Source organism: Neobacillus sp. YIM B06451 (assembly GCF_032667185.1).
Taxonomy (GTDB): Bacteria; Bacillota; Bacilli; order Bacillales; family Cytobacillaceae; genus Bacillus_D.
This window is the reverse complement of record NZ_JAVFKJ010000001.1, coordinates 806,003-863,673: the sequence shown is the minus strand read 5'-3', so window position 1 is coordinate 863,673 and position 57,671 is coordinate 806,003. Positions and strand designations below refer to the sequence as shown.

Here is a 57,671-nt window from a genome sequence, read left to right as displayed (position 1 = left end):
TATATGAACCAGTTTCCATATAAAACCTTTGCGGCAGCAGATTCGGTTGAGCATTAAGGAGGTCCTGGCCAAAATGGACCGAGTTAACATTGATGCCTAATAAATTGGTTATAGTCGGCAAAATATCAACTTGCCCTCCGACATTGTCCCTCTTTTCGCCTTTTATTCCTGGAACCTTGATCATTAAAGGTGTGTTCATCATTGTTAATTTCGTATACGGTTCTCCAATGAAGTCTTCTAACATTGCTTTATCTTTGTTCTGAACAGTATCGGAATGAATCGCGAAGTGGTCTCCATAAATAACCAGGAGCGTATTATCCCATAAGTTATTTTTCTTTAATTCTTCCACTAGTACGCCTAGAGCAAAATCGGCATAATGGATGGATTGCAGATAATCCCCTAATAAGGTCCCTTCATAACTTTTCGGTAAGTTCAGTTTCTGTAAATCTTTAGGCATTTTAAAAGGATGGTGGCTAGACATTGCGATGTAATGCGCGTAAAACCTGTTATTGTTTTCGCTTAGTTTGACCAATTCATTGATGGAGTCTCGATAAAGCAATTCATCTATTTCGCCAAATAGCAAGGTGCGGTCTTCGCCAAAAAACTCCTTGTCGTATACTCGATCAAAACCTAAAGCCTTATAAAATTCCCCTCTGTTATAAAACTCTTTATCATTGGTGTGCAACGTTGCTGTTTGGTATCCAATGCCTTTTATTAGCCTAGGTAAACTTGGAATTTCTTTTTCAGCATATCGCTTGGCAGTAACGTATTGTCCGGAAGGGTAAAGTGAAGTATTAACTAAAAACTCCGCATCCACTGTATTTCCCTGAGAAATTTGTTGATAAAAATTGGTGAAATAAAAACTTTCACTAGTCAATTGATTTAATACTGGTGTTATTTCATTCCCATTAATTTCTCTGCCGATAGGGAAATTTTGAAAAGCTTCCAACTGGACCATGATGACATTCATATCCTTGGCTGCTCCAAAGAATTCGGGGTTTGTTTTATCTTTTATTCCCTTGGTTTTACTTATTAGATCATTATTGATTTGATTGGCATCAGTAATTACCGGTTCAGCAAAAAGTTGACTATAAATAGTTGCGAATTGGTAATTGACAATACCCATGCCTTGAATTTTTTTGTCCCTATCTTTCGCTATTTCCGAAGCATGAGTGATTGGTACGGCAATAGAAAAAATACAGAATACGAGAAAACTGATAAACAGCTTTCTTGGTTTTATCGTAGTAAAAATATCCGTTTTAAAGTCGAATTTTTTAAGCAATAATACCAGGATTACTGTATCAAGCATAAATAAAAAATAAGCGGGATTTAATAACGCCCCAATACTTTCGCCTACTTTGCCTGCTTCGGAAAGTTGAGACAGAACGTGATAGCTGGGAAGAGTTCCATAATAGCTGTGATATAGAATAACGACTATAAAGAAGATAGAAGAAAGTAGATTAAAAATGAAGTATCCCCAAAACTTCTTCCTCTTAAACAGTAATTCCATGAATAGGAAAAAGCTTATCACTGTAACAATTTCCAGTCCGAAAAAGTAGCGAATGCTAAATTCCGAAAAAATCAGGGTATTGAAGGCAACTCTTTTTATTATGAAAAGAATTAAAAAGACGAAAAAGTATGTTTTGAAAAGTGTATATTCTTCATCATGGACCTTGTCTACAGGATCCGTATGGGCGTGTTTATCAGGGTGTATTGAACTGTCCATTAATAAAATGACTCCTTTAGTTTGTTAAATTAAAGTTAGAGTTATAAATTATATTCATATACTAAATTAGTTTTCCTATAGGAATTAATTTACTAACATTTTGAAAGATATTCAAATGCAATAAAATCCAAATTGATATAGCAGAAAAATGAAAATGATACACTGTATATATAAAACATGCAAGGAATTATACTTTTATAAACGAAAAGGCAGGCACTATTTAGCGCCTGCCTTGACTAGCATTTTTTCAATCTCTTTAAATCCTTTTTCCCGAGCATGCTCTAGTGGCGTCACGCCATCGCCATCCGGAATGTTTACATCGGCACCATGGTCAATGAGAAGCCGGATGATTTCCTGCTGCCGTTTGCCGCCGTTGTTCAAAATGATTGCTTCAATGAGCGCTGTCCAGCCGAGATTGTTTACATGATTCACATTAATATCCGTTTCGGTTAGAAGCAATTCCACAACATCGACGTGCCCCCGCTCCGCTGCGGGAATAACCGCAACCCCGCCATAGCGGTTCGTAATGTGAGGGTCCGCGCCTGCTTTTATTGCAAGCTTCAAGATATCGATATATCCTTCAGCTCCAGCATACAAAAACACATTGTTTTTCATATTATCGCGAATGTCCACGTCAGCTCCAGCGTCAATCAATACTTTCGCCGCAGTTACATCATTGTTGTATGTAGCAATCATGACCGGAGTCCGCCCGTTCGGATCCTGGGCATTAATATTTGCACCCTTCTCAATTAGGCGGCTGATTTCATCCACATTTCCGCGTTCGGCCGCAGTAAGCAGCTGCTCATTCAACCCTTTTTCCACGTTTTCACTCTCCTTTTCGTCTTGAACCGGATGGCTGTCTTTATCAAAACCGCAGCCTGAAAGCAGCAAAACCCCCGCCATCAAGGCTCCCACCCATTTCCTCAAAGCGTCAGCTCCTTTTCTAAGGAAGATGATTAATGACCATTATACCTGTTGGTGAAAATAGTTTCAGTTTAATAGTTTGCAACCTTGAAAGAATCCTATTTTTTCAAAGAAAGCCTAATGACAAATACGAGCATGAGGAACGCTCCCAATAGCTGGATGCCCTTCAACATGGCGCCGAGCCAGATGACTGAGATGAGCATCGCGGTCAGCGGTTCGATACTGGACAGCACGCTGTTCTCAACTGGAGTAATATATTTCAGGCTGCCGAGGAACAGGACGAATGCGGCTGTCCCAAAAATGATCAGCACGATCATCAATACGAGTATTTTCGGATCGGCAAGTTCGCTCCATTGACCTGTCTTCCAAATCTGGCTGGCAACACTAAGGACAACCCCAGCGACCAGCATCCCCCAGCCAATAACAATCAATACGCCCCATTCATTCATCAAGCGAATTGGATGGAGTGTGTAGAAAGTAAACGTCAACCCGAGAAGCAGTCCCCAAATCAGCGCTTCTTTGCTGACCAAGAGATTATTGAATGAGCCATTCGTCAAAAGCAGGAAAAGCCCGGTCAGCGTTCCGATTATGCCGGCCACCTGGTAACCAGGCGGAAACTTCCGTGCTTTTACCGATACGAAAATAATGATAAAAATCGGCGCGGAAAACTGCATCAAAGTTGCCATAACCGCGTTGCTGGCATGAATGGCAGAAACGAATGTATACTGGAGCCCGAGCATTCCGAAAAGGCTGTAGATGATAAGATGTTTTGCCCAGTAGCGGTTTTTCCATACGTCAAACACCGGCTTTTTTGTGAATGCCAATGTCCCTAATAATATAACTCCGGCCACCAGCATCCTGATTGTTAGCATAAAAGGCACCGTAATTTTGGTTTCTGATAAAATCCATTCCATAATCGGCCCGGTTGCCCCCCACAACATCGCGCCAATAACAATCATCGCAAGTCCCTTTGCGCGCATCTCCAACACTCTCCTAACTCTATGCTGTACCGTTCTCTCTCATTACACGCAAGAAACATGCTGTCACTGATAGATAAAGCTATTCTAAAATATTTATATAACGAAAACATTATAAAGTATATAGAAATCGGTATTTTTAATCGGCTTAATTTAAAAATACCTATCACCATACTCCGCAACTACCTTATTTGGATTTAACGAATTTAAAATACAAAAATCCGAATCGACATTTTTTGCTAAATTGCTGTTATATTTACCTTTTCAATGGGTAAAGGTTGTACAAATCCTACCAAGAAGGGCTGGGTGGAAACTGCATGCCACAATACCTTGTCACATACATCAAAAAAGGCGAAGCGAAAACGCGAACAAAAAAGCTGTCAGGCGACCGCATATCCGATATATATGAGCTGGTTTTTGAAATTGAAAAAAAGCATACAATAGTAGCTATTGAAAATACTACGCTGAATAAATAAAGAAAGGTACCTGGCCTTCTTGGAGAGATAGCCGGGTACCTTTCAATTTTGAAAGCTAGGAAGTTGGATTGGTATGAGGAATTATTAAAAATTTATTCGAGTTTTCATAATATTTTCATTGCCAGTATCTCAAGAGAACTTTGGACTTATAGGCCGTAAAGTAAATAAAAAAGCACCCTATGAAGGATGCCTTATTTGTAATTATTAAACGTATTAATTAAATTTTCTTTGTCAGGATGATACTGGGCATGAACTAAAATAACATTTCCATTCAAAAGAACCGGAAATGAAATCCCATCCATACTTACTGTTCCTTTTGACTCTGCTTCTTTAAGGTTTTCGGCATTTGCATCAAATTCATAGAACTCGACTTCATGTCCGTTAATTTCTATTCCGAATCCGTCTTTTGCCCCCAACATTTCGAAGGCTTTTTCTTTAACTTCACCAATAGTAAAGCCAGAGGACTTAAAATAACTAATTAAATCTGCAAGTCCTTCAGATTTAATCACTGGGTCTGATTTTGCTGGTTCTGTTTTCGCTGGATCTTGCTTAACGTTCTCAGTTACAACATCTTTTGATTTTTGCTTTGCTTCTATTCCCTCTTCTTTGCTGCAAGATGTCAGGGTTATTAGCGCTAAAAGTAATAGTATGGATACCATTAACTTTAACTTCTTCAATATTTTCCCTCCTCCTTTATCCCTATGTATATTCAATGCGAGGAGGTTTTTTGCCCTTTTTCAATAAGAACATTGATATAACAATAGCAATCGCCTTAGCTAAAGCTTCATCTAATTACTGTCACCTCTCCTGACGCCGCCAAACTTGAAAACAAGGATGCCGGCGACAATGACGAGTACTCCTACAAGATGCTTACCAGAGAAAACCACTTTTTCAAGTCCCATCAGCCCAAGTGAATCCATGATCAGCGCGTATACGAGCTGGGAAACCATTACAATTGAAATGCCGTATGTCGGGCCAAGCCGCATTACCGCCTGGACGACCGAAACAACGACCCCAACCCCTAAAATCCCGCTAAACCAGTACCAAGGCTGCATATTATGCAGTTCGAACATCGATTTTCCTTCAACCGCGAAGCCAATCAAAAACGAAGCGAGAAAGCCAAGGAACAGCACAAGTGCTGTTGTCGCCTTCGTTCCGGCGCGGAAGCTTACCTTACTATTAAAGACGTTTTGGACGCTGAGCAGCGCCCCGGAAAAAGCAGCCAAAACGAGTCCGGTGATCATGATGCACTCTCCTTTTAATACGTACTTTTGACAACGTGAGAACTGGGCTTTTTTTTAAAAAAAGCCTTTGAACATTTAAAAAATTCCTATTCGTATATATTCCGGCTAGCTACCCCTTGCAAACCTTGCCGGTCAATGATCCGGACGTATCCCTTTTTCCTTTCAACAAGACCTGCTTCCCTAAATTTATGGATCACCCGGTTCATATGCCGGTAGCTTGTCCCAATCAGGTTCGCCGCATCGGCAAGCTCATTGGTGTTCAGCTCCCCTGCAAATCCAGCAGATGATTCATCAAATGATACAGAAAGAAGGTAGCTTGCGAGCCGTACTTCAACGGGGTACATCAAATTAAAGTTGGCTGCGTGTGAATTGGCATGAAATTTTTCTGTAATTATGCCAAGCATGAATCTCAGAAACGGTGCGTGGTTTTCCGCGTATTTTCTCAACCAGCGATAATGGATACCTAGGAAAATAGCGGGAGAAATCGCCTCCACCGTATTGATGATGTCACGATCCTGGATGTATTCAATATCCCCGATGATTTCAAGCGGTGTTCTAAAGGAAAGAATCAGTGTCCTCCCTTCCGGCGAGGTGGTAAAAATTTTAATCTTTCCTTTTACTAACACATACAAGTACTCCGAAGGGCCCCCTTGGGAACATACCAATTCTCCCTGTTCAAAACGATAGATTCCAAGATAAGGCTTTAAAGTATCTATGAAAATTTGCCGGAGGTCGTGTTCCTCCAGAAAGCTCTCTATAAGATTACGGTCAAGCAATTCCTGCATAGCCACTTTCCCCCAGGTAGAAAAATTTTTAACGGGAAATTTTCAAACTTTTAAAATTGTAAAATCATAACGCCGGCGATCATAAGCCCAATTCCGATGAATTGAGGAAGCTTCATGTCTTGCTTCGGCACTTCAAAAAAACCCTTACCATCAATAATAAACGCGGCACCGAGCTGGGCTATCAGCGTGGCAGAAGTCGTCAGAGTCACGCCAACGAGTTGAATCGCCACCACATTACTCGATAAAATCAGAGCGGCAAAAGCGCCTCCAAGCAGGTAAAGCGGTTTCACGTTTTTGAATTCACGCCAACTCCGGTCTTTAGAGGCCAGCAGTATCAGCAGGGCCGCAAGAAAGCCGGTAAGCTGAGTTAGCGTAGCCGTTTGCCACATACCGATATCCTGGCTGATCCGCGCATTGGCGACACTTTGCAAAGTAATAAATGCCCCACCCATTAAAGCGAATAAAATACCCTTCATGTTCTACTCTCCCAAACTGTGATGAACCTATTATGAATCTCCACACGTGTTATTGCAAAGGACATATGTCCTGAACGAAAAATAAAAATTAAGTCCGGAAAATGGACGATAAAATTCATAGTTATAAAATCTTCCCAAAAACGTTCAAATGTTTTCTAGCGAAAAAGGCATCTAACCAATTTGTTAGGTGCCTTTTTTCAGCCAAATATTAATATAGTTCATTAATCTCTAAAAACTTCCTGGCTTCCCTATTAAGATACTAAGCTTGCTTCCAGTATCGACAAATTTAACCTTGCGATCCCCAAAGGTAAACGTCTTTCCCAAGTAAGCAGTAGACCCCTTAAAGGATTCATCAATCATGGTATAGACCGTTCCAGCACCTGTTTTTAGGATAACGGGCAATGCGGATTTAATCATCGGCGGAACCTTGTTGTATTCAGGTACCTCTTCGTTATACCAACCATCGATGATGATTTCGGCATCAAAAGGGTCGCTTTCTAATAAGAAAATCTTTATTGGGTGAGGAGTATAGTTGCCATACGGATTGAAACCAGCCGCACCGCCAAGATCTTTCCAGCCGAGTTTAGCCAGCTGTTCTCTTGCAGCCTTTTTATTAAAATCGACTTGGCTGGCAGGAATCGTACCAACAAGCGCCATTTTATCTTTTGATGGCGTTTCGTACTTAATTTTCTTATCTCTGCTTACATAATAGCCGCCGCCTAAGCCAAGCAGTGCCTTTTTATATGTATAAATTCGGTATGTCTCGCCTTTTTTCAGGATTCTTAAAACTTTTTGTTTGGTTCCTTCCAACATGAATAACGGAGTGCTCTCAAGGATAGTCACAAGCCCGATTTGTCCCCGTTTCAATTCCGATCCTTTCCACATCACCTTCGTCTGTGCAGAACCGCTTTCAGGGTACATTGCCATAATCATGAGGGCCATTGCCACTCCTAGTAAAACTCTTCTCATTATAAACTGTCTCCTCTCCTGTAGAAAAGCCTTTCCTTTTCATTATATTGGAAAAATTCTTTTGAAAAGGTTCCATTTTTAACTATTTCGTTAACGATTAAGTCTAATAGCAAGCTAGTTTAAAAAAGGCTTGGACGAAGAGCTTATGAAAATAGGTTCCACACATGAAAAATGCCACAGCTTCTGACCTGTGGTGACACAAAATTATATACTCTCTTATGTCATGAAAAAAAATCCTCCCGATAAATTACAATAAAAAAAGGAACTCCTATATGAAGAGATTCCCCATCTAATCTTTCATATTACAATATCCATCACCATAAGTGTCGCTCAGCTAATCCTCGAAACTCACGTAATCCCCAAGTTTGTATTCCTTTTTCCCGTCGGTAAAATGAACAGTTACGATCGTTGAGTCAAACGCTTTCTTGATTTGTTCTTCAGTAAGTCCTTTTGAGTAAAAGACGGCTTCCCAATGTTCTTCCCCGTCTGGTTTTCCGTACCCGTTGCCGAACCAATATCGGCTTTTGCCATCGATCTTGTCAATTGCTTCTCTAAATACACGTATAGTAGGAAGGTCATCCTGCTGTATTGTTTCTCGAGGATTGCTGGTTTTCAAATTAAAAGTAAAATAGCGAAAATCATCTTTCTTGGGGTTTTCCAATCCAGTGGTTCCTACGTCTGCGTACTGCTCATCTGTCAATTTACTTACTTTTGCTTTGATGGAGACTTTCGGTTCCAAACTGCTCCCGTTGTTTGTATGTGTTAAATATATCGTTTCTTCCTGGCGAGACCACTTCATTGTCAGGCTAATTTTGTCTTCATTCCGGATCATCCTCTCAAAATCAAACGAGACAAGTACCTGTCCAGCCGCATCCAATTCCTCGATGTATTGGTCCATGGTCCATTCAGTTCCCTCAACAAAGAGAGAGATTTCCCTTGGGAGCGGTTTTTCGGTACCGATGGACTGGATTGCCAGTACAGCTATTCCCTCCCCGAGCTTGTGTTTCGTAATGAATTCTGCTTTCCAATTTTCTCCCTTGCCTGAATGTGTCACCGTTGTTGTTTGAGTTAGAAAGGACTCCAACTCTTTTTCATCGTCTGTAGCCAACAATTTAACGCCTTTATGAAATACAAAATAGGATGGCAGTTTGCTAATATTCAACTCTGGGAAAGTACTTTGAAGCTTCGGGAGTTCCCCTCCAAGCAACCTTGTTTCATACATCGGGTTATCTGTAGGTCCTGAATTCCATTCCTCGTCCTCATCCGGAAGAAACTTCATGACTGTGTATTTATCTGGATCTTCCGATAATGAGTACTGGTAGGAATATATTTTTTTAATCCGAACTTTTGCCACATATGTAGCCGGTCCTGCATCATTCCATTCCGCCCTTATGATAAGTAGCTTTTCTACTGGCTGGCCTGATGCGTGGAAAGTAGCATTATTGTGTTTCGTAGACTCAACCTGATCTTCTCCGTCCCATTCAGTTATTTCGAGATAATTGGGAGTGTTAAAAAAGACCACATTGGCTTCAGTATAAGGATCAACTTCCAAAGCCTGAGCTTTGCTAGCCGCATTGGCCACATCCTCTTTCCGTAATTCGTTTGGCTGGATGATGTCTCTGGCCAGTAAAACAGGTTTCGTTTGACCAGATCTGCTCGCAATTTCCAAAACCGGCAGCCTCGGAGTCTTCTTCGCAGTAATTTCCTTTTCGTTTGGCTGGATTTTATTATTCAAAAAGAAGATAGAAACCAAGAGGATTACCACAGGCAGGATGTATTTTTTAATCAGAACCACTCCTTTTTAAAAAAGTCATTTCTCCCCTATAAACTCAAGAGTAATCCTTTCTTCTTTGCCATCCCATCTAAGAACAACGGAAAGTTTATCCGATTTAGACAGAAAAACGGGGGTTTTACCAGAAATAGAAAGAGTGTCTGACAGCGGCATAACAGCTCCAGCGCCCCAACCCCAATTGTCCCCGTTTAGAGTAACGTCGATATCTCCGGTAATCTCTTCGTTTCCTCTATAAGTTATAAAGAACTCGGCATCCCTACGTGAGAGGGTTTGTTTTCCCTCTAGCTCAACGTGCCAATTTTCATTTTCACCCACGAATTCAAACGTTTTGACGTCGGTAATCAAGGTGCGCAGCTCACTTATATCCTCGCTTTTAAAAATAACCGTCATCCCATTTATGATAAAAGCGGTAGGGAGATTCCTTATTTCAAGTTCGGGGTACTTTTCCTGAATTTCCGGGAGTGTCCCCTTCACTTCATGACTAGTATACTTTTGCAAATTGAGGGCCAAATCGCCGATTCCCGTTGCTTCGCTTGAAAAAACAATAAGTGTATAGCCATCAAAATCGGGATTAAGCAATTCCTGGTACGAGTGCCATTTCTTCACCTTTACTTTAGTCAGGTATGTCGCCTTTCCACCGTCCGTTTCCACGTGAATCAGGAAAATCCTCGTATCCAGCCTGTTTACCGTCCCTTCAATTTGATACCAGTCCGGTTCTTGAATTTCTTTCCCTGCCTTTGAATCCCATTCACCTAAAACCAACCTGGTTTGGTTTTCGGCCAAATCGACTGCAGCGTTTTCATAAGGGGAAAGGTGGAGAATCTTAGCCTTTTTTGCCGCCTTCGCAACCATTTTTTTAGTTACTTTGCGTTCCCCACTAGCTAGAAAAACAGCTTTTACTTTTTTATTATCGGTATGGATGACTGGTGCCTCGCTGTCCTTCGCTTCAATCCGCTCCTCTTTTTCAGTATCTATAAACGTATTTAGGAAGAAAATTGATAGAATGATGATCGCTGCAGGCAGTATGGATTTTTTAATCTGAGGTCCCTCCCTCCATTATCTTTGATGCCTATTAGCAAGGTTGATTTCTTCTTTTTTTCCATCCCAAGTTAGTTCGATTGGTATTGAATCGGTTTCGGATAAAATAAATCTCAATTTAATGGAAGACAAATTGCTACCCGCATCATCCAACTTGTTCTCGGCGCCTCCCCAGCTCCACCCCCGGCCGCTCAATCGAAAGTCAACGCTCTTAGGCCTCGCTTCCTTTCCTATATACGTAATGAGGAGTTCCCCTGTTCCTTCAAACAAGGTTTGCTTTGCCTTTAATTCAACCTGCCAGTTTTCACTCTCTCCGCGGAAAAATGTTGTTGCCATATCTGTTATAAAAGATTGCAGTTCCGTCATATCATTACTTCTAAAAATAATGGCACCCTGGTGAAACGCATAGATGGCGGGTAGGCTTTTAAATTCTAGGTCAGGGTAAAGTTCACGCAACTCAGCAATCGGGGCACTCACTTCACGGATAATATATTTGTCTTCATTGCTGGATGGGACCTCCCTTATTCCAGGTTCGCCCTCCGAAAATACTAGAATGGTATAAAGAGCTCTGGAAGGGTGTAATAATTGCTGATAGGAGTACCGATTTAAAACATCTATTTTTCCGGCATATACTGCGGAGCCTTCCTCCGTTTCCGCACGAATAAGGATAACCCGAGTTCCAGGTTCGTTTGCCGCTGCGGTTATGAAATTCCCTTCGAACTGCTTGAGCTCCTTTCCGTTTTTTACATCCCATTCTGCCAAGGTAATTTTCGCATCATGATCAGGTACATTTACCATCGCTTCGCCATATGGATTTACTTCAATAGCAGTCACATTTTTAAACACTTTATCGACCATTGCTTTCGTAACCTTTCCTTCCCCTTCGAAAAGGAATACTGGCTCGACGGTCTGATTTTCAGTAAAGATAACAGGAGCCGGCATGTTCTTTGCTACAATTTTTTCTTCTTCTTCGTCCCCATCCTTTTTATCTATGAAAATATTGATGAAGAAGATGGACAGAAGGATGATGATTATCGGCAAAACGGATTTTTTCATTCACGCGTCTCCTTTTATATAATAAAACAGCCGGCATTTCCTCTATTACTTAAACTCCAAATGAATACGTTCTTCCTTTCCGTCCCAATTAACTGTTGCTTGTATAAAATCAGATTTTAATACAGTGTGGAAGCCATTATAAACGGAAAGGTACCTGCCATTTTGGTCGAGAGGAAATCCGCTTTCTTGAATGGATAATGAAGTGCTAGCTAGACGTAAGGAGGTGCCATAACTTGGTTTTTCACCGTCTCCGATAAAGGTTATCGCTGTTTCGATTTTTCCATCCCCGAGGTTTTGCGTCGACTTCATTTCAATCTTCCAATTTTCAGATTCGCCGCTAAATTCATAGACCAAGCCTTCTCCGAGGTATGTTCTCAGTTCTTCAAAATCATCAAAACGAATTGGAACGTCTCCATGGCCAAAAACATAGTACGTTGGCAGCTTTTCAAAAGCCAATTCAGGGAATGAAAACATCAAATGACCAAGCGGTTCGATGACTTCCCCCATATCGAAAGGATTCCCGTTCTTTGCCGGCATTTGTTTTACATGGTCTTCTTCATCAAAAAAGCCAATAACTGTATAGTGATTCACCCTTGTCGTTAAAAGATCCTGATAGGAGTAAATTTTCGGCACCCTTACCTTGGCGACATAGGTAGCCTGGCCATCGTTAAGCCATTCACCCCTGATAATAAAGAATTTATAACTGGGAGCCCCGACAGTTGGGATAATATTGCTATCGGTTACCTTCGTTTCTTTGCCATTGTTCCATTCAGAGATCGATAATACACCAGGCATTTTTGAAAATGAAACCGTCACATCTTCATAAGGCATGGCGACGATTGGCCGTAAATCCCTTGCCGCTTTTTCTACCTGCTCTTTTGATAGCTTTTTGGGATTCTTTTTCCCTTTATAAAGGAGTGCGGCTTGAGCCTTATCCTGTGCCACCCGAAGTTCCGGAACAGGGATTATTTTAGCCTCGGTTTTCGGCGGCTTTTTCTCTTCATCAGAATCGATGACATTATTCAAAAAGAAAATCGATACGATAATAATTAATAGTGGAAAAATGTATTTTTTCATCCAGCATCCCCATTTCAGGTTTCTAAATTAAGGATACCATTTTTGGAAAATTGAAGAAATTATAATTTCAAAGGGAACTCCATCAGTTTTCTGAATACTTAATTAAGTTAGTATGAGGACAACCCGCTTTTCGTAAAATTGGTCTTTGAATTTTTGCCAAACAAAAAGCTGAAGCCCTTTCCGCTTCAGCCTTTCTTGAATTCTTTTAAAATCATCCGGATCATTTCAAATAGCAGGAAGTTGAAAAATATCCAGACAGCGCCGAACACATAACCGCCGACGATATCGCTTGGTAAAACACCTCCGCCCAACACTTTGGCTGCTCCTAATGACAGCAGGACAAATAGTCCCGCCAAAACCGCCGCAACAGGTGCCAAGTTTCGTTCCGAATGCCTAGTGAGCAAGTACAAACACACCCCGTAAACCACCACCATCATAAATGACCTAAACTCTGGAAAGTCAACCGATCGGACAGCACTTAATCCTAACGTCGAGAAAATGAATAAAACGAGAACATGGAACAGCTTTGCCCCAATAATGCACACACTCAGTAAACTATATTCGAGGACGCGGTTTCTGTTTTTCGCCCAGACGACCGAAACCGTCACAGCAAGAAGAAAGAACAGTGTATAGCCGGAGCCGAAGACTGAAAAACCTTCCAATGCATTTTTAAAAACAGCCCTCGATAATACATATTTCGTTACGGCGTTGAACCGAGAAAATTCAACATGCCAAAGATTTTGCGCCAAACCTATCATGAGCACCGCGAATATGGCCAAAACAAGCGCCATCGTGCTTAGGAAAAACTCGGCCGCCCTAATCGTTTTCGTGTGCACCATAATCTTTTTCAAAAGCTTTTTTGAAAAGCCCAATATCTCGTCCTTAAAATAGCGGTACAAAAGGAAGGCTGCCGCCACCACTGCCCCAGCTGCGATAAAGTACATAAAATAATTGCTGGCTGCTTCATGGAAAAGTTCCCATTTCGGCCCGAGAATTCTTCCTAGCGTGACAAAGCCGAAACTCCATAAAAACGCGCCGCTATAAGCAGGTATCGCAAACGTCCGGAACGACAGCCTGGAGATTCCAGATACATAACCGGCAAAATGGCGCACGCCCGGGATGAAATAGGAAAAAACGAGGAGGATTTTACCAGAACGCTCGTACCAGGCCGCTGTCTTTGCATATCGCTCGGGTGTCAAATGGATGTAGCGGCCATATTTCTCAACGAGCTTGTATCCGCCTGTTTTTCCAATAAAATACGTGATTGTAATTCCTGCCACTGCTGCTCCAAAAGCTGTCAAGAGCGCCAAAGGAAAACTCATTTTACCAAGGAAGGCAAAATATCCGGCATACGCCATCAACAGCTGCCCGGAAATCGGGAGCGCCAACAGTTCCAGGAAAATACCCATGAATAAAATGAGGTAGCTATACTGTTCGAACAAGGATAACAAATCGGACATGGGAACCTCCAACGTAGTACGGAAAATCGACACTACTCTTCGTTACCCGGGATTTTCCCTTTGTAAAAGTGGCGCCCAAAATGAAAAACACCACCCTTTGAAGGATGGTGCTCACGTAAATGTTTAGATTGCGAAACGGTGGTTGCCGATTGTGACGGTTGTTTTCCTTGAGAAAACCCATTTGCTCACTGCTGTTTTTGGGTTATAGAAGAACAGGCTTCCTTTTCCCTGGCCTTTGAAAGCAAGTGCTTCATTAACAGCCCTTTTCGATTCAGCATCCGCCGGCTTATTTATTGAGCCGTTCTTGACTGGCGTGAATGCATAATAGCCATTGGAAACCTGATTCACGACGCCGCTTACTGTATTTGGGAAATCCTTGCTTGCCACGCGGTTCAGGACGACTGTCGCGACCGCTACCTTACCGGCATACGGCTCACCGACTGCTTCCGCACGAACTAGGCGTGCGATCAAATCCTTTTCAGCCGCTGTAATTTCGGAATTTGGGATTACAAGACTTTTTCCTGCATTCAAAGCAGAGCTTTTCGCATTGTTTTCACTCATTAACTTATTAACTGGAACACCATACTTTATTGCGATTTTGTAGTATGTTTCACCTGGTTTTACCTGGTGATTCGTTGCTGCCTCTGTTGTTCCTGCCAACGTAGTTGCTGACATGGAAAAGACCAACCCAGCTGCAATTACTAGTTTTTTAAATCTATTCATCTTTCTTTCCCCCTAGTAGTTTCAGTTGTTGTCTCTCCTACTAGGCTATCAGCTGTAATATACTTATTCATTGTCCAAAATTTTACAAGAGCACTTGGCACCTTTTAAACCCTTAAGACAAGTGAGCCGGAAGGAAAACAGGGAAAACCTTCCCTTGAATCCAATTTTGGCGGATCTAACCAATGTGAGAAAGAGTTGGATGGTTTTTTACAAAATGTTACGGGAATGTTTCAAAAAGGTTGGGTATTTTTGTAAAAGAAAAGCTGGTGAATTGCTTATGTAATGGAAATCTCAACAAGCCCTAATGTTGTTTTTTGGTAATTTTAGAAGTTGTGATCTTTCCAATCCTGTTGATTTCCATGTCATTCTTGTTCAATTTTCCAACCCTACCTCTATTGGTTCCGTTGGATCGAAATTGACAAGCTTAACCTTTAAAAACGGGTGGAACAAATGCTTAATTCAGCTAACATAAATCAAACTCAATTGCAGTAAACAATTTTAGAGCAAGATAAAAAGCCCCAAGTTTATTGAATTTGAGATTTGAAAAATTTTAAAGAAATAAACCGCTATTCACCTTTCTCTATTTTTTCGAGTCGTACCTCTAATTTTTTTATTTGTTCCATCTGATGAACAACTAAACAAAATGCAGATACACCAAAAAAGAACCCTATCCATTCCATTTTATTCACTCCTGCCGCTTAAATATTATATTGCTATTATATTATATTTTGCATAATATTAAAAAGTTTACAAAAACAGCCTTCAAAAAAATGAAGTAATGTCCTCTGTCGTGGGATTTTCTTTTAGTAAGAATGAACATTTTCATATAGGAAACAGTAAAACTGAGCAGATTTTTTGCTCAAATCCTTGATAGGGAGTGATCGATCATGGCTAGAAACAAACTTTTGGTTCCTGGTTCGGGCAACGCCCTTGACCAAATGAAAGAAGAAATTGCCAATGAGTTTGGAGTACAACTTGGTGCGGACACAACCGCAAGGGCAAACGGTTCGGTCGGCGGCGAAATGACCAAGCGTCTTGTCGCAATGGGCGAACAGGCAATGCGAAACCGGCAAGGTCAATAACCCGGTTTGGTTGCGGATAAAGGGGCTCGCTTTTTAAGGAGCCTCTTTTCTTTTTATGTGAACGGAAGGCCAGCATGGAAAACCGGCTTTTTGGCTGGGTTCATGTGACACATCGTGCTCTGTTTGGCATTCTCTTCCCTTTATCGCACTTTCCTATCACTCAAACGGGCTGCAATTGTGTCCAAAAAGTGAAATTCCCGGATAAAGTGGAGAAAAACCCGGATAAAAATAAAAATTCCCGGATAAGTCCGTTAAATTCCCGGATAAGTCCGTTAAATTCCCGGATAAGTCCGTTAAATTCCCGGATAAGTCCGTTAAATTCCCGGATAAGTCCGTTAAATTCCCGGATAAGTCCGTTAAATTCCCGGATAAGTCCGTTAAATACCCGGATAAGTCCGATAAATTCCCGGATATATTCAAAAAAGGTATGGATATCAAAAACAACGAACCCGAATTAGACTGCCAATGTGCGATTTTTCCCAAAAAAAGAGCTCCCCTTTTTAAGGGAAGCCCAATCACACATACTATTTCTCCTCTTTATCCTGCTTTCTTCTCTGGTTTTCCGGTCACGATGACTTTCATCGTGGACGGAGACTCGGTTATGCCGGCGTAGTTTTCAGCAGCTACAAAAAGTGTATGCTGGCCGTTTGGAAGTTCCAGTTGCATCGAGAACGTTCCATTAACGGAGGCTTTTACTGAGCCAAGAAGATTCCGTTTATTACCCGCTTGTTCGTATACATGCACGGTAGCCAATGGATCGGCTTTTCCTGTCAGGACAGCCGGCCCGTCTTTAACCATCAGGGTTTCGGCATCCCATGATGGGGCGACCGGTACCTGTTGCTCCGCACTCATCGACCAGCGCACCGCATTGGCAAATAGCTGTTTTCCTTCAGCCGTCCAGCCATGTTCAGGGCCGATGATATTTGTCGCAGTGAACGAGGACAGCAGCAAGTGGATGTGGTCTTTACCCGTGAATTCGTAGGCAATCGCCGTACCCTTATCTGAGCCATCAACGTTCAATCCAGCGAGCGGGATTCCACTGTAATTTTTGAAAGTAGCATACGGGCTCTTTTCACTATGAATCTTGATTAGCCCGTTTTCATCAGCCTCAAGGCCTCCGAAGAGTGGATGGTCCCCAAGAGGTTTCTGGTAAACCGCTCCTTCATTGTACCCTTGCTGGTCTGGTTCAGGAGCACCCAAAGCCTGCTGGAGCAACTGGATGGAGCCATCTTTCATTCCCCATGTTCCTGTGAAAATCAGGCTGACTTTCTGCTCGTTGCTTTCTTTGATTAACTGGTCAACCTGTTCCTTTGTGCCGCTGTTCGTATTTACAATAACAGTTTCATACCTGCCGAGCTGGCCAAGGATATCCCAGCTTCTTTCTTCTGTAAAAATACCTTGTTCATTCAGGAAGCTGCTTAGAGCGCCATTATGATCGCCGAGGACAGCCACCTCAATACCATTCATTTCAAGTTGGACTGTCACATCCTTGTCTGCAATTGCTACCTCGACTATTGCTGGGAGATAGCCATCCATGGCAACTTCAACCACATACTCGCCCGGAAGAAGGTTTTCAAAGACGAACGAGCCGTCCGCCCCGCTAGCAGCGATGCTAATAAAATCAGGATCGTCCTTTGGAATGAGCGTCACTGAAGCCCCAACGATTGGTTCGCCATTCTTTTTATCGACGACCGTCCCCTTGATGTCTGAACCTTCAATTGCTTCAAGGACAAAGTTCAAGTCGACACTGCTTCCGGTTTCAACAATTTCGACGTGGCCAGTCTGTTCTGCATAACCACGCGCCTGAACCTTTACATCGTATTTGCCGATTCCGATCCCAATCCGATACAGCCCTGCCGAATTGGTCGCAGTTTTAACATTTGTGCCAGGGATTGTGACGAGCGCATTCGCAATCGGCTTGCCTTGGGCATCAGTCACTGACCCTTTAATCTCTCCCTGGCTCGCAATCAAAGCGTAGTCGATGGTGTTCAGGTACAGCTTCTCGGCATTTTCCGTCCATCGGTCTGCTGGATTGCCATAACTGCCAATGTGCAGGGCCGACAGAAGGATGTGGACACTGTTGGACGAGCTGAACTTAACCGCAACCGAAGAACCAACATTCCCTTTTATCGGATTGGTCAAAGTACCTAGGGTAGATCCGCTGTAATGTTCAAAGTTGGAATACTGGACCGCACCCTTGATATTTACCATGAGCGGATATTCCATGCCCGCCTCAAAGCCTCGGAAAATAGGGTGGTTCTGCTCGACACGGATATTGAGTTCTTTATCCACAAAATTGGATGTCGTTTTTTGCGGATCTCCATATGCCTTCACAAGCTCGCTAACTGAGCCCCCACTGTATTGGCCCACGAACATAATGCTCGTTTCATTTTCATTCGCCTTCTCGACCATTGCCTTGAAGCGGTCCTTCATCGTGCTGGAAATGTCGTTGGCGATGATGAGCTTGTAATCGCCAATATTTTCAATCAGCGCTTCAAAATTGGTATTAAGGTAAAAATCATATTCATAGCCATACGATTTTAATAGTGGCGCCATTCTGCTTTCATTTAAGCTTGTGGCGAGGACAGCAATTTTCTCGGTAGCAAACATTGAACTATTGAGAACAGCCACTTGCCCTTCCACTATTGTTACTGTTTCAAAAATTGGCTTGTAACCTGATGCGCTGATGCGGATTTCGAAAGTTCCAGCTGGAAGTGTAAGTTCATATTCCCCAGCAGCGTTCGTTTTACCAATTGCCGGAGTTCCAAGAACTTCAATAACAGCACCTTCTATTTCATCCTTCGTGCCCGCATCAATGATTTTACCTTTCAGCGTGCCGGCATTTTCTGATTGGATGACAAAGGTATCATCCAATACCTGGCCATTTTTAATCGAAACTGTGAAATCTTTTTCGATGTGGCCGAACGCTTTTATAGTAAGGGTATACGTGCCGGTTTCAAGCGCAGTGAAGAATTTGCCCTCGTCATCAACGACCAGGTTTTTGCAGGTCTCCTTGATAACTGCTTCACCCTTTAAGGCGATGCCGCTTTCGTTTTTAATCACGCCATGCAGTTCCCCAACGAGAGGAGCTTTTTCCGCAAGCGCCCAATCGAGCGCATTCATTAGCAGTTTTTCCCTTCCGGCGTCAAACAGAGTCGCGTCTCCTGGATGGAATACGTGGCTAATTGTCATGTTCGAAAGAAGAATTTCAAGGGATTCGCTAGTCCGTCCCTTGTATGCGACCATGGACCCTTTCTGTCCGGTTTGTCCCTGTTCAAAATTAACAACCGTCTTTCCGGAATAGCCATTGAATCCATAATAGTAGCCAGTTTTGCCAGGAATCTCAATTACATCCCCAGCCTTATAGCCTGCCGTTAACGGATGGTCTTCAATTACAATTCCTTTTGATTCTGTTTTATTTGTGCCTTCAATAATGGCCGATGGATCGCCATCATATTCCCACAAATAACGGATTGAACCGCGGCCGCCAGCCTGGCCGGTCCAAATAACGGATTTCCGCTTTTTATCAAGGGCTTCCTGGAAAGCCTTGAAATCGGCTTTCTTTGGAATGGCTTCGTTTTTGTAATCCGAATTTGCGAAAACTAGGTCCACTGTATCAAGTTTGTCAATATCCTTGAAGTCCAGGTATTCGACTTTGTAGCCCCGTTCCTCAAGATACTGTTTAAACGTCATTCCGGAAGCCGTCAGATCAACAATGATGCCGATCGTTGGGGATGGCCTAAGCTTTACGCTTAGCGGGAATTTTTCCCCGGCCTTAACGGTGACTTGAACGTCTTTCCTTACAAATCCTTCTTTTTCAACTCGGACCGTATACGTTCCTGGTTCAATTTCCGAAAGGCTGAATTGTCCTTGTGTATTGGATTCCGTTGACCTCGGCTTTCCTACGAGCGTAATCGTGGCACCGGAAATCGCATTGCCGTCCTTTTCGTTTTCGACAGTTCCTGTCATGGACGCGACATTTCCGGCAACTTCCATCGTAATCGTTTGAGGCTCCGGATCAAGCGCTGCCTGCATTTTAACTGTCTTAGTTTCATACCCGTAGGCACTGATTGTTACTTCATAGTCGCCTTCAAGGAGGGCAATTGAGAATGCCCCTGTTGTGGCATCAGTTTGTGTGGCATACGGATGGCCAACCACTTGGATATCCGCCGTCAACGGGTTCCCGTTTTCATCGAGAACCGTTCCCTTGATCGTCTCAAACTTCACATTTGCCGCCCAAAGGATGGCATTCAGCAAAATTTGTTTCCCTTCAGGCGTATAGTCTTTTGCCCCATGGTAAGAAGCGAAACCGTGCCCGCCCATTAACAGTTCAACACTGTTTTCGGTCCTCGGCTTGTACGCCATTCCAAGTCCGCTTGTTGTGGCTGCCCCATCAAGGCCGATTTCCGCGAGCGGATAACCGCTGTAATTTTTAAAATAAGCGAATGTGCTTGCTGCCGGAGACAATATCTTGATTGCATCGCCCACTTTTGCTCCAGCGAAAACTGGATGTTCGCTTAATACTTTGTAAATAGCTGCCTGCGTTGTGCTTCGGACGGTTATGCGTGATTCCGGATCCTTCCTGTGGGTAACGAGATGGTTAATGCCCGAACCGCTCCAATAGGCCTCTCCGAAAATCAAGCTAGTACCCGCAGCATCAGCGGCTTTCATTGAATCTTCAAAGACGGTTTTTTTGAATGTCGTAGTGCTAGGCTCATTCACGAACACAACATCGAATTCCGCTACCCGATTCGGAAGGTCAGTTGGCTGGATATCGACAGCCGGGATGCCGAACTCCTTAAGAAGTGCTTTAAAGCTCTTATCAGCCGTAGTGTAGTCGCCAACAACCGCGACTGTCGGCATCGTGTGAAGCTTTACATCGATGTCCCCGGTATGGCGTGCGATATCCACCGTTGTAGAGTAGAGTATATAACCTTCTTTCGTGAAGGCTATTTTATACGTTTCTTCCTGCAAGCCGGTAATTTCATAACGGCCGTTCGCGGCGGACTCCGTTTCGAACACCTTTTCGCCTGCGGCATTCGTCACTCCCACTTTTACCCCTGGAAGTTCAAGGTTCGTCAACGCATCGGTAACGATCCCTGACAACGTGCCCTTTTCTGAGCTGCCGAGCGTCACCGCAACTTGAGCAGGCTTGCCTTTTGCAGCCGTAAACTTACCGGAAAATGTGCCAAGCCCTTTCCCGCGGACCTCAAGTGTAAAGGTGCCTTCGTCATGGAAAAACGCAAACTCGCCTTTCGAGTTGCTTTTCGCCTTTACGCCCGTTTCGACGACCTCAATACTCGCTTCAACCGGCTTTCCGTCTGCATCTACAACAGTCCCGGAAACTTTTCCGAACTGTGAGCCATACAAATAGTCCAGGCTGTTCAATAGGATTTGCTTTTGGCCAAGCAGCCAGGCGTCTGTTGTCTCCCATGGCGCTGACGCGAAGCTTGACAACAGGAGGTGTGCGCTATTTTCCGAAACGGCCTGGTACGCAACGCCTGAACCAACATAGCCAATTTCGTTTGTGCCAATTTTACCAATCGTCCTGCCTGAATAGTGGTTGAACCAGGCAAAGTCCGCATCATGCATCAAGAGCGGAATTTCACTTCCAGCCTTGTAACCCTTCAGGATTGGATGCTCTGATTCCACCTTGAGACTAACCGCGCCAACATCATAGTTATGGCCAAGGTCGGCCGGATTGTTGAAATAATCCTTCAATTGGTGGATCGAGCCGTAATTTTGGCCCCATTGGTCGGTAAAAATAATGCTCACATCATACTTGTTTGCTTCATCAACTAAGTTCTTAACCTGTTCCTCGGTCGGCTTCACTCCGTCCGATCCATACGCGCCGTTCAGGTATAAAACCTGGTAGCGGCCGATATCTTTAATCACGTCCCAGCCGCGTTCTTCAGCCGGATAGCCATTCGCTTCAAGAAGTGTGGTGATTTGGCCTTTGTAATCGTTCAAAACTGCAACATCGATCGGCTGTAGCTCAAACGTAAGAGTTGCAGCTTCGCCAGGCTTGACAGTAATTTTACCAGAACCGTCCTTAAAGCCTCCGAGTAAGAAATTGATATCCCACGTTCCTTCGAAGACGTCTTCCTTGGCAAAAATACCTCTGTCATTCGTCACGCCTTTTATACCTGTAGCCTTCATATCAACCGTAACGCCATCGAGCGGTTTGCCGGTCCGCTTATCCTTGACGGTAATCGAAACCGAGCCCTTTTTCGCATCTTCAAGCGTGAAATTCTTTGTGAACGTATAGCCGGTTACAAACTGGAGCTTCTCGGCTATCTGCTTCTTGCCATATTGCGAAACGATGACAGTGTACTCGCCAGGCGTGTGCTTCAGGACGAAGCTTCCGTCCGCACCGGCACTCGCTGTCTCGCCAGTTTCTTCGACAGTCAGCGTCCCTTTTACAGGCTGGCCACTCGCATCTTTCACAGACCCGGCGAAGATACCAGGTGAATTGTAGCTCTGGACTCCTTTTAAATGCGGCAAAATGACCTGACCGGGGATAACCGGAATTCCGGATGTGCTGTAGGTTGGCTGGATGATATCCTTCAGCCGCTCGCCAGTGTATACGTCGAGAACGGAAACCGCTCCATTGGTAGAAGCGAAGAACAGCAAGCCGTTCGATGTCACAGATCCGCTATTCAAGGCCGTTCCGAGTGTCGTATTGCTCCAAACTTCCTTCCCGGTTACCTTATCGAACGCACGCAGGTTCGACTGTACCGAAGAACCCATGATGACCATGTTCTCGTACACAATCGGCGACGCAGCCTGTGTATCCCCTATGGAAGCGACTCTCCATTTTTCGGCTCCGGTCGCTGCGTCGAATGCATACAAGGTTCCTCCGTCTGTGTCAAAATTAATTCCTGTAAAATAAATGACTCCGTTGTCATAGACCGGCTTAGATGCGATTCCTTCACCGGACAGTTTCTTCTGCCAAACTTCCGTGCCGTCTGTTACTTTAAGCGCGCGGATTGTCTGGTTATCATAGCTGCCGACATACAGGAGGCCATTCCCAATGCTCGGGCCAAAATATGTTGGCGCGCCAAGCTTCACGCTCCACAGCTTGCTGCCGGTTTCAGGGTTCAACGCGTTCAAGTGGGCGTTTGCCGTAAGATCGGATGATACGTATAGCACACCTTCGTAATAAACTGGTGATTCGTAAATTGCCATCGAACCGACCGTCGTGTTCCATTTAATGCTGCCGGATTTCAGGTCAAGCGCGTAAATCCTTCCATCCGCGCCGCCGGAGAGGTACACAGTGCCGTTTTCAATCGTTGGCGAGGAGCGGTTTGAGCTGCCAATCCTGACGGCCCATTGCTCCTTCCCCGATTTAGAATCAAGCGCGACGACCCATCCCCTATCGGTTGTTAAAACAACTTTCCCTTCCGATGCAGCAGGTGTTGAGAAGAGGATGTCCCCTTTTCCTTCCGTGCTGTATTCCCAGCCCTTTTCAAGCGCCTGGACGTCAATCGCGTTTCCAGAAACTGCATTCCGCTGGACATTTCCGTTCGCGATGCCCCATTGCTTATTTGGTGTGGCGGCTACTTTCTGAACCTTCAACTCGAGCGCCACGTTTTTGTTTACTGTGATTTCTTCCGCTTTTCCTTGAATTCCTTCACCGGTTACCTGGATGCCATAGGATGCTGCAGGTACCCTTTGAATTGCGAAGTTGCCCGCGGCATCTGTCCGGATTGCCGAAAGCGGAGTATTTTTGATCCGGATGAACGCATAAGGAACTCCCTTACCAGCTTCATCAACAACTTTTCCGCTGACCGTATACGCTTCCGCGTCATCCAAGACGATGTTGACAGTGGTAACCTGTCCCTTTTTGAGGCTGATTGACCCTTCGTATGTCTTGTAGCCGAAGGACGTAACCATTACCTTGTGCGTGCCTTCCCTTATTTTAAAAGAAAAGACGCCGGATGCCGGAATGTCATACGATAACCCTTCTGCCTGTATCACCATTTTTGCTGGTATCGGTTCGCCTTTTTTGTTTTTGATAGACCCTTTCAATTCACCGGCAAACGCGGCTTCGGTGACTGCCTGGTAGATGTTGATAATCCCGCTTCCGTAAGAATCGTTCGGAAGGGTTCCCATATGGGGATCCTTTCGGGCGGTATCTTTGAGGATTTTTTTCACATCATCGATGGTGAGATTCGGATTTGCCTGGTAAAGCAGCGCGATCGCGCCGGTTACGTGCGGTGTCGCCATCGATGTCCCGCTAATCGTGTGGTATTTCCCTTTATTCAACTTCCCTGGCCATGCGGAGTAAATCCGGTGGCCCGGAGCGGAAATATCCGGTTTGATGATGCGTTTCATTTCGCCGTTCCCATCCTGCCAGTAAACCGGCCCACGGCTAGAGAAATAGGCCGTCTGGTCGTAAATATCAGTCGCTCCCACGGCAAACGTATCAGGGAAGCTTCCCGGCGAGCCTATGGTCTGAGAGCCCGGTCCGTCATTCCCCGCCGCGAACGATGGGAAAATGCCAGCCGCGATCCATGCTTTTACATCTTCATAGAATTCGAGGTTATATGTATTCGAATTCCCCCATGAATTGTTTACGACATGCGGCGCTTTTGAGGGGTCTCCACCTGGTGCCAGGAACCACTGGAACGCCTGATGGATGCCCGAGGTTGTTGCCGATCCGCCGTCATTGAAAATTTTCGCCGCAATCCATTCCGCTCCCGGTGCAACGCCGATTGGCTCGCCGTCGCCGCCTCCGACTGATGTGCCTGCAACATGGGTGCCATGGCCATTCCCATCATTCGGCGTTTCATATTTCGTTCCGGACACGTCAATCCAGGAATACTGGTGGTTGCCATCGCGGCCGCGGTAATTCTTTTTTAGCGCTTCATGGTTCCCGTCAACGCCGGTGTCCATGATGCCGACGACAATCCCTTCGCCCTTCATGCCATACTGGCCCCAAACCTTCGTTGCGAAAATTTTCTCGAGGCCCCATTCCGGAAGCCGTGGCTTGGAATCTTCCACGGTGATTTCCGGTACAGTCAGGATTTCGTCCATTGTAATTTCAGCGACGTCGGCCCGCTGCTTCAGTTCATCGTACGCTTCTTTTGTGACGGTTGCGGAGACGCCATTTATAATCCAAAGCGTATCCTTTTTCTTTGCTTTTCCTTTTGATTCCATTGCCTGGAGTGCCTGTTGTAGTCCTTTTTGCGAATTGTTGGCTTTTTGTGTGAGGTGATCTTTGATGGCTTTGATTTTTTCAGTACGATCTTTCTTCTGTTTCACCTGGGGGTAAATTGCCTGGAGGTCAGGGTGGTCTTTCATTCGGATGATTACGTCTACTTCATTGCTCTTTTGAAAGGCTTCTTCTAGTTTTGCTTCTTCTTTCGGGGCTGCTGGCTGTTCAAGCGGAGCCGGGTCGATCCCGAGGCCCTTTAGAAGGTCGGGAAGCTCATTCGAGTTGGAATCCTCGTTTGTTTCCGGCGCGCCCGGTTTTAGGTCAGCTGCCCTAGCATCCTGCTCGCGCTTCTTTTCAAGCTGAAGATCTGCCTCCGAAAAACTTCCTGGTTTTGCTTCCGCAAGCGCAATCTGCGGAGCAAACGTCGAAAGCAGGACCATAATTGACAACAGGACAGCAAACCACTTACTCGTTGTTTTCTTTCGGAAAAATAACAATAAAATAGCACCTCCAATAGTTTGATACTCGAAAGAATACTATAAACATATTGCCAATTCCTTCAAGAAATATTAGTTTTCTAAAAATTCAGATATAATTAGTTCTATTGTCATACCTAGCAATTTAGAGAATAGGAAAAAAGCCTCTGACCGAATTTGTCGGAGCTTTTTGCGATTAGTTGCGTAACTCGACATGCGGGTGGTTCTTGCCGAATACGGGGTAATCTTGCCGAACACCCGTGTAATCTTGCCGATTCCCGGGGTAATCTTGCCGAACACCCGTGTAATCTTGCCAACCATCCGGATAATTTTCCCGAACACCCGGGTAATAATGCCAAACGAGCTATAATTAATGCATCGCCTCTCACCAAAACTACACTTTTTTTTCACTTTTAAAAGAAGTAGAGTACACTAGATCCCAAGGAAGCTTATACCTGGCTTTTCTCGTACTGCCTACCTTTTCAAGTTTTACTTCAGCTATTAATTTGCTAGTGATGCTTTTCGATGGCAGATGCAAAAACCACCTCATCTCCCGGTTTGAAATCGCCGGTCCAAACAAAAGAAGATAGTCCCTTAAAGCTTGGATATGTGCATTCTTCGAATTACATCCGCACGCACAACACCATTGCTTCCTTTTATATTTCATCCCGAGAACCAAGCATTGTGGGCAGCGGACCCCTGTAATGATAACAGACCTTTCAAAGCGATAATGTTCATAAAGGTTTTTTATTAATGGAGTATTTTTTTCGAGAAGTTGGGTTTTAATTTCATGTAGTTTTTCATGGGTAAGGACTGGGGTTTTGTAGAGGGTTTCCATTTTGCGGATGGTGGAGTAGAGACAATCCGTTTTACAAATAAATTTTTCCGCTTCGTAGTAGCCTTTCTCGATTGTAACGATGGTTGAACTGCCAAAAACGGCGTAGCCTTCAATTGGAATCGACGGTAATTGGTTATCCACCAGCCATTTTTTTATATTGTGCTGCTGCATTTTCACCTGCTCCACCGGGTTAGGCATACCTTGGGTAACGTCGTTAACAATTCGGACGACTTGTTTGGGATTTTTTTTAAAACAAACCTCGCCCGCCCAGTTCTTCGCTTCCAAAATAAGTGAAAAGTAGAGTGAAATCAAATATACATCTAACTGCACCGTATATCCGTCCCCTTGAAGCCGTAAACCATGGAAAATCAAATACTTGTTGTTCTCGAGCTGGCTTAAAGGGTAAATTAACGCTTTCTCACCATTATGGCCCGCCCACTCCATCTTTAAATCCTCAACCAATTGATTATAGAATTTCAAGCTAGGCGATACTCTCCCTTTTAAGGCCTCCATCGCTAGAATAGAAACTGAAACTACCTTGGGCAAAACGTCCAAATAATCCACTCCTTTCTATTTAAAAAAATTCGCCTAAAAAGTGGGTAAACCTTGTAAAAATTTACGGATATATTGAATTTTTTATGAATTTTACTTTGTGATTAAGTTTCAGATTGCGAACCCCGGTGGGAATATTGCCAAACCCCCGCCTAATCTTGCCGAACACCTAGGTAATCTTGCCGAATACCCGCCTAATCTTGCCGAACCCCAGGGTAATCTTGCCGTACACCCGAGAAATCTTGCCGAACACCCGGCTCATCTTGCCTATCGCCCAAACCCAATTCATTGAACGAAAAGCCAGCCATCCAAAACCCTAGCTGCCAACCAAGTTTAGGTGGAAAAACGGTTTCCACAACCGGCTTTTTATATAACCAGCCCTTCGTTAACTTGCCTTTCAATAACCCGTTTTTCATTAACCAGCCCTACGTTAACTCGCTCTTCAATAACAGGCCCTTCATTAACCCGCCTTTCTCACAAAGTAAAAAAGCCCCGACAATTTTACCGGGGCCATACTAAAATTACAGCATCTTCTCAATTACCGCTTTTGCCGTAAGTTCCTTATTATATGCCGATTCCTTATTCGTCCGCTTGTAGTACTCGAAGTAGAGAAGGTCGAGCAGGTACAGCTGCGCTATCTTTGCTGTCAGGCTACCACCTTGTAAAGGACCCTCGTTCGCGCCGCACAACAGGGTGATGTCGGAGTACGTTGTTAGCGGCGACTTGGCGAATCGGGTGATGGCGATGATTTTCGCGCCGCGTTCCTTGGCCACTTTTGCCACCTCAATTGTATCCTTGGTGGAACCGGAATACGAAATCAAAACCCCGACATCCTTCTCGGTCATGAGCGCCGCTGCCATAATTTGAAGATGCGAATCGACAGTGCACTCCGCCTTGTTAGTGATCCGCATGAATTTGTTCTTTGCCTCGAGCGCGGTCATGAGCGACGACCCGACGCCAAAGAAATGCACCCTGTCCGCCTTCATGATGCTGTCAACCGCATCCGAAATGTCCTGCTTTGAAATCAAATTGTACGTCTCTGTCATCGCGTTCACATTCGCTGACAGAATTTTAGAGGAAAGCTCTTCAATCGTATCTTCCATTGTGATCCTGCTTGACAGCTGCGGTGATTCGCCATCCGGAGAAATGCTGTGCGCGAGTAGAATCTTGAACTCTTGATAGCCTTTCAGGTTCATCGTCTTGCAAAAACGGAAGATGCTAGACTCCCCTACATTGCAGGCGTCAGCAAGATCCGTAATCGACATGAAGATGACATCCTTCAAATTCTCAAGGATATAATCGGCTACTTTTTTTTCGGTATTTGTAAAAGAATTGTAGCGTGAATGGATGAGTGTAAAGATATCCTGGCTGGCCATTTCCGGCTCCTCCTAACCAACTCGTGTAAGATGAAGAGATGCTGCGCCAAGCACGCCTGCTTTGTTTCCGAGCTCAGCCTTCAGTATGTTCAAATCGGAGAAGCTTTCCATGATAAGCTCTTTCACTTTGTCAGAAACCATTTGGACAAGAAGCTCCTGCTCCATGATTCCCCCGCCGAGCACAACCGCTGGCGGATTGAATGTATGGATGAGGGAAACAAGTCCGAGCGCGATTTCGAAAACCCATTCATGGACAATTTTTTCCACACCTGCTTCCCCTTGGAAAAACTTCTCAAAAACTATTCTGCCATTATTATAGAGTTTGTCAATTTCTTTCGCGTTCCGTACTAGCGCGGTGGTCGATGCGTACTGCTCATAGCAGCCCTTCCCGCCGCAATTGCACGGGCGGCCAAGAGGATGGGTGATGATATGCCCGAATTCGGCCGCGCTTCCGGTATGGCCCCTGTACAATTCACCGCCGAGGATAATTGCCCCGCCAATCCCGGTGCCATACGTCAGGCACAGGAAGTCGCGGAACCCCCTGCCGGCGCCGAAATGCTTTTCGCCAAGCGCGGCGGCGTTCACATCGTTTTCCACTTTGACTGGGACGCCAAACCTCTTTTGAAAAATGTCCCTCAGCCTCGCTCCCGTATAACCCGGGATGTTTTCATTGGCATAAATGATATTTCCTTCGGTGCTGTCCACCTGGCCAGCCGTGCTAATGCCGATCGCGTCAAAGCCGCTGTACTCGGCGAAAATTTCACACAGCACATCAACCGGATTCAGTCTGGTACGAGCCCATTCGGTGCTGTATTCTTTAAAGGATTCGATTTTGCCGTCTACGCTGCACAAACCAACCTTTGTGGACGTTCCGCCAATATCCGCCGCGAGAATTTTCATAGTATCAAACCTCTTTGCTGTTTTGAAATTCCGCTCAATTTTTTTTAAAAACAAATCCTACCCAATCGCGTCGACGAACCGCTTTGTGATTTCCATCGGCCTTGTGATCGCCGTTCCGACGACGGCTGTGTGAACGCCGATTTCAAATATGCGCTTCACCTGTTCTGGAGTCCAGATTCCGCCTTCCGCGATGACCGGGATATCGAAATCCTTCACGAGCCTTTCAAGCAGCGCAATATCCGGGAGTTCGACCCCTTTCGTATAGGGGGTATACCCGCTCAGCGTCGTGCCGATGCAGTCAAAGCCAAGTCGATAGGCTTCTTCCGCTTCCTCGTACGTTGAGCAGTCCGCCATAAAGAGCTGGTCATTAAACGTTTCTCTGATTCTTGGAAAAATTTCGCTGATCGTCGTACCGTCCGGCCGAACACGTTTCGTGGCGTCAAGGGCGATGATGTCGACACCTTCTTCATGAAGGAGATCGATTTCTTCGATAGTCGGGGTGATGAATACTTCGGAACCTTCGTAATCCTTCTTGATGATGCCGATAATGGGCAGGTCAACCGTTCTCTTAATCTCACGAATGTCCTCCACCCCGTTCGCCCGGATTCCCTTCGCGCCGCCAAGCATCGCGGCATACGCCATCCTCCCCATAATGAAAGGGCTATGAAGCGGCTCATTCGGCAGCGCCTGGCAGGAAACGATTAGCTTCCCGCGGATTTGTTCAAATGTAGTTTCTTTGCTGCTCATAAAAACATCTCCAAGTTTGAATTTGGCCCGGCAAAAAGGCAGCATTCCCCACCACGAATTCCGCCTGCATGGTCATGCCGCCTTGTTTTGCCGGCAGGGTTTGCCTATCTTTTAGCAGAGGGTAAAAGAAACCCTAAATATTACGCGCAGTACCAAATGCGGCTTTATTCCTTTACCGCGCCAATTGAAATACCTGCTGTAAAATAGCGCTGGAAGAAGATAAAGATAATTAGCATCGGAATAGCGGCTACGGTTGCGCCAGCCATTTTATAGGCAAAGTTCGGATTCAGATCCTGCATAAGCGTTGCAACCCCGACCATTAGCGTCTTTGAGTTTGCGCTTTGGCCGACGACGAGCTGCCATAGATAGTCGTTCCAAACATTGACAAAGTTCAGGATGAACAGTGCGCCGATACCAGGCTTCACCATTGGAAGCATGATTTTGAAGAAAACAGTGAATTCGCTCGCACCGTCAATTCTAGCCGACTCACGCAATGAGTCAGGAATCGTGTCAAAAAAGCCTTTTAGGAGGAACACGCCGAAAGCTGTCGCCACGTTCGGCCAAATCATCCCGCTAAGTGTATTTACCATCCCAAGATCCTGGATAATCCTGAACAATGGGACGATCATCACTTCTTTCGGAACCATCAAACTTGAGATGAAGATGATGAAGATGATATTTCTTCCCTTGAACCTCAGCTTCGAAAAAGCATAGGCTGCGAGACAGCTCACTGCAATCAGCAAAATCGTCGAAACGAGCGAAACGAAAATGCTGTTGTACGCCCAGCGCAAAGCGGGAGTGTTGTTGAATACATCGACATAGTTGCTGAACGTGATTGTTTTTGGCCACCAGTCCGGAGGCATTTTTACAACGTCCGAGCTGTTTTTCAACGAGCTTGTAGCAAGCCAGTACAGCGGGAACAAGTTCAGGATTGCGAAGAAAATAATGAGCACATTGAAGACTATATCGATCGTTTCCTTCTTTTTCTTATTCGAGTTTTTCGCTCCAAACATGTCCGGCCACCCCCTAATCTTTCTTGAACATCGCGCGCAGCTGCGGAATCGACAGGGCGAGCGTGATCAGGAACATGATCACTCCGACAGCGGAGGCGATGCCAAGCTGGTTGTATTTAAACGCGTTATTATACAGGAAGTACATCAATGTGGTCGAAGCGTTGTTCGGCCCGCCACCGGTCAATAGCTGGATGACGACGAAAATTTTCAAAACCGCGATGATGTTCATGATAATGATGTAAATCGTTGTCGGCTTGACCATCGGAATCAGAATTTTAAAAATGATTTGCAGCCTGTTCGCGCCATCGACTTCCGCCGCCTCAAAAACATCCTTTGGCACGCCAATCATCGAAGCGACATACAGGATGATCGCCTGGCCGACGTTCGTGGCGAATGTGATGAAGATGATGACGGGGAGGACGAGATCCTTGTCGCCGAGGAAATTGACCGATGCCAATTCGAGCTGCCGGGCCGCGTAAGAGATCAAACCGTTGGCCGGGTTCAACAGGAAGCTCCAGACCATACTCATAACAACCATGGAAACCATAACAGGTATATAATAACTGCCTCTGATAAAGGACACGTATTTTGCATTTTTATCGAAAATTGAAGCAGAAACGAAAAGTGCGAAGACCACTGTCAGTGCAACGATGAACACTACGAAAATAACAGTGTTGATGGTGGATTTCATGAATACGGGATTTGCGAATAGCCTCGAATAGTTTTCAAAGCCGATGAATGTTTCCTGCTGATAGTTAATTCGATACAGGCTCAGCCTGATTCCTTCTATAATCGGATAAACGATGAACACGAGGAACAATAATAGCTGCGGCGCGATAAAAAGGTAGCCCGTTATATTTTCCTTCAAAGCCGTGTTGTTTTTCATAGGCCCTCCCCTACCTTTCTATAACTGCAGGCCCGCAATTCGGGCCCGCAGCTATCAGTCAATGCCTTGCAAATAATTACTTATTGTAAATCACGGAATTCGCTTTAGCGTTTTCGATTACGCTATTTCCATTCTTCTGGTAATCCTTCACTGCCTGGGCAGGAGTTTTTTCGCCAGTGTAGAGGGCTTGAAGCTCCGGATACAATACTTGCCTTAATTCGCTGTAGCTAGGAACGCTGCCAGTGAAGTTGAACATGTACTGCGCGTTTTTGTCATAGGCTTCGAATAATGGCTTTTCGGACTTGAACTCTTCAACAACTGAAGTCCTTACTGGTACTCCGTTTTTCGATGCTTTTACAAGCTCGGGATCAGAAGAGAAGAACTTAACGAACTCTTTGCTAATCTTGATTTTTTCTTCATCGCCAGTGTTGAATACGCTTGCACCGGTTACATACGTGAATGTCAGCGGGTCACCGCTCTCGGACGGAATGTTCGCGAGCCTTGCGTCAAACTTAGGCGCCTTGCCTCTGTTCATATCCGCAAGCGCGTTGTTGTAAAGAACAGAGTTAGTGAAGCTGATTCCAAGCTGCTGGTTTTGGAACATCGCGTTCACATCGTTCGATGATACGGATTCAGCACCAGGATTCGTTAGCTTTGCGTCATAGATTTTTTTCAGCCATGCAGCTGCCTTTTCGCCTTTTGCATCATCAAGAACAATATTTGACTCGTCGTCGAAAAATTCGTTACCAAACATCCTCAGGTAAGCAAGGTTCCAAGTGTCACCCTGATTGTTAAGCGCATAGAGACCCATTGGGTAAGCGTTTGCATATTTGTCTTTCGGAACATCCTTTTTCAGCGTGTTCAGGATTGTTTCATATTCTTCAAGAGTCCAAGTCTTGATTTCATTTTGTTCGCCGATATAGCTTTCAAGCCCGGCAGCCTTGAACATGTCGGCATTATACACGAGTGTGCCCGGCATGTGAGAGAACGGATAGAAGTAAATGTCATCACCGAAAGTTACAGTGTCCCAGAAGTTTTGTTCAATATCTTTCTTCGCGTCCTCATCGACGATGTCGTTCAGCGGAACGAGGGCTCCCCTGTGAGCATAATCTCCCATTGCGAACGTACTTTCAAAGAAAACATCCGGCGGAGTGCCGCCATTCAGGTTAACATTCAGCAATTCATCACGCTGGTCGCCCGCGACGACTTCAACGTTTACCTTCACTTCGCGGTCTTTGTATTGCTCCGAGAATTTTTCACCAGCGTATTTGAAGAAGCTGTCGAAATCGGCACCCTCTTCGGTTGCATCAAAGACCCCTTTCCACTGAGGTGTGAGCCAAACGGAGATTTCTACCGGCTTCTTGGAATCGCCGCTTGCGGCTTCTTTGTCTTTTGTGCCTGTGCATCCTGCTAAAAGTCCAAGGCCAAGTACAGCAGCGGACGTCAATGCGACAAACCGTTTTTTCAACATAAACTTTCCCCCTGACATTTGTGTTAGTTTTTTTATGAAGACAGGCTGTGTGCCTGGAACTCCCTTTTGTTCTTTAAAACTAGCATTCCAACAATCAATTAATCTTGGTATTTCTTAATTGCTGCATCGATCATGTCGCGGATGGCAGGAATTTTTGTTTCAAGATCGTCTCCTGTTACCGGCTCAAGCGGCTCGCGGACACTTCCGATATCCACGCCGCGAAGTTTCAATACTTCCTTGATCGCGGAATACATGTTTCCGTTCAAGGAGCAAAGCGCGATGATCAAGTCGTTGATGTCTCTTTGGATGCTTCTTGCTTTTTCAAAATTGCCTGTCGATACAAATTGTTCTGCTTTCAAGTAAAGCTCAGGCATGGCGGCATAAGTTCCACCGATACCGGCATCTGCGCCAATGAGGCGCCCTGATACATACTGCTCATCAGGCCCGTTGAACACGATGAAGTTTTCGCCGCCCGCCGCTTTGAATCGTTCGATATCAAGGGCTGGCATGGACGAGTTCTTTACACCAATCACCTTTTTGTTCTCGATCATTTTTCCGAACAGGTTCAACGACAGGTTGTAGCCAGTCGTCTGTGGAATGTTGTAAATGATGAATGGGAGCCCTGTCGCGTCAATGATGCTTGTCCAATACTTATAAATTGAGCTTTCCGGTAGTTTGAAATAGATTGGCGGAATCGCCGACAACGCGTCGTAACCCAATTCCTCCGCATATTTCGCCAACTCGACGCTTTCTCTTGTAGATGGAGCGCCGACATGAGCTATTAGGATAAGTTTCCCTTTCATGCTTTCCGCGACGTATTTCAGTGTCGCCTTCCTCTCCTCGAGGTTCTGGTAAATGCATTCCCCCGAGCTTCCGCCTACGTAAAGGCCCTGGACGCCTTTATCGTATAAATAGCTGCATAGCGCTTTTGTACGCGCTTCCGAAACTTCACCGGCTTCGTCGTAGCAAGCATAAAAAGCAGGAATGATCCCCTTGAATTTTTCGACTTCCATCTGTCAACCCCACCTAGTTATTTAGTCATGTTAACGCTTACGGAATTAGCATAGCACAATTAATATAATTGTGTAAATTATTTTCACCACTTTTAATTATTTTGAAAAAAATATCCATCATTTTCTTGCGATGTTATTTTTTCTTTGCAATAACGTTATACTAATATGATTAATTTGAGCGTGAAAGGGCTTTAACAAATGGTAAATGGGAGTTTAAAACTGTGGGATTTTATAAAACACTCATGTGTTTTTTGAATTGAGGATACTCCTAAGTATTTTTCTAGAAAAATAACAAAACTTACTCTCTCTTTCGAAAATTATCTCCAAGCATCAAGGAAACTTGAATTTATGTTAAAGATGCTTATAGAACATACCGGATATGGAAAAAATTGTACAGACAGGCAGGTATATATTTAATGAAGTGTATTAGGGACTGTAAACAAAGGATTTAGAAGAAATACGCTTTTATAGCTGGAGAGGTCTTAATGAAGGTTCTGTTGGCCGGTTGGCGACGAGGAGAATCAATCTTTAGACAGGTTCAATTAACCAGTCCTTCTCGTTATTCCTGGAGAACAGGTCTTTAGAGGTGACCTGGTGAGAGACTAAAAATTTCATGTAAAAATCCTATAACAATCATTTGGAGGCTGAGGATGATGTTTCGTTTGTTTACACTTATTTTATCGATAATGTTCCTCTTTTCCACCTGGCCGGCGATCGAGCGGCAGCTGGATAATCCCGGCGAAGCGGTCGACCGCGTCCAAAACGAGCTCCGGGCACTCAAGGAAAATCCCGAAGTGACGGAAGCGGCCTGGCTCCTGCTCGGCGATTTTCAGCAATTCCTGAAACACACATGGGTTTTGGTTCGTGAAATCACCGAGGACAGGCAGGAACGCGACCCAATCGATTCGGAGCAACTAACTCCAGTCCGGCCAGACGAGCATTTTTAGCAACTACATATTCACCATCACAAAATAAACTCCGAAAAATGCCGTAATGACCACAACCAGGACACTGAGAAGAATGATCGAGAGCCTCGGTGTCCTGAATGTTTGGTCGTTAATTGACCGGACCTTACGCAAATAAGCAACCATTGACATGACAATCACGATAATTCCGAGCGCAACGGAAGAAATCCCGATTAAATTCGCCATGAAATTGCCTATTGGGGTAAGGCTCGACTGCATATTGAAATGCAGGTTTGTGACAAGGAAACCCACCCCAATGATCGCAATCGCGGTCCGGACCCAGGCAAGGAACGTCCGCTCATTCGCAAGGTGCTGCTGAATGTATTTGGAATCAACCGTCTTTTCGACTTCATCGATTTTTGCATTTTCGTCCCTCATGAAATCCCTCCCTTGATCAAGACAGTATTGCAATGGTGATCAAAGCGGCTTTTGCCCGGCGAATTGGATAACATGGGACAAGCCGTTATGGAGCTCCCCCTCTTTCCTTACAACCTCGCCCATGAAAAAATGGACAACCCGCCAGTCGCTGAATGTTTCTAAAAATTCTTCGGGCTTATACAGAAATCCAACTTCTTTCGGGCCGCCGCTCGCGTACGGTATTTGGTAAATTGAATACACTTCCGTTACAAAATACCCGCCAGGCTTTACAGCTTCCTTTACCCCTTCCAATGTTTTCCCGCGGAGGCCGGCCGGAAAATGCCCGAATACACATAAAATTTCGTCCCATTTGTCTTTATCCCATTTTGCCTCGTTTAAATCTACTAGCCTTGTTTCCACAGAGACGCCTCTCGACTTGGCAAGCTTTTTCGTTTTTTCAAGACCGGATTCCGCATAATCCCAGGCAGTCACATTCATTCCTTGCTCCGCCAGGAAAACTGCATTCCTACCCTCTCCTTCCGCAATCGCCAGCGCTTCTCCCATGAGGTTTAGCTTCTTGTGCATGTATGCGATAAATTCATTTGGCTCGGTACCGTAAACATAGTTTGCCCCTTTAAACCGCTCATTCCAGGAATTCATGCAAACCGCCCCTTTTTGAAAAAATTGCTACCTTATAGTTTACCATCGGAGCTAGGGCATTATGAAAAAACTCCCTCGGACCACTATACAAACATATCCATATAGTGTAATATTACACTAAATAATTACCAACTTTCTAATATGACTATTTTTTAAAAGGAAATAACCGGAGGTGAATTATGAAATTAATCATTTTCTTTGGACTAATCGCTATTTCTCTGTCTTCCTCTCTTCTCCTTAGTCGAAACGAGTTAAAGAACAAAAAACCCCCTTTAACAGCAGCATTTAAAGCAATAATCATCAATATAACAATCCTTGGAACAGGGAGCATCTGGTGGTTCCTGACTGAAACGGATGGAATCAGCCAAGGCATAGGAGTTATGATCTATGCTGGGTCCGCTATAGCCATAGCCCTAATCACAATCGTTTTTACCTATTTTTTCTGGCACAGATCCGGATAGTTTTTTAGCAAGAACTTTTTGCAAAAAAAGAAAGGGAGCCCGGTTATATGACCGAGTTCCCTGGCAATCCCCCTTTTTTAAAAATTAAACAAGTATCTCGTTTAATTTCAGTACCCCCAACTGAACGGATGTCTCAATATACCCAACAATCTGGTCGAGTGTAAATACATTTAGTTAATATTGTTGATATATGACCACAAAACAAGGACCCCATTGGAGGTCCTTGTTTTAAATAATTATTGAAGATTAGTACCCTTTAAGTGTAATTCTTTCATTCACAATTATCTATCTGATAATCTTTTGTTCCGTAAAACAGTTATAAACCCATTCAAAATATTGTGGCTTACAGCAAAGCCTTTACGTTTATAAAATTCTAATGCATCATTACCATTTGAAACAAAAATAAAATAATCCTCTATATCATCAAATTGGTTCAACCATTTCATTGAGATATCAAAGAGCACTGAACCAATCCCATATCGTCTATATTCTTGTTTTATATAAAACTGAGATAAACACCCAACATTGTTTCTATTCACTGAAGAAAGGTCAAAAAATGTTGCGAAATCATTTGAGTAGGCTTCCTTAGGAGAGATATTTGAATAAACATAACCAACTATTTTGTCACCATCTCTAACAACCACGATTTGATTGTCTATTGCACTTTGTATAGAAGAAAGCATCCTTGTCTCAAAATTCATATCATCAAACAATTCAGGTGCAATTTTTGCCTTTGATTTTTGAAAAACCATAAGTTCATTACACAACTCTTCACAAAGGTGAGCTTTTTCAATTGGTATAATTTCATATTTTATATTCATCTTTTATTTCACCCCTTTTGATATCATACTAATAATTATAATCCTTCCTTATCTAACAATTCAGCTTTGTTGGTTTAATAACTTTAACAAAAAAGTGCATTAATCCTTCTTGAATCAACGCACCCGTTCAATAAGACATTTAATGGCTTAAAAACGGTCATTATTAATAAAACTAACGCTTATTAAGATAGAAGAGATTTATATATCTCTCCAATAATCCCTTCCAATTGATGAACGCCTAATTCTGCATTCGTCATAATAACGGCACCTTTTTCCAAGTGTGGATGTGCCACCATCATACATTGAAAACCTACTCCCCAACCGAGTGATGTAATTTCTAGTTCTTTTTCGGAGCCTTCAAGAAACACACCTAATCCTGTCCAGCTCTTACCTCTTTGCGGGGTTATCATTTCTTTTGCTAAACTTTCCGAAATACCCAGCTTACTTTCTCCTTTTACTGCGTTTATTAACTCAAGAACTAATTGAGCTAAATCCAAAGAAGTTGTCCATAGTCCAGAGGCTGCTGGATAAGGATATATAGGATGTTTTCCATCTACCATTTCCCCATTTTTGTTATGACCGCAAGAAAAGTTATCTCTATCCACTTCAGACATTGTTGTATTTAAATGGCTATTTTTCATTCCTAGTGGTTCAAATATGAACTCATTTACCACTTGATAAAACTGCTTTTGCGTTACATCTTCTATTAGTTGCTGAATAATACAATAGCCTGCATCTGAATAATGGAATTCACTTTCTGGCTGGAATTGAACTTGAATTGGAACCTTACAATAATGGGATTTCCCCTCTAATAATTCAACAATCGAAGGAAAACCTATATCTGAATTTAGTTCTAAAAAACTACCTTCAGGATCCTTGATTCCAGATTGATGACTAAGCAAGTTTCTTAAAGTAACTTTTTTATTTTTTGTATATTCATTTTCAGGCACATTCCAAGTAACAAGTCTTTCATTTACATTTTGATCTAAATCAAGATGCCCTTCTTCTAGTAACTTTATTGCAATCATTCCAGTTAAGAATTTACTAATAGAACACGCACTAAAAATAGAATCATCATTTACTTTTCTATCACTATTAACTTCAAGTATTCCATAGTTTTCTGTCCCGCTGATTTGGCCTTCTTCGAACAATGCAATACTTAAACCGTTCACATTAAAATGTTCCATTCGTTCTTCAATTTTGATGTTTTTCAATTTCATCATTCTCCCCCTAGATAACCCTATAGTAAAATTATAACACGAATATATGTTCTGGTGTATTTATTTGGAAACAAGATTATCTATTGACCAAAACTGCCCCTTTAGAGCTCAATAAGGAGTTCAACAAAAAGATGCCTTAATCCTGCTGGATTAACGCACCCGTTACTTTAAGTATAGACCTGCACAATTTTTAATAAAAGAAAGTGTCTTTTCAAATAATTTAGGTTGAATCTCTAAATAAGTAAGACTTAAAGGAAGGTTTTCAAATAGTTTTATTTCGTTAATTTCAGATACTGGCAATTGACCAATTTTCTTTATTCTTTCAAAGAATAACCTCCCAAAAATTTTATTAACGGAATCATCCATTGAATAGTCGCAAATGGGAATTAAATCCACTTCTTTGCATCCAGTTTCTTCAAATAACTCTCTTTTAGCGGTTTCATCAATTCTTTCTCCAAGTTCTCTATGGCCACCCGGGATTTCCCAAGAGTCTCGGTCCTTATGTTTAACATAAAGCCATTTCCCCTCATAAATAGTACTTATTACAGCAAATTTTAAATCTTTATCATTTACTAAGCCTAAATTATAGAATTCAATTTTCATTTTTCGCACCTCATATTAAGGATAATTTTTTTTAAGCTAACCTGCACCGTTTGTGTAAAAGAATTCAAAAAAAAGGCGGTTAATCCTTCATAGATTAACGCACCTGTTTGTTTAAGTATATTTCTTCATAATCTATTTGCGATTTGATATAAATAATTAATTACACCATCCATTTTCCAAGCAATTACGGCTAAGCTAATTGCTATTACAACCAAACTTCCAGCTTTTATAACCTCTAACTTCTGTTTATTCATTCCCTTCTCCCCCTTCGAAAGAATAGTTTTGCTATCCTGCCCGTTAGTTTAAAAGCCAATAACAGGCAGCTAAAGTTACATGTACTTCTAATTTGTTTTAGTAAATTGTCTTGCAAAAAATAATAAAACGATGGAGACGAATATGTATATAAAGGAATGAATTCCTATTACATATCCCATTTTTCCACCAACACTCTCTATACTTGCCCTTACCAAAATATAAACGGAATATAACATTGGCAATAGTGATAGTAACCAAGATACCTTAGGTATTTTCTTGCTGCTAACTCTAATTAAGAATAGAAGTATTAAGAAGGGGAAAACAAAGTAAGTTATGAACCAGGTAAAGAAATACAATTTATTGCCTCCTGAAATTCAAGCAATATCAACAACCTAATGTTACCATATTTACCCTGGCAATATATTGTTTTATTCAACCTGCCCCGTATGTTGAATAAAGACTTCTATAAAAAATGCGTTAATCCTTCCTGGATCAACGCACCCGTTAGCTCGACAAAATTACTTACTTTTATGCAATTCGAATGACTCTTCAAAATCATCCCATTTAACATTTACTTGTACCTCTTCATCCTCACTTACTTTTGCTCCGTTTCCCGAACTTCCCATAATCTTAAATGTAACTTCTGTGAGTGGTTCATCAAATGCCCTTGTACCACTTCCACCTCCAGCAGATGTTTCATAAGAGTATTCAAGAGTTTTCATTGAAGAAATCTCTTTCAAAGACCCTTTGTATGTTAATACAAATTCCTCGTCGTTTTCATTAGAGTAGGTGGTTTTTCCACCTTTTTCTCCCCATATTTCTGTTCCACTAATAGAATATTCAGCTTTCCAATATTCACCTTCACCATTAAATATATAATCATAGTTGTTTTCTTCACTTGAACAAGCCGCCAAGACTATAATTATAAATAATATGGTGAGGATTTTTTTCAATTTAACCGCCCCCTAAATATTTGTATTTCTAATTATATTTTACGATAAATATCTAACTCCTTTGTGGAATTCTTATTGAAGTATTTGCCCCTTTAGCTTAATAAGGAAATCAACAAATAGATGCCTTAATCCTTTTGGATCAAAGCCCACGTAAGCTTAAGTACATATTTTCACAATATCATCAAAGCTAAAGCTGCTATAAAAAGACTAAACATTTCTTTTCTCATATTCAAAGGGTTCTTTATTCGAATAAATTTTATGGAAAAATCCCAAATACGGGATATCGTCTTCCATACATTTTATTCGATATGACAATTCCTCATCACACTCCGGATCTTCACCATTGTTCTGCATTACCTCAAATGCATCTACGATACTTTCCATGAGTGTCACTTGGATAAATAAGGGCAACGTATCCAACATCGAATTTTCGATGTCGGTCTCGGATTTGTATCCCTCGAGGACTGTTTCAAAATAATCATCCATGAACTTTTTCCGTATACCGGGGTCTGGTTCATTTTGTATCCAGCCAACTCCGTTTGTCCAGAGACCTGCTAGGTCAAACATATACCAACAGAAACATGAATTATCGAAATCATATACGGTTATTTGCCCGTTATCAAAATCTATCGAATAATTTCCATCGTTATAATCAAAATGAACCATTCCGAAAGACTCGCGGTTTCTGTCCAATCCTTTTAAGGTTTTAAGGAGGTCTAACAGCTTCTCCTTCAGAAGAGGTAACGAACCGGGTATCAGTTTCTCGATATATTCAGCATTGTATTTGTCAAAAAAACTATACCGACTATGGACAGGACTATATCCTTTCGATAATTGGTGCAGTTTCCCTAGGACTTTACCGCAATTATAATAATATTCGGTAATTGGAACTCCTTCCCGATACCTATAATTATTTTCCACAAGCATTTTTCCCTTAGCCTTTTGAAACAAGCAGATAAAAAAGGTATGACCATTATGATTTATCTCTTCCAGTAAATTCCCCTTCCGGGAGTTGATTACATTCGAGACACTTCCGCCATGTTCGAATAAATACCTGATATACTCAACTTCACCCAGAAAATCTTCCCGGCTTCTGTCTTTTATGAAGGCGATTCTGAGTATTTTTGAGTCTGTGCCCTCTTTCTCAAAGGTATAAACAACATTACGCCCTCCATTATGTGCCTTGACTGGCTTGATTTCATAACCTTTCAACCCGTACAACTCTGATACTAATGGAAGTAAATATGTATCTCCGATTTTAACAACCTCGTTATAAATCATGTATCTCCTCCTAATTTTATTACCTGGTTAAAAGTATTCTCTATATTCCAACATATCCCTTTTAGTTATTGAAATAATTGTTTGGCAAATAATTGCTTATTGAACTCCTGCCCCTTTACCATAACAAGGATTTTCAAAATCAAATAGCACAATATAAATAGTGAATTATTTTCAATCAAAGAACGATAATAAATATTAACTTGATGTGAGGTGAAGATTCAATGACTTACTACAAAAAAATCGAAAATATTCTAGGAATTGATGTACGTGCACGTGCACGAATCCTTTACCAAGAAAATAGAATTTCTGATCCGTTTAAAAATCCCTTGATCCATAAGCAAATAAATGGACGTGAAATTGTTCCCCTTGATGTGGAAAGATTATGGGGGAATTAATTTTTGCCCAATGGTAAAGGAATAACCTCTAAGGATGGATAACGTGATAAAAGCAAAAAGCAACACAATTAATATTTTTCTACTCTTGTTTGTTACCGCGGTTTTTATATGGTCGATCATTAAGCCAATTGGAGGGTATGCCTTATTGGCTGTAGAGGCAGGTCCTGCCGTTGTCGGGTTATTGATTGTAGTCGTTACATACAATCGGTTTCGACTTACAACCCTGTCTTATATTATTATTGCAGTTCTTGCAATCATGATGTTCATCGGCGGTCATTACACATACTCAAGGGTTCCTCTATTTAATTGGATAAAAGATACTTTTGACTTCAACCGAAATCACTATGATCGCTTTGGTCATTTGTTAAAGGGTTTGTCTGTAATAGTGATAAGGGAACTTTTATTAAGGAAAACACCGTTAATGAAAGGTCCTTGGTTAATTACCATCATTTTAAGTATTTCTCTGGCGATTAGTGCCCTTTATGAAATAATTGAATGGTTATTTTTTTTAATAACCAAGGGTGGAAAAGAATCCAGAAATTTTTTAGGTACACAAGGAAGTATGTGGGATGCACAATGGGATATGACGTTAACATTTATTGGCTCAGTTCTCGCACTTCTATTCCTGTCAAAACTTCATAACAGGCTCCTTAAGAAGGAACAAAACATTAATAATTAAAAATTACGTCTAAAATATAGTGTTGTTTTCGTGAACGTCCAGTACCGATTATGGTTCATCAATATAAAAAAGCGTACTTTGATGTACGCTTTTTACATGGAAGAGAGCAAACTCATTTTTACAAATGTATATTAATAATTCTATCTCCATACCCTAAATGTCAGGAGGTGGTAAAATGACTAACCAACAACAAAATAACAATCAGCAAGAAAATCAGGTGTCTAAAGGGATAAAGGATACTGCGGGTGCCGCTTTCCATGCAGCCCATAGTGCGTTAGAGACAACAGAGAACGCTGCAATGAATGTCGTGGATGCAACAACCGATGCCGTCAACAAAGCGGCGAAGAATGTACGGAATATGGGTTCAAATGAATAGCACTCTCATCGAAAAAAACGCCAATTGGCGTTTTTTCATTTTCTTATTAAACTAAACCGCTGCACCGGTAGTCGAATAAAAAAGGTGCTGCTGCAACCCGCTGTAATCGTTAATTGAAAATGTAGTCACCTATTATGATCGTTGGAGATAAAGTACTTTTTATAAGTTAAACTATGTGATTCAGATACACCATTTGCAAGACAAACGTTAATGTATGTCTCTGGTATGTCCCAAGCATTTTATCCAACTACATTGGTACTACGCTGCTATCCGACTCCCTACACGGAATTTGGGTATCCTTGCTTATTATCGCTTGTAAACAATACTCTTTTAAAAAAAGAAAAGACCGGTAGGGTCTCCCGAGTTGCCGTATCATATCAATGTATTACGTGCCAAGGTCTCTGACTCCAGAGAGGCTTTACCCTTCTTGCCTTTAACGAAAGATAAAATGTAGCTTTCTGCTGTGCGTAAAGCATCAGCCCTCTCGGTTTACTAACATTTTGGAGCTCAATCCCTTCAACCATTTGGCTTTCGGCCCGCTACCTAACTGTCTACGCTTAAAGACTAAAGTTACCTTTAGTCCTCCAAGACACTCTACGAGCGAATGGCTAGTTTTTACTCAACGGGAATCCCACCCGCTATATGATACGACCTAGGCTCGGCCGCACACGCACCCTTAAGTTTAAGTGCAATTGTTCACAAACTTATTAATTAAATAGTTACATCTATTTTTTTTCAATCGCCATACGCAAGTTCGAGATAACTCCAAGAAGCAATACTAACGAACAAACCATTTTTTCAAAAGGTGTTCCAAATAATTGTTGTATAAATCCAAAAGACCAAAGTACAACAAAAAACCAACATATAACGGTTATTCCTCTTTTGTATTTATATAGTTTAATTCTACCAACAATCAACGTAAAAACTACTCCAATAATAGAAATAACGATATTTATAACAGATATTGGTAGCTGTTCAGCAAATGATTCAGACCTTCCACCATTAACCCATGTGAATGGAATACTTTTGCTTATAATAAGTAAGTGGATTAAGATAGTCAAAGAGTAAAAAATAATTCCCATAAATACAGCAGTTTTCATATTAATTTTCCTGAGTTTTTCTAAAATAAAATCACCTCATTTTTTTCCTGTTTCAATTTTATTAATCCAGTAATATACTATTCCTAGTTCTCTTACCATCTGACAGGTAACTGAAAGTTAAATTTCGAAGAGTTATCAAAAATCACCATTATTATTAAACAGAGCAAAAAACATCGGCTAGGTATTTTTGTTGAACTCCCTCAGTTTAATTAGTAATTATGTAGAGGGATAACAGCACTTGATAACTCTTAGTTTATTGCTTTAACAGTTTCCCTCATTAGTAACATGCTCCAATTGCCTTATAATTGCAGCCAGTTGTTTGGTTAGATAAGGTGAAATGTTGCCAATTCCAGCTACTTCTTCTAGTAGCGGAAAGGTGAATCCTCCCCATGGACCTTGTGGATCGAATACTTGCCTGCCTATTCGCAAGCCTGTTTCTTCGATATGGTTATTTAATCGTTGCAACCCTTCTTTTAGTACGCTGACTGGGAGGGGTTTGTTCCTGCGACGGGACCATTCAGCCAAAAAGGACATTCCCCGCAAGATATCATATTCAAAAAACCTTGGAAAACAAGGATTCAGCCAATCCATATTGATGATGTGTCCGTTTTCTTTGGAACATACAAGATTATGTTCTATCAAGTAACGTGCACCTTCATCCAAGAAAACGGCTTCCTGCTCTGTGAATGGTCTGTTCGTATACCACAGAATAGCCTCAAGCGGAGGTAGCGTTGAAACAAGAGAGCTCTTATGAGAATGAGTATAAGCTGTAGGTTCGCAGTTCAGTCCTCCATCAGGCAGCTGATGCTTCAGGAACCATTCTCGAATCCAAGGTAGCTCATTATCCAAATCACAGCCATAGGCCATCAAAATCATATAATATACGGCAAGCTCACAATGGCAACAATCCATCTTCATTCTATCGGCTTCACTTGTTGGATAATCATTTGCGTTTATGACGAAGGTTGGCCAAGTTTGAACCTCAAGCAAATATTTGGCTCTGGCAATAGCTGAAGCAGGAATTCGTTTAACCTCCCCCATTTCATAAAGAGTAGCCATATGCCACCAGGCCCCATTCCATTTTCTACGTCCGTATTTGCAACGTTCAAAATCAAATTCTGGATTAGATTCAAGAAATCGTATAGATACTTCGATTGCATCATGAATACTTTGATTCGTTTTCATCTAAAAATTCCCCTTTTGTTTACTATTACAGTTGGTATCAGCTTTACATTGTATCAATTACATATAAAAGAACTTTAGCACTTACAAATGTGGAATCTATGTTTATAAACAATTGCATGAAAGCCTGCATATCGATTAGGTCTGTACCAAATGAGTTTTCGATTGAACAAAACCATCTGCTTTGTAAATTTTTCTAAAACAAATAGGTTGACCTTATACTCACAGAATATTACGTTGTATGTTTATCGATATTAAGTAGCGTTTGGTGGATAACTAATATGCAGTATCTTTGTAAATTCTCCAATTAAAAACTAATATTCTTCTTCAACCTGCTTCTTTAGTTAAAGAAGTTCTACAAATAATTACGATATATCATTCAAATAGTTGTACGTTTGGTTTCCGCTTAAGAATGTGAACGATCATGGCGTGCAGCTGACCCCGGTGATGGTAAAAATGCGCCTGAGTATCCAGCAGCCACTCGTAACGCGAATGGACTGCCCCAAAGAAGGAAGTGGTTTCTCTCAATAACTCTGTTTCTTCGAGTTCTGCTACACCCTCTCTGAAAAAATTGTAATTGTCTATCAGTGTTGAAGTTATGGACTTCAGATTCGCCTTTGGTTCTGACTCTTCGTAATAACGATCCAGTTCCTCCTCCGATGCCCCCAAACCAATCAGGAAATCTGCTTTGCATATAACTGACATGTGCACGAGCAGTTCACCAATTGACCATTTTTCTTTTGTAGGTTTGATGTTTAGGTCTTCCTCGTTTAACGTATTTATTAGCTTGACAACTGAATCAATTGCCATATCCATCTGATTTATAATTCCTTTACAATACACGTTCATTCTATTTTCCCCTTTTTACTTCGATTTTGGGATACGGACTAAATTCCTTCTTCCACTAACCTTTCCTTTAGCTCAATAAGAAGTTATACAAAAAGGTGCTTTTATCCTCTCAGTTCAAAGCACCCGCAAGCTTAATGTAAATTTATTACTTTGTTAAATCATTTGAAATCCATCTAAATGCATCTACTGTAAAGGTCCTTCACAATCAAATTAAACAAGTCTATCTATAAAACTGCCAAACAATCAACAGGAAGATGAGAATAAGGAACATGACCATTGATAATATATAATAGAACTTTTGTGATTTAGTTAACTCTGTTTTTCGCCCTTTTACCAGCATAAAGACTATCGATACGACACCTAAAGCAGTTAATCCATAATTTATCACAATATGTCCTACAATTTCTGAATAACCCCGTAAACTAACCATAAGCATTCTAGCTACCAATACGAAATTGTTTATGACGATTGCTGTCCCTGTTAAAATTAAAATGCTGTTCCACCTTTGCAGAGGTGATGCAGGATGTTTCTTTCTTCTTCGCCGGATTCCCTGGAAAAGCAAAACAAAAGGCGAAATGATTAAATACACAACACAAAGGATCGCTAAAATTAAATGAATAATCAGAAATGGCGTCGATTTCCCTGTAGATACCGGCAAATAATCTGTAGTAGAGGCGGAAATTTGCGTTACTTTCCCATTTTTCACATGAAAGTATATGGGCCCAATAGTAGAAAATAACGTATGACCTTTTATTTTTTTATATACATAAGGGCTTGTTTGAATATAATTGGCGCTTGATCCCAACACGCCCAGTTGGATTTCCCGATCATTAACAGCGGTAATTTTTAATGAAAGCAATTCATAGTAGAAGTTTAGAAAACCATGATATGTTCTTTGGGCAGGCGTATACGTTCCCTCAAGTTCTCTGGCATCTGGCATGTTTTCATTTGAAACCGCAACAGAGACAGGCTCCTCCCCGACCAATTCATTCGTTAAGCCGTAGCGAATATCCACTTCTCCTGTTTGATTTGTCAGTATAATCACAGCAAAGTTTTCTTCCGGAACAATATGGAGGTTACTAGAGAAAGCCTCAGTATTCCCTCTGTGTGTAAGGCCCCTCTTTTGGCCCGCGTATTCCCAAAATCCGTGGGCATTGCCGGGAATATTTTCATTAGCACTGTAGCTTTGTGTTAAGAATTCATCCAAAGTCTCCTTTTTTTGAAAAAGCGGCGATGACTCCCCTTCCTTCAGCATTAACGCTGATGCAAATTTAGCTAAATCTTCCGCAGTGCCATTTATTGCACCACTCGGATACATTGAGATATATAACGGATTGGATTCATTAAATTGTGACGGCCCCCCCGGTTTATACCCTGTAGCCTTGTTCTCTAAGAGCTTCTTATTGTCACTAAGCTTCGGATGTATTGAAGCATTTTGGCTGCCTATTTTTGAAAAAATATGTTCCGAAGCATATTGATAGAAGTCCTGTCCGGTGAGACGCTCAACTATATATCCTGCAAGAGAGGCACCGAAGTTAGAATACGCTACAACATCACCAGGTTTATACACCTGTACCGGTTCGGCCAGCTTTAATCCTTCTTCTAAGGGCTTGACTTTATCCGGTGATGAATAGCCTACCTCAAAGATATAATCCTCGAATCCAGCAGTATGATGCATCAAGTCTAACATTGTAATAGGAGAATCATATTTCAGCTTTGTCAAAAATCCCTCTGGCAAATAGTTGCGAATATCTTCATTTAAATCGATTTTCCCTTGCTCCACCAGCTGCATGACAGATGTCCAGACAAACAGTTTACTGATTGACCCCCATTCAAACACAGTTTTCTGGGGATCAACAGGGATATTTTTTTCAATATCAGCATCCCCATAACCCTTAGACAATACAATTTGATTATCTTTTAAAATGACAATTGCGGCCCCTATTGTTGTTTTTCCAATATAGTCTTTCATATAATTGTCAACAAAACCTTCCAGGCCAGAGATCGGAATTCCTGAAGGGGTCGTATTTTCCGATTTAGAGATTGTTGCCTTCGCAGCCCATGAAGTTACGGGCCATGAAAAAAAAATAGAAACCAATACTATCAAACTCAAAACAATTGAAACAATCTTTTTTCCCACAAGTCTACGCATACTAATAATCCCCCTAAATCTACTATCTAAATCTCCCCTACCAATGAACCAGCCAGACAAAGTTATTCACAAATTTGAGCAATCTAATTTAGAAAAAATGCATTTTTTCTCCCTTCATCAAGGGAATATGTGAAAATATATTTATCCATTAATGACGACCCAACAATTTTTTGTACATTTGTCCAAGGTTTTCTTTGAAAAGGATTTGATTTTAATACGGTTGCAAAAAATATAAGTTTCAAATTTTATGAAACTTTTCCAGAATATCACAACCAAACAAGTGTTTTCATACTTAGAATCCTCTGAAGAAACTTATAAGAATCCTTCTTTTTTAACTGTGAATCGATAACATGAAAGATCTTTTTAACGTACTTTTGTCACTGACTACCCTTTTTGAGACTTATTGGTCCTTATGGGTAATAGGGCAGCTTATAGTTCTATAATGCTACCTTCATGATCGTACTGAATTGGACAGGAATAGAATCAGCCACCGTATTAAGTTTGTTGTTTTGTCCCAAATTTTAGGACTACATTTCCCCTCTTATGTCCCTTCTCAACATATCTATGAGCTTCAACTATCTCCTCAAACTGAAAGTATCTATCAATGACCACTTTTAACTGACCAGTTTCTACAAGTTCTTTTAGGTATTCCAGTGCTTCTGGAGTTTCAGGTGAATTTTGCCCCAAAATGAATTTCTTGCTGCTTGTCAATTTAGTCCAAAGCATTCGGACATTTGGTAAAACTACAGCAATATTTATATAGGTTCCATCCTTTTTTAGCGATCTCATACAAGTTGAAAACGAACTCTTACCTACTGTGTCAAAGATAACATCGTAACTCTCACCTTTATTTGAAAAGTCTTCCTTCGTGTAATCAATTACCTTGTCGGCTCCAATAGATTTTACCAATTCTATATTCGCGGTACTGCAAACCCCTGTAACGTTTGCTCCGAGATGTTTGGCAATCTGTACAGCATAACTTCCTACACTTCCTGAAGCACCATAGATAAGAACTTTTTGACCACTCTCAATGTTCGCTTTTCTAAGATGAAATAATGCTGCACGTGCCCCAATTGGAATAGCAGCGGCTTCCTCATAAGATATATTAGAAGGTAAAAGAGTTACTGGCCCTTCTTCAGGTAGACACTTATACTCGGCATAAGCACCAAAACCAGCTAGGGATGCTGCAAAAACATGATCACCTTTCTTAAACAGTTTGACAGCTTTTCCTACTGACTCGACTACACCTGCTAATTCCATCCCCAAAATTTCTTTTTTCGGTTTTCTAAAACCTAATGCGATTCGAGCAGGTAGCCAAAATCCTGGCGGAACTACAAAAGCACGTGTTCGAATATCTGCTACTGAAACTGTTGTAGCCTTTACCTTAACAAGTATTTCATTTTCTTTAGGAACAGGTTTTTCAACTTCTTTTAGTTGAAGAACCTCGGGGGGACCATATTTTGTGTACACAATTACTTTCATCATTGTTCCTCCAATTCGTGATTTTTCATTAGTTTCATGCGAATGAATTGAAAAATTGAAAACAACTCACTCTTTAGTAGCTTCCTTCAGTTTTTTTACTGATAGGAAGAATCGGTTGATGTCGTGCGAGCTCGAGGGCTGATCTCTTGCGGATTGCCCATTCGGCAACGATGAGGTTAATTACCCATCCAGCACCCATCAATAGGGCTTCACTGAGCTCACTTGGCGGGCCAGCAATTATTTCCCCAGCCAATAGTGTAAACATCTGTGTACCCGCACCAAGCCCGATCGCATAGCCACGTATCATCCATGCGCCGTGCTGAACCACCTGCCCTCGCCGGATTGCGGCAAAGCCGAGAAGGATAGACACGACCATGGCCGACCCATACATGAGCCGGAAAATATAAAGCAGCAGCTCACCAGTACCGTCCACACGGGGATAGAACAGGGTCATCCCCAGTCCTGAAATCCCAACCATTAGTCCGCATAAAACCAAGAGCAAACCAGTAGCGCGATGCCAACCAGTCCTACGTCGCCTGAAAACAGTTGCGAATTGGAATGCACCCAATATCGCATACACGATGGAGCACAAGATATGCAGCACTACCGGTAAAGTCACCGCAAAGAACCGTTCGTTGGTCAGCGTTATTTCAGCTCCACTAGCCAGCACTGATAGGCGGACTACTCCAGCAGCGAGCGGAGGTGCGCTCAGAAAGAGGAGTGCAGCGACGAGCCACTTTGCCGAAACTTCTTTTGCAGGTGCTTTTATTTTCTGAGATGTAGGTTTCCCTAGCTCATTGCGCTCAGGCACATTGGGGGCTTGATCTTTATCGTAGACACTCACTATTAAATTCAACTCCTTGAAAGAATTTGCGTGGTGCTTTGTTTAAGATAACGGGTTACATTGTTTATTGATAGAGTGCTATCTAGAAGCAATGAGCAGCGGTATAGCCACTTGTTCAATTCTTCCACTTTCCAACGAACTTAATCTAACTTCTGTTTGGCGTGACTGGATGGAAGCCTAGACTTTCTTTCGCTTTTCAAACAGGAGCGCATATCCTAGAAAAATTAGAGCCAGTCCCATCGGTACCGCCAATATCCGATCAAGCGGGTGTCCGAGTAACGATGCTGCCAATGGCGCTAAGGCCCCGAAGGCAAGCACGCCAGCCGCCCATCGAGGCAGGATGCCGGCGCGGAGTGTAGCAATACTAAACAGTAGGCCGCCAAGAATATACAGTAAAGCTCCTAACCGCCCAAATGCTGGGAGGAATCCAAGGTTAACCTCGCTTGCGTACCCACTGAAAATCCCCAAGAAGCCCTCCACAAACTTTGGTACGTCTGCTGCCACCACAGGTAAGATAAAGGCTTCGGCGAATGTAAAGACTGTCGTGGCTATCCAAAAAAGACTAAACAGGAATAAGCCAATTAAACCAATCCAACCTGCTTCACTCACTTGTCTTGCGTAGATTCCCAGAGTACCGATAAGAGCCAAGAGGGCCATGGCGATGGTTAAGTAGGATGCCATTGCCCCAGCCCCCGTAATCACTGATGAAAGATTGTCAGGTGGATGGATCAGCTGAATGCCAATATAAAGGATACCTGCCCCCATAGCTGATAAGCCTGACCAACGGATAAGATTCGCTGATGTAACCTTCATTTTGTTCTCCAACCTGGCCTCGAAGCCCTGGTTGGTGTAATTATGCTTGTTCCCTTCAATGATTGATGTCCTGGGATCTGTATTCATCTGTTTCTCTCCTTTTTTTTATCAATTTGTTTTGCCTGAATTGCCATCTGACCCGATCGCCTTATTGGAATCCATTTGATTGATTGAAATTAATGACAGGCCAAGATCACGCAATTTCCTCAACAAGCCATGTAATTCGGATTGATCGGCCAACGGTCCAGAGAGAACGGTTGTTCCATCAGTTTTGTGGGTAAAGCTCATGCCTTCAAACTTGTGAGACCACCGGGAATCGAGGTGTCCCTTGAGGCGAATTTCGTACATTCCAGGCTCTCGATCTTGCGATAATTCGCGTGTTTCACTCATTTCAATCCTCCTTCATTTCATTTCTGTCGATGTATCCATTACTTTCCTAACCAAAAGATACATGTTGATGTGGTGAGAAAGCATCACTACATGTGGTGATTTATGTGGTGATTATTCACTAGGAGGCTGTTAGAAAAGAAAAAAGCCCTCTCACGTGATTCCGTGATAGGGCCAGGGGGCAATAATTGAGCTTACTAGAATAATTTGAGTTCCTCAGCGCGGCGGACTGCCGCCCGCCTATTATTCACCTCAAGCTTGCTATATATGTTCTTAGTGTGGGTTCGTAAAGTATTGAGAGACACTATGAGTTCACGGGCAATCTCTGGACCACTCAGGTCGGTTCTGAGTAGCCTAAGTACTTCACGTTCACGTTCACTCAGTGGTTCATTCATAACCTGTTCGGTAGGGGTTTTACTCTCATCCACGCCAAAGGTTGTTAGGAGGCTACGGACATAGTTCAGAGCGATCCCATGTTTCGCCGCAGCTTCCAGCAGTGCGGCCATCGGTTTACCTTCATCCAAAAAGATGCGAACGTAGCCCTCTGGCTCGGCAAGAGTTAGTACCCGTTCAAGAGGTAAAAGCGCTGCAGGAAGATTGCCTTGATAATGCAGCGTAAGTGCCTGCAAAATAAGGATTTCAATGGCGCTCCCCATCCTCCCTCCCTCTTCCGCTGCTTGGAGGAGGCGTTCCAAGAGTCCTTTGGCCTGAAGTATGGAAGGCTCTTGCCTGTCGTTCTTATATTTTGCCAAGAGCACTCTAACCAAAGTGATATGCTCGAATTCACGTAGGTAGTAAAGGTCATCCTCGACGGACAGACCCTGTTCCTTTACCCAGTCAAGGGCTTCATCCAACCTCCCTTGCGAAACCCACATCCGTGCCTTCAACGCTGCTACAGGACGCACATTTGGGAAAAAATCACTCATATACAGGTTCTCTGCCTTATGAAGCAGATCGAGCGCATCGTCCAGATCTCCTTGTGCTTCCCGTATTCGAGACATTGCGATGTGCCAGCGAAACCCGTTTTGCTGGAACCCAGTCTGCTCGCCCTGCTCCTTACTTTTAAGTAGATACTGCGTAGCTTCATGTAAATCGTTATGCTCATAGTAGAGCTCACTCATTCCCACGTACATGTCTGCCATTCCCCGAAGTACGGGATTGCCCTGTTTCATAGCGAGTTGCAAGCCCTGCTCATAGATCCGCATCGCCTGACGGGGTCTACCTTGTGCGATCCGTATATCAGCCAGAGCGATTGTGCCCCCGATAACGTCAGAGATGTTTCCGCTCTGCTGTACTCTTACCATCCCACCAGCAAACATCCGGTACGCTGTTTCGAGATCCCCTTTCGTCCAAGAGGTGAGTCCCAGGATCGCAGTTGCCGCACCACGTCGAAGTTGGTCATCCTCCGGTACTAGGTCGAGCACCTGTTGGGCATATTTTATAGCGCCGGTTATATCACCCAACACCTGAGCAAGTCCTGCACGCAGCACGGCAATTGTAGCTGGCAGACCACGAAATTCATCTTCGTCCATGAAGACCACCTCTGCCAATAGGGCTTCCCTTCCCTCAAGGATGTCCGTTGTCGTTTCCAACCAGAGTTCTGCAGAATTCAGTCGGCCCTCAACGGCCTCTAACTCACCACAAGCCAGTAACGCCCACGCATATGCAACACTGAGTACAGGCCTGAAGCGGAACAGATCTTCGGGTAATGCCTTCATCCAGCTTCGCACCGTTCCAATCTGTTTACTCCTACGCATTTCTGGCCATGCTAGCTCAACTAGGTTCGCCGCCCGAGCGAAATCCTCAGCGGCAAGTGCGTGGCGGATTGCATCGGCTACCGAGCCATGTTGCTCATACCACGAACTTGCGCGCCGATGCAGCGTAGCTACTATACCAGGCTGCTCCTCTCTCAAATGTGCAATGAGAACTTCGGCAAAGAGATGATGATAGCGATACCAGTGACGACTGTCATCCAGAGGAACGACAAAAAAATTACCTCTTAGCAGAGTCTCCAACATTGTGTTACCTTCTTTTTGCCCAGTGACGGCATCGCACAAAGGACCATTTAACCGGTTGAGAATGGAGGTCTGTAGTAAAAAGCTCCGAACATGATTAGGCTGCCGTTGTAGAACCTCTTCGACTAGATAGTCCAATATATACCGATTGTCTCCAGCGAATGCCCGTATGAATGCTGGTATGTCCTTGCGCCCCTGCATCGAGAGTGCTGCCAATTGAAGACCAGTAATCCAGCCTTCTGTACGGGTTTCCAGCGCCGTAATTTCGTCGGTTGAAAGTTTTAGGTCCATCAACTGATTGAGGAACGTGGCCGCTTCATTGGGAGTAAAGCGTAAATCGGTTGCACGCAACTCGGTCAAGTGACCCCGGGCACGTAACCGGCCTAGGTGAAACTGCGGATCTTCACGGGTAGTGATGACCAGGTGCATCTGTGGCGGGAGATGCTCAAGTAGGAAGTTTAGGCAATCATCTATTCGTTTGGAATCAATAACATGATAGTCGTCAAGAACTAGCACAAATTTGTACGGGATGGTTGTGATTTCATTAAGCAGTGCCGTCAGAATCGATTCCGTTGGCGGTTGCTGTGTCGAGTTGAGCGAACTAACTACGCTCTCTCCAATATTCTCCGCAATCGACTGCAATGCAGCGACAATGTGAGTTAAGAAGCGCGTAGAGTCTTCATCGCTTTCGTCAAGCGACAGCCAAGCAACAGTTCGCTCACAACCGGTGACCCATTGACTGACCAGCGTAGTCTTGCCAAAGCCAGCGGAGGCAGAGATGAGGGTCAGCTTGCGGCCCAGACCCTCATTCAATCGCTCGATCAGGCGCGGTCTGAGGATAACATTAGTCCGTGGCATAGGGATATACAGTTTAGTGGATAAAATTGGTACATTCATAGATTAATAATAACACGAAAATCGGCTCCCGCAACATATTGCAAAATAATTGATTGACCTATCCTATGAATCCACAAAAATCCTTATGTATGGCATATAACACCACTCGGCCATTGACTGTTTAGTTTCGTTTGAATACGGATATTGTTAGAATAAGTAATGTATTCTTCGATGATTTGTAGAACATATTAATTCGTTATATAGAGGGCTTTTTTGTTCACTCGATTTTGCTGGGATAAACCACCCGGTTACTTGATCCTTACCACTTTTAAAACTTACATTCTCATAAGGCAAATCTGGTGTGATATCCACTGGATATTTTTTAGGAGTTTGGCTTTTTGTAGTGAGTTTCCAAACAATTGCAACTAACGAAACTATAAAAATGAAACCAGCCAAAAAAAATATAAGCATATAATTCCCTCCTTAGTTACTTCAGTATTTTGAAAAAACAAACCAAATAGTCTTTTTTTAACGGGTATCCGAATGAAACCGTAGGTTCAACCTGCCAAAAGGACGGCTGTAAGAAAAACGATTTGAAGTAAAGTTCGGGGAATCAGCTTAGGTACAGGCCGCCCTCCAATCGTTAATTTTTCTCTGGCCGCCCGTATATTTGCCGGAAACATTACTAACAGCAACACCGCCAATCCTAAAGACGCTACCTTGGAGGTAGGCTGAAACATTATACCGATAGCTCCTGCAATTTCAAATAGTCCTGTAGCTGTAACTATCCAATCCGGTCTAGGAAAAGCCGGCGGAACCATACTAATTAAATCATTGCGCCTTGTCCCCCAATGAGCTGATGCGGTAAGCAGCAGCATCAAGGCTACTGCTCCTTGAAGCGAGGTATGCCAACCTTCGAAATAGGGTACTCCAATTAAGCCAATAGCCTTGAACAGAAGAAAAGCGGCGAAAAGCACATAAAATGGTACCATCTCAATCCCTCCCTTTTAGAAACCTTTCATTACCATTAGGTATAAAATGACGAGCGGCAATAGCGTAGCGGCGATGCCGAAGACGGCCCACCAGCGAGAAGAATCCTGATAGTCCTTGGAGATAGTGCCGCTTTCAATCGAATCCGCACTGTATCGTATCATTTTAAGCTGCATCGGTATAAGAATAACGGCCCATATGATCCCGGTTATGGCAAATAATATGAGCGACAACATAAGCCAGTTAAACCCGGACATTGGCATTCCAGCACGTGCAGCCATTATACTGCCCGAAACGATGATAAGGACAAGACCCGGGATTGTAAAAATATAATCAGCCAGCATGACGTTTTTAACTGCACTATGAATTTCAACCGGATTTTTCTTCAAATCCGCCCTTATCTTCCAAAAGGCTGCTGTAATGATATTTCCAACGAATAATACCACTCCAATCAGATGCAACGTTAACCACAAGCTCATACTATCATCCCTTCTGCTCCCTTTACCGGGATTTTAAAATATCGATAATAAACGACGAGAATTCTTGGGCCCTAAAAACAGAAGTAACGGATGGAATCGTGGATTGGACACGCAAACCGATTGTTAGAAGAACGAACATTTCAGCTGTTTTTCCTACATCGACCAAATCTGAAATAACACCATGCTTTTGACCGGTCTCAATCCACTGTCTGGATAAGAATACAGCTCGTTCATAATACTGTTTGAGTGCTTCCGCAATAACCGGCTGGTCCTCCTTTCCAAGTAAATACATCAGCGCTTTGTTCGTCACGTCTGCATTTGCATAAGCCGAAATACTTTCAAATATCTTTTGATATGGCTCATCAAATGATCGGCGTCCTTGCTCCACTTCGTTCATAAAAAGTTGGTTCGTCTCTTCCAAGCGCTCCTGCAATACCCACACAAAAAGTTCGTCTTTGCTCTTCACATAGTGGAAAATAGCCCCCTTAGACAAACCCGATCTGTTCATGATGTCCTTCATCGTAATTGAATGGCATCCTTTTTCCAGTATTAGCTCTTTAGTCGTTTCAAGCAGAAGCCTAGTTGCTTGCATTCTCCGTTCATCTTGTTTCAATATCAACCCTCCGGAGTAGTAAAATCAGTTTTATTTTGAATACATTCACATTAACATACCGACCATCGGTTTGTAAATTATGCGTATTGCTTCTAGTTGTAAAACAATTTCCCCTGTACCACTTTTCCAATATAGATTTTGAAGGTATCTACCCAATACCACTTGAGGGAAACCTGGTCAGGAAGAAATTTTCTTACCTCTTCTGGTGTTAAAAGTTAACAAGATATTTTTAAAACAGTATTTTCACAATATAAAAAGGCTACCATTTGGAAGCCCATTATTACACAAAATATTTAAATATTTTGTTCATCTAACCTCCCCGTTTGTTTGGTAAGGAAACTAACAAAGAGGGAGTTGATCCTGCTTTTTAACATACCTTCCCCTTTTTACTTAGATTTTGGGCTACGGACTAAATTCCTTCTTCCACTAACCTCGTTAGCTTAATAAACAATTCAAAAAAGTGCCTATTCCTTCTTGGATCAACGTACCATTAGTTTAATTGCAAAAAAGCTGCTAAATTACAGACATAAGTGCCTAACACAAGTTATCCGTTATAACTAAATAAAAGCATAATTTTATAAGTTGTGCCCCCCTTAACTACGGCTCTTACAAATCATTGATTCGTTATAACTATCTTTTATTCAGGAGGAAAAACTCTTCGCTTA

General features: G+C 42.7%; 52 protein-coding genes (2 of these 52 running past the window's edge). 7 read left to right on the top strand and 45 right to left on the bottom strand.

The genetic code is table 11. From position 1 onward, the window contains the following. The 3 genes from RB160_RS04135 to RB160_RS04125 form a co-directional block, all read right to left on the bottom strand. A protein-coding gene (locus RB160_RS04135) for an LTA synthase family protein (protein ID WP_316568933.1) crosses the window boundary here: on the bottom strand, positions 1–1,726 show its 5' portion. 161 nt of this gene lie to the left of the window's left edge; the window shows 1,726 of its 1,887 coding nt (coding positions 1–1,726); its start codon is at positions 1,724–1,726; its stop codon lies beyond the left edge, outside the window. A 216-nt stretch (positions 1,727–1,942) separates the two neighbouring features. After that, complete coding sequence (locus tag RB160_RS04130; protein WP_396954665.1) at positions 1,943–2,629, bottom strand: ankyrin repeat domain-containing protein; 687 nt, start codon at positions 2,627–2,629, stop codon at positions 1,943–1,945. Positions 2,630–2,748: 119 nt separating this feature from the next. Beyond that, positions 2,749–3,630 carry a DMT family transporter gene (locus RB160_RS04125; protein ID WP_316568931.1) on the bottom strand — a complete coding sequence of 294 codons (882 nt, stop codon included), beginning with the start codon at positions 3,628–3,630 and terminating at the stop codon, positions 2,749–2,751. A 314-nt stretch (positions 3,631–3,944) separates the two neighbouring features. Here RB160_RS04125 and RB160_RS04120 point away from each other — a divergent pair, with 314 nt between their 5' ends. Then, on the top strand, positions 3,945–4,103 hold the full coding sequence (locus RB160_RS04120) for a hypothetical protein (RefSeq protein WP_316568930.1): 159 nt from the start codon (positions 3,945–3,947) through the stop codon (positions 4,101–4,103). A gap of 191 nt (positions 4,104–4,294) precedes the next feature. Here RB160_RS04120 and RB160_RS04115 read toward each other — a convergent pair whose 3' ends face one another. The 11 genes from RB160_RS04115 to RB160_RS04065 form a co-directional block, all read right to left on the bottom strand. Next, a complete protein-coding gene (locus RB160_RS04115) occupies positions 4,295–4,780 on the bottom strand; it encodes a hypothetical protein (RefSeq protein WP_316568929.1) in 486 nt (161 codons plus the stop codon). 111 nt (positions 4,781–4,891) lie between these two features. Beyond that, positions 4,892–5,347: a DMT family transporter gene (locus RB160_RS04110; RefSeq protein ID WP_316568928.1), complete on the bottom strand. Its 456-nt coding sequence runs from the start codon at positions 5,345–5,347 to the stop codon at positions 4,892–4,894. Positions 5,348–5,433: 86 nt separating this feature from the next. After that, positions 5,434–6,132, bottom strand: coding sequence for a Crp/Fnr family transcriptional regulator (locus RB160_RS04105; RefSeq protein WP_316568927.1), 699 nt, complete (start codon positions 6,130–6,132; stop codon positions 5,434–5,436). Positions 6,133–6,182: 50 nt separating this feature from the next. After that, complete coding sequence (locus tag RB160_RS04100) at positions 6,183–6,608, bottom strand: DMT family transporter (RefSeq protein WP_316568926.1); 426 nt, start codon at positions 6,606–6,608, stop codon at positions 6,183–6,185. Positions 6,609–6,836: 228 nt separating this feature from the next. Further along, on the bottom strand, positions 6,837–7,577 hold the full coding sequence (locus RB160_RS04095) for a hypothetical protein (RefSeq protein ID WP_316568925.1): 741 nt from the start codon (positions 7,575–7,577) through the stop codon (positions 6,837–6,839). Between the two features lie 334 nt (positions 7,578–7,911). Next, complete coding sequence (locus RB160_RS04090; protein ID WP_316568924.1) at positions 7,912–9,312, bottom strand: hypothetical protein; 1,401 nt, start codon at positions 9,310–9,312, stop codon at positions 7,912–7,914. Between the two features lie 75 nt (positions 9,313–9,387). Further along, positions 9,388–10,221 carry a hypothetical protein gene (locus RB160_RS04085; protein WP_316568923.1) on the bottom strand — a complete coding sequence of 278 codons (834 nt, stop codon included), beginning with the start codon at positions 10,219–10,221 and terminating at the stop codon, positions 9,388–9,390. Positions 10,222–10,425: 204 nt separating this feature from the next. Then, entirely contained in the window at positions 10,426–11,463 is a 1,038-nt protein-coding gene (locus RB160_RS04080) for a hypothetical protein (protein ID WP_316568922.1), read from the bottom strand. A 45-nt stretch (positions 11,464–11,508) separates the two neighbouring features. Then, positions 11,509–12,540, bottom strand: a complete 1,032-nt coding sequence (locus tag RB160_RS04075; RefSeq protein ID WP_316568921.1) for a hypothetical protein — start codon at positions 12,538–12,540, stop codon at positions 11,509–11,511. A 185-nt stretch (positions 12,541–12,725) separates the two neighbouring features. Then, entirely contained in the window at positions 12,726–14,000 is a 1,275-nt protein-coding gene (locus RB160_RS04070; protein ID WP_316568920.1) for a VTT domain-containing protein, read from the bottom strand. Between the two features lie 123 nt (positions 14,001–14,123). Beyond that, complete coding sequence (locus RB160_RS04065) at positions 14,124–14,723, bottom strand: cell wall hydrolase (protein ID WP_396954654.1); 600 nt, start codon at positions 14,721–14,723, stop codon at positions 14,124–14,126. An 887-nt stretch (positions 14,724–15,610) separates the two neighbouring features. On the opposite strand from RB160_RS04065, the gene RB160_RS04060 reads away from it, so the two are divergent. Continuing rightward, the gene (locus tag RB160_RS04060) at positions 15,611–15,805 is read left to right on the top strand and encodes an alpha/beta-type small acid-soluble spore protein (RefSeq protein WP_316568919.1); all 195 of its coding nucleotides are present in this window, start codon (positions 15,611–15,613) and stop codon (positions 15,803–15,805) included. 537 nt (positions 15,806–16,342) lie between these two features. Here RB160_RS04060 and RB160_RS04055 read toward each other — a convergent pair. The 9 genes from RB160_RS04055 to RB160_RS04015 all read right to left on the bottom strand — a co-directional run bounded on the left by RB160_RS04055 (position 16,343) and on the right by RB160_RS04015 (position 34,237). Continuing rightward, positions 16,343–25,462: a carboxypeptidase regulatory-like domain-containing protein gene (locus RB160_RS04055; protein WP_316568918.1), complete on the bottom strand. Its 9,120-nt coding sequence runs from the start codon at positions 25,460–25,462 to the stop codon at positions 16,343–16,345. 373 nt (positions 25,463–25,835) lie between these two features. Continuing rightward, positions 25,836–26,834, bottom strand: coding sequence for a nuclease-related domain-containing protein (locus tag RB160_RS04050; protein WP_316568917.1), 999 nt, complete (start codon positions 26,832–26,834; stop codon positions 25,836–25,838). A 518-nt stretch (positions 26,835–27,352) separates the two neighbouring features. Next, a complete protein-coding gene (locus tag RB160_RS04045; RefSeq protein ID WP_316568916.1) occupies positions 27,353–28,207 on the bottom strand; it encodes a MurR/RpiR family transcriptional regulator in 855 nt (284 codons plus the stop codon). Between the two features lie 12 nt (positions 28,208–28,219). Next, on the bottom strand, positions 28,220–29,107 hold the full coding sequence (locus RB160_RS04040) for an ROK family protein (protein ID WP_316568915.1): 888 nt from the start codon (positions 29,105–29,107) through the stop codon (positions 28,220–28,222). A gap of 57 nt (positions 29,108–29,164) precedes the next feature. Further along, positions 29,165–29,854: an N-acetylmannosamine-6-phosphate 2-epimerase gene (locus RB160_RS04035; protein WP_316568914.1), complete on the bottom strand. Its 690-nt coding sequence runs from the start codon at positions 29,852–29,854 to the stop codon at positions 29,165–29,167. 164 nt (positions 29,855–30,018) lie between these two features. Further along, positions 30,019–30,867, bottom strand: coding sequence for a carbohydrate ABC transporter permease (locus tag RB160_RS04030; RefSeq protein WP_316568913.1), 849 nt, complete (start codon positions 30,865–30,867; stop codon positions 30,019–30,021). A gap of 13 nt (positions 30,868–30,880) precedes the next feature. After that, positions 30,881–31,753 (bottom strand): carbohydrate ABC transporter permease, encoded by an 873-nt coding sequence (locus RB160_RS04025; RefSeq protein WP_316568912.1) that lies wholly within the window; start codon positions 31,751–31,753, stop codon positions 30,881–30,883. A gap of 76 nt (positions 31,754–31,829) precedes the next feature. Further along, a complete protein-coding gene (locus RB160_RS04020; RefSeq protein WP_316568911.1) occupies positions 31,830–33,224 on the bottom strand; it encodes an ABC transporter substrate-binding protein in 1,395 nt (464 codons plus the stop codon). A gap of 98 nt (positions 33,225–33,322) precedes the next feature. Next, complete coding sequence (locus RB160_RS04015) at positions 33,323–34,237, bottom strand: dihydrodipicolinate synthase family protein (protein WP_316568910.1); 915 nt, start codon at positions 34,235–34,237, stop codon at positions 33,323–33,325. Between the two features lie 650 nt (positions 34,238–34,887). On the opposite strand from RB160_RS04015, the gene RB160_RS04010 reads away from it, so the two are divergent. Further along, the gene (locus RB160_RS04010; RefSeq protein WP_316568909.1) at positions 34,888–35,184 is read left to right on the top strand and encodes a hypothetical protein; all 297 of its coding nucleotides are present in this window, start codon (positions 34,888–34,890) and stop codon (positions 35,182–35,184) included. A 3-nt stretch (positions 35,185–35,187) separates the two neighbouring features. On the opposite strand, the gene RB160_RS04005 is transcribed toward RB160_RS04010, so the two are convergent. Continuing rightward, positions 35,188–35,580 carry a YidH family protein gene (locus RB160_RS04005; RefSeq protein WP_316568908.1) on the bottom strand — a complete coding sequence of 131 codons (393 nt, stop codon included), beginning with the start codon at positions 35,578–35,580 and terminating at the stop codon, positions 35,188–35,190. Positions 35,581–35,619: 39 nt separating this feature from the next. After that, a complete protein-coding gene (locus RB160_RS04000) occupies positions 35,620–36,219 on the bottom strand; it encodes a class I SAM-dependent methyltransferase (RefSeq protein ID WP_316568907.1) in 600 nt (199 codons plus the stop codon). A gap of 179 nt (positions 36,220–36,398) precedes the next feature. On the opposite strand from RB160_RS04000, the gene RB160_RS03995 reads away from it, so the two are divergent. Continuing rightward, positions 36,399–36,680, top strand: coding sequence for a hypothetical protein (locus RB160_RS03995; RefSeq protein ID WP_316568906.1), 282 nt, complete (start codon positions 36,399–36,401; stop codon positions 36,678–36,680). A gap of 281 nt (positions 36,681–36,961) precedes the next feature. On the opposite strand, the gene RB160_RS03990 is transcribed toward RB160_RS03995, so the two are convergent. The 6 genes from RB160_RS03990 to RB160_RS03965 form a co-directional block, all read right to left on the bottom strand. Further along, positions 36,962–37,501 carry a GNAT family N-acetyltransferase gene (locus tag RB160_RS03990; RefSeq protein ID WP_316568905.1) on the bottom strand — a complete coding sequence of 180 codons (540 nt, stop codon included), beginning with the start codon at positions 37,499–37,501 and terminating at the stop codon, positions 36,962–36,964. A 182-nt stretch (positions 37,502–37,683) separates the two neighbouring features. Then, positions 37,684–38,721: a serine hydrolase domain-containing protein gene (locus RB160_RS03985; protein ID WP_316569055.1), complete on the bottom strand. Its 1,038-nt coding sequence runs from the start codon at positions 38,719–38,721 to the stop codon at positions 37,684–37,686. Positions 38,722–38,883: 162 nt separating this feature from the next. After that, positions 38,884–39,324, bottom strand: coding sequence for an NUDIX hydrolase (locus RB160_RS03980; RefSeq protein ID WP_316568904.1), 441 nt, complete (start codon positions 39,322–39,324; stop codon positions 38,884–38,886). Between the two features lie 125 nt (positions 39,325–39,449). Continuing rightward, entirely contained in the window at positions 39,450–39,578 is a 129-nt protein-coding gene (locus RB160_RS03975; protein ID WP_316568903.1) for a hypothetical protein, read from the bottom strand. A gap of 519 nt (positions 39,579–40,097) precedes the next feature. Continuing rightward, a complete protein-coding gene (locus RB160_RS03970) occupies positions 40,098–40,532 on the bottom strand; it encodes a membrane lipoprotein lipid attachment site-containing protein (protein WP_316568902.1) in 435 nt (144 codons plus the stop codon). 207 nt (positions 40,533–40,739) lie between these two features. Further along, entirely contained in the window at positions 40,740–41,813 is a 1,074-nt protein-coding gene (locus RB160_RS03965) for a phosphotransferase enzyme family protein (protein ID WP_316568901.1), read from the bottom strand. Between the two features lie 221 nt (positions 41,814–42,034). Between RB160_RS03965 and RB160_RS03960 the strand changes: the two genes are divergently transcribed. The 3 genes from RB160_RS03960 to RB160_RS03950 all read left to right on the top strand — a co-directional run bounded on the left by RB160_RS03960 (position 42,035) and on the right by RB160_RS03950 (position 43,263). Then, complete coding sequence (locus RB160_RS03960) at positions 42,035–42,208, top strand: hypothetical protein (RefSeq protein WP_316568900.1); 174 nt, start codon at positions 42,035–42,037, stop codon at positions 42,206–42,208. 34 nt (positions 42,209–42,242) lie between these two features. Further along, entirely contained in the window at positions 42,243–42,887 is a 645-nt protein-coding gene (locus RB160_RS03955) for a DUF2238 domain-containing protein (protein WP_316568899.1), read from the top strand. 175 nt (positions 42,888–43,062) lie between these two features. Next, positions 43,063–43,263, top strand: coding sequence for a hypothetical protein (locus RB160_RS03950; protein ID WP_316568898.1), 201 nt, complete (start codon positions 43,063–43,065; stop codon positions 43,261–43,263). Positions 43,264–43,988: 725 nt separating this feature from the next. Here RB160_RS03950 and RB160_RS03945 read toward each other — a convergent pair. From RB160_RS03945 to RB160_RS03880, 14 genes are all read right to left on the bottom strand, one after another. Beyond that, entirely contained in the window at positions 43,989–44,363 is a 375-nt protein-coding gene (locus RB160_RS03945; RefSeq protein WP_316568897.1) for a hypothetical protein, read from the bottom strand. A 261-nt stretch (positions 44,364–44,624) separates the two neighbouring features. Next, a complete protein-coding gene (locus RB160_RS03940) occupies positions 44,625–45,548 on the bottom strand; it encodes a hypothetical protein (RefSeq protein ID WP_316568896.1) in 924 nt (307 codons plus the stop codon). A 372-nt stretch (positions 45,549–45,920) separates the two neighbouring features. Then, a complete protein-coding gene (locus RB160_RS03935) occupies positions 45,921–46,394 on the bottom strand; it encodes a DinB family protein (protein ID WP_316568895.1) in 474 nt (157 codons plus the stop codon). Between the two features lie 220 nt (positions 46,395–46,614). Next, complete coding sequence (locus RB160_RS03930) at positions 46,615–48,546, bottom strand: serine hydrolase domain-containing protein (protein WP_316568894.1); 1,932 nt, start codon at positions 48,544–48,546, stop codon at positions 46,615–46,617. Positions 48,547–49,041: 495 nt separating this feature from the next. Then, positions 49,042–50,028: an NAD(P)-dependent alcohol dehydrogenase gene (locus RB160_RS03925; protein WP_316569054.1), complete on the bottom strand. Its 987-nt coding sequence runs from the start codon at positions 50,026–50,028 to the stop codon at positions 49,042–49,044. Positions 50,029–50,101: 73 nt separating this feature from the next. After that, entirely contained in the window at positions 50,102–50,632 is a 531-nt protein-coding gene (locus tag RB160_RS03920) for a DUF2306 domain-containing protein (RefSeq protein ID WP_316568893.1), read from the bottom strand. Positions 50,633–51,049: 417 nt separating this feature from the next. Next, positions 51,050–51,772 (bottom strand): hypothetical protein, encoded by a 723-nt coding sequence (locus RB160_RS03915; protein WP_316568892.1) that lies wholly within the window; start codon positions 51,770–51,772, stop codon positions 51,050–51,052. A 21-nt stretch (positions 51,773–51,793) separates the two neighbouring features. After that, positions 51,794–52,075 (bottom strand): hypothetical protein, encoded by a 282-nt coding sequence (locus RB160_RS03910; protein ID WP_316568891.1) that lies wholly within the window; start codon positions 52,073–52,075, stop codon positions 51,794–51,796. Between the two features lie 194 nt (positions 52,076–52,269). Further along, positions 52,270–54,945, bottom strand: coding sequence for a winged helix-turn-helix domain-containing protein (locus RB160_RS03905; protein ID WP_316568890.1), 2,676 nt, complete (start codon positions 54,943–54,945; stop codon positions 52,270–52,272). Between the two features lie 186 nt (positions 54,946–55,131). Continuing rightward, positions 55,132–55,395, bottom strand: coding sequence for a hypothetical protein (locus RB160_RS03900; RefSeq protein ID WP_316568889.1), 264 nt, complete (start codon positions 55,393–55,395; stop codon positions 55,132–55,134). An 86-nt stretch (positions 55,396–55,481) separates the two neighbouring features. Beyond that, complete coding sequence (locus RB160_RS03895; RefSeq protein ID WP_316568888.1) at positions 55,482–55,916, bottom strand: DoxX family protein; 435 nt, start codon at positions 55,914–55,916, stop codon at positions 55,482–55,484. Between the two features lie 15 nt (positions 55,917–55,931). Next, positions 55,932–56,393, bottom strand: coding sequence for a DUF2269 domain-containing protein (locus RB160_RS03890; RefSeq protein WP_316568887.1), 462 nt, complete (start codon positions 56,391–56,393; stop codon positions 55,932–55,934). A gap of 22 nt (positions 56,394–56,415) precedes the next feature. Beyond that, positions 56,416–57,006, bottom strand: a complete 591-nt coding sequence (locus RB160_RS03885) for a TetR/AcrR family transcriptional regulator (RefSeq protein WP_316568886.1) — start codon at positions 57,004–57,006, stop codon at positions 56,416–56,418. Between the two features lie 630 nt (positions 57,007–57,636). Beyond that, positions 57,637–57,671, bottom strand: partial view of a GNAT family N-acetyltransferase gene (locus tag RB160_RS03880; RefSeq protein ID WP_316569053.1) — the 3' end only. Its footprint extends 538 nt past the window's final position; only the last 35 of its 573 coding nucleotides appear in the window; its start codon lies off the right edge, out of view; it ends in the stop codon at positions 57,637–57,639.

Bases quoted from the DNA above. Each gene is read 5' to 3' on its own strand.
- RB160_RS04060 (WP_316568919.1), top strand. From the start codon at position 15,611: ATGGCTAGAAACAAACTTTTGGTTCCTGGTTCGGGCAACGCCCTTGAC.
- RB160_RS03945 (WP_316568897.1), bottom strand. From the start codon at position 44,363: ATGAAAACTGCTGTATTTATGGGAATTATTTTTTACTCTTTGACTATC.
- RB160_RS03950 (WP_316568898.1), top strand. From the start codon at position 43,063: ATGACTAACCAACAACAAAATAACAATCAGCAAGAAAATCAGGTGTCT.
- RB160_RS03995 (WP_316568906.1), top strand. From the start codon at position 36,399: ATGAAATTAATCATTTTCTTTGGACTAATCGCTATTTCTCTGTCTTCC.
- RB160_RS03960 (WP_316568900.1), top strand. From the start codon at position 42,035: ATGACTTACTACAAAAAAATCGAAAATATTCTAGGAATTGATGTACGT.
- RB160_RS04125 (WP_316568931.1), bottom strand. From the start codon at position 3,630: ATGCGCGCAAAGGGACTTGCGATGATTGTTATTGGCGCGATGTTGTGG.
- RB160_RS03925 (WP_316569054.1), bottom strand. From the start codon at position 50,028: ATGAAAGTAATTGTGTACACAAAATATGGTCCCCCCGAGGTTCTTCAA.
- RB160_RS04105 (WP_316568927.1), bottom strand. From the start codon at position 6,132: ATGCAGGAATTGCTTGACCGTAATCTTATAGAGAGCTTTCTGGAGGAA.
- RB160_RS04065 (WP_396954654.1), bottom strand. From the start codon at position 14,723: ATGAATAGATTTAAAAAACTAGTAATTGCAGCTGGGTTGGTCTTTTCC.
- RB160_RS04045 (WP_316568916.1), bottom strand. From the start codon at position 28,207: ATGGCCAGCCAGGATATCTTTACACTCATCCATTCACGCTACAATTCT.
- RB160_RS03990 (WP_316568905.1), bottom strand. From the start codon at position 37,501: ATGAATATAAAATATGAAATTATACCAATTGAAAAAGCTCACCTTTGT.
- RB160_RS03965 (WP_316568901.1), bottom strand. From the start codon at position 41,813: ATGATTTATAACGAGGTTGTTAAAATCGGAGATACATATTTACTTCCA.
- RB160_RS03890 (WP_316568887.1), bottom strand. From the start codon at position 56,393: ATGAGCTTGTGGTTAACGTTGCATCTGATTGGAGTGGTATTATTCGTT.
- RB160_RS04070 (WP_316568920.1), bottom strand. From the start codon at position 14,000: ATGTCCGATTTGTTATCCTTGTTCGAACAGTATAGCTACCTCATTTTA.
- RB160_RS04075 (WP_316568921.1), bottom strand. From the start codon at position 12,540: ATGAAAAAATACATTTTTCCACTATTAATTATTATCGTATCGATTTTC.
- RB160_RS03980 (WP_316568904.1), bottom strand. From the start codon at position 39,324: ATGAAAATTGAATTCTATAATTTAGGCTTAGTAAATGATAAAGATTTA.
- RB160_RS03895 (WP_316568888.1), bottom strand. From the start codon at position 55,916: ATGGTACCATTTTATGTGCTTTTCGCCGCTTTTCTTCTGTTCAAGGCT.
- RB160_RS04040 (WP_316568915.1), bottom strand. From the start codon at position 29,107: ATGAAAATTCTCGCGGCGGATATTGGCGGAACGTCCACAAAGGTTGGT.
- RB160_RS03985 (WP_316569055.1), bottom strand. From the start codon at position 38,721: ATGAAATTGAAAAACATCAAAATTGAAGAACGAATGGAACATTTTAAT.
- RB160_RS03930 (WP_316568894.1), bottom strand. From the start codon at position 48,546: ATGCGTAGACTTGTGGGAAAAAAGATTGTTTCAATTGTTTTGAGTTTG.
- RB160_RS03905 (WP_316568890.1), bottom strand. From the start codon at position 54,945: ATGCCACGGACTAATGTTATCCTCAGACCGCGCCTGATCGAGCGATTG.
- RB160_RS04015 (WP_316568910.1), bottom strand. From the start codon at position 34,237: ATGGAAGTCGAAAAATTCAAGGGGATCATTCCTGCTTTTTATGCTTGC.
- RB160_RS04000 (WP_316568907.1), bottom strand. From the start codon at position 36,219: ATGAATTCCTGGAATGAGCGGTTTAAAGGGGCAAACTATGTTTACGGT.
- RB160_RS04120 (WP_316568930.1), top strand. From the start codon at position 3,945: ATGCCACAATACCTTGTCACATACATCAAAAAAGGCGAAGCGAAAACG.
- RB160_RS03915 (WP_316568892.1), bottom strand. From the start codon at position 51,772: ATGAATACAGATCCCAGGACATCAATCATTGAAGGGAACAAGCATAAT.
- RB160_RS04010 (WP_316568909.1), top strand. From the start codon at position 34,888: ATGATGTTTCGTTTGTTTACACTTATTTTATCGATAATGTTCCTCTTT.
- RB160_RS04020 (WP_316568911.1), bottom strand. From the start codon at position 33,224: ATGTTGAAAAAACGGTTTGTCGCATTGACGTCCGCTGCTGTACTTGGC.
- RB160_RS03940 (WP_316568896.1), bottom strand. From the start codon at position 45,548: ATGAAAACGAATCAAAGTATTCATGATGCAATCGAAGTATCTATACGA.
- RB160_RS04005 (WP_316568908.1), bottom strand. From the start codon at position 35,580: ATGAGGGACGAAAATGCAAAAATCGATGAAGTCGAAAAGACGGTTGAT.
- RB160_RS04095 (WP_316568925.1), bottom strand. From the start codon at position 7,577: ATGAGAAGAGTTTTACTAGGAGTGGCAATGGCCCTCATGATTATGGCA.
- RB160_RS04080 (WP_316568922.1), bottom strand. From the start codon at position 11,463: ATGAAAAAATCCGTTTTGCCGATAATCATCATCCTTCTGTCCATCTTC.
- RB160_RS03900 (WP_316568889.1), bottom strand. From the start codon at position 55,395: ATGCTTATATTTTTTTTGGCTGGTTTCATTTTTATAGTTTCGTTAGTT.
- RB160_RS04035 (WP_316568914.1), bottom strand. From the start codon at position 29,854: ATGAGCAGCAAAGAAACTACATTTGAACAAATCCGCGGGAAGCTAATC.
- RB160_RS03935 (WP_316568895.1), bottom strand. From the start codon at position 46,394: ATGAACGTGTATTGTAAAGGAATTATAAATCAGATGGATATGGCAATT.
- RB160_RS04085 (WP_316568923.1), bottom strand. From the start codon at position 10,221: ATGGTTGCGAAGGCGGCAAAAAAGGCTAAGATTCTCCACCTTTCCCCT.
- RB160_RS04030 (WP_316568913.1), bottom strand. From the start codon at position 30,867: ATGTTTGGAGCGAAAAACTCGAATAAGAAAAAGAAGGAAACGATCGAT.
- RB160_RS04100 (WP_316568926.1), bottom strand. From the start codon at position 6,608: ATGAAGGGTATTTTATTCGCTTTAATGGGTGGGGCATTTATTACTTTG.
- RB160_RS04110 (WP_316568928.1), bottom strand. From the start codon at position 5,347: ATGATCACCGGACTCGTTTTGGCTGCTTTTTCCGGGGCGCTGCTCAGC.
- RB160_RS03955 (WP_316568899.1), top strand. From the start codon at position 42,243: ATGGATAACGTGATAAAAGCAAAAAGCAACACAATTAATATTTTTCTA.
- RB160_RS03910 (WP_316568891.1), bottom strand. From the start codon at position 52,075: ATGAGTGAAACACGCGAATTATCGCAAGATCGAGAGCCTGGAATGTAC.
- RB160_RS04130 (WP_396954665.1), bottom strand. From the start codon at position 2,629: ATGGCGGGGGTTTTGCTGCTTTCAGGCTGCGGTTTTGATAAAGACAGC.
- RB160_RS04025 (WP_316568912.1), bottom strand. From the start codon at position 31,753: ATGAAAAACAACACGGCTTTGAAGGAAAATATAACGGGCTACCTTTTT.
- RB160_RS03975 (WP_316568903.1), bottom strand. From the start codon at position 39,578: ATGAATAAACAGAAGTTAGAGGTTATAAAAGCTGGAAGTTTGGTTGTA.